The sequence below is a fragment of the Neisseria sp. P0022.S009 genome (assembly GCF_051956675.1).
Taxonomy (GTDB): Bacteria; Pseudomonadota; Gammaproteobacteria; order Burkholderiales; family Neisseriaceae; genus Neisseria.
Window position 1 is genome coordinate 398,606 of record NZ_JBQCXE010000001.1, and the last position, 57,161, is coordinate 455,766.

52 protein-coding genes and 2 tRNA genes (2 of these 54 running past the window's edge) are annotated in these 57,161 nt (G+C 49.5%); 28 read left to right on the forward strand and 26 right to left on the reverse strand.

The features are described 5' to 3' along the window. Positions 1-41, forward strand: partial view of a ribosome hibernation-promoting factor, HPF/YfiA family gene (hpf, locus tag ACTHUG_RS01930; protein WP_003748344.1) — the final stretch only. It extends 274 nt beyond the left edge of the window; 41 of the gene's 315 nt are visible here — the last part of the coding sequence; its start codon lies off the left edge, out of view; it ends in the stop codon at positions 39-41. A gap of 66 nt (positions 42-107) precedes the next feature. Here the strand turns inward: hpf and ACTHUG_RS01935 are convergent, their stop codons facing one another. After that, positions 108-1,364: an AmpG family muropeptide MFS transporter gene (locus tag ACTHUG_RS01935; RefSeq protein WP_440386154.1), complete on the reverse strand. Its 1,257-nt coding sequence runs from the start codon at positions 1,362-1,364 to the stop codon at positions 108-110. A 1,369-nt stretch (positions 1,365-2,733) separates the two neighbouring features. Between ACTHUG_RS01935 and ftnA (ACTHUG_RS01940) the strand changes: the two genes are divergently transcribed. Together ftnA (ACTHUG_RS01940) and ftnA (ACTHUG_RS01945) are read left to right on the forward strand one after the other, a co-directional pair. Then, a complete protein-coding gene (ftnA, locus tag ACTHUG_RS01940; RefSeq protein WP_003686837.1) occupies positions 2,734-3,219 on the forward strand; it encodes a non-heme ferritin in 486 nt (161 codons plus the stop codon). A 16-nt stretch (positions 3,220-3,235) separates the two neighbouring features. Beyond that, a complete protein-coding gene (gene ftnA / locus ACTHUG_RS01945; protein ID WP_003686798.1) occupies positions 3,236-3,733 on the forward strand; it encodes a non-heme ferritin in 498 nt (165 codons plus the stop codon). Between the two features lie 171 nt (positions 3,734-3,904). Here the strand turns inward: ftnA (ACTHUG_RS01945) and pgi are convergent, their stop codons facing one another. Beyond that, positions 3,905-5,545, reverse strand: coding sequence for a glucose-6-phosphate isomerase (gene pgi, locus ACTHUG_RS01950; RefSeq protein WP_440386043.1), 1,641 nt, complete (start codon positions 5,543-5,545; stop codon positions 3,905-3,907). Positions 5,546-5,802: 257 nt separating this feature from the next. Between pgi and ACTHUG_RS01955 the strand changes: the two genes are divergently transcribed. From ACTHUG_RS01955 to ACTHUG_RS01985, 7 genes are all read left to right on the forward strand, one after another. Then, complete coding sequence (locus ACTHUG_RS01955) at positions 5,803-6,846, forward strand: LacI family DNA-binding transcriptional regulator (protein ID WP_440386044.1); 1,044 nt, start codon at positions 5,803-5,805, stop codon at positions 6,844-6,846. 197 nt (positions 6,847-7,043) lie between these two features. After that, complete coding sequence (locus ACTHUG_RS01960; RefSeq protein ID WP_440376891.1) at positions 7,044-8,366, forward strand: MFS transporter; 1,323 nt, start codon at positions 7,044-7,046, stop codon at positions 8,364-8,366. Between the two features lie 208 nt (positions 8,367-8,574). After that, positions 8,575-10,878: a DNA topoisomerase IV subunit A gene (gene parC, locus ACTHUG_RS01965; RefSeq protein ID WP_440386045.1), complete on the forward strand. Its 2,304-nt coding sequence runs from the start codon at positions 8,575-8,577 to the stop codon at positions 10,876-10,878. 70 nt (positions 10,879-10,948) lie between these two features. Then, positions 10,949-12,535: a two-component system sensor histidine kinase NtrB gene (locus ACTHUG_RS01970; protein WP_440386046.1), complete on the forward strand. Its 1,587-nt coding sequence runs from the start codon at positions 10,949-10,951 to the stop codon at positions 12,533-12,535. Further along, a complete protein-coding gene (locus ACTHUG_RS01975) occupies positions 12,528-14,153 on the forward strand; it encodes a sigma-54-dependent transcriptional regulator (RefSeq protein WP_440386047.1) in 1,626 nt (541 codons plus the stop codon). Before ACTHUG_RS01970 ends, ACTHUG_RS01975 begins: the two co-directional genes overlap by 8 nt. Positions 14,154-14,201: 48 nt before the next feature. After that, positions 14,202-14,954 carry a class I SAM-dependent methyltransferase gene (locus ACTHUG_RS01980; RefSeq protein ID WP_440386048.1) on the forward strand — a complete coding sequence of 251 codons (753 nt, stop codon included), beginning with the start codon at positions 14,202-14,204 and terminating at the stop codon, positions 14,952-14,954. Positions 14,955-15,056: 102 nt separating this feature from the next. Beyond that, positions 15,057-15,740, forward strand: a complete 684-nt coding sequence (locus ACTHUG_RS01985) for a 2,3-diphosphoglycerate-dependent phosphoglycerate mutase (RefSeq protein WP_036493345.1) — start codon at positions 15,057-15,059, stop codon at positions 15,738-15,740. 134 nt (positions 15,741-15,874) lie between these two features. On the opposite strand, the gene ACTHUG_RS01990 is transcribed toward ACTHUG_RS01985, so the two are convergent. After that, positions 15,875-16,666, reverse strand: coding sequence for a DsbC family protein (locus tag ACTHUG_RS01990; RefSeq protein ID WP_003748365.1), 792 nt, complete (start codon positions 16,664-16,666; stop codon positions 15,875-15,877). Positions 16,667-16,801: 135 nt separating this feature from the next. On the opposite strand from ACTHUG_RS01990, the gene ACTHUG_RS01995 reads away from it, so the two are divergent. Beyond that, on the forward strand, positions 16,802-18,991 hold the full coding sequence (locus ACTHUG_RS01995; RefSeq protein WP_440386049.1) for a primosomal protein N': 2,190 nt from the start codon (positions 16,802-16,804) through the stop codon (positions 18,989-18,991). Positions 18,992-19,071: 80 nt separating this feature from the next. On the opposite strand, the gene ACTHUG_RS02000 is transcribed toward ACTHUG_RS01995, so the two are convergent. The 3 genes from ACTHUG_RS02000 to ACTHUG_RS02010 form a co-directional block, all read right to left on the reverse strand. Next, positions 19,072-19,746, reverse strand: a complete 675-nt coding sequence (locus tag ACTHUG_RS02000) for a hypothetical protein (RefSeq protein WP_003748368.1) — start codon at positions 19,744-19,746, stop codon at positions 19,072-19,074. A gap of 335 nt (positions 19,747-20,081) precedes the next feature. Then, complete coding sequence (erpA, locus tag ACTHUG_RS02005; RefSeq protein ID WP_003680162.1) at positions 20,082-20,420, reverse strand: iron-sulfur cluster insertion protein ErpA; 339 nt, start codon at positions 20,418-20,420, stop codon at positions 20,082-20,084. A gap of 131 nt (positions 20,421-20,551) precedes the next feature. Then, positions 20,552-21,238: a S24 family peptidase gene (locus tag ACTHUG_RS02010; RefSeq protein ID WP_004518834.1), complete on the reverse strand. Its 687-nt coding sequence runs from the start codon at positions 21,236-21,238 to the stop codon at positions 20,552-20,554. A gap of 261 nt (positions 21,239-21,499) precedes the next feature. On the opposite strand from ACTHUG_RS02010, the gene ACTHUG_RS02015 reads away from it, so the two are divergent. After that, complete coding sequence (locus ACTHUG_RS02015) at positions 21,500-21,775, forward strand: hypothetical protein (RefSeq protein ID WP_003748371.1); 276 nt, start codon at positions 21,500-21,502, stop codon at positions 21,773-21,775. Positions 21,776-21,850: 75 nt separating this feature from the next. Here ACTHUG_RS02015 and argC read toward each other — a convergent pair whose 3' ends face one another. From argC to ACTHUG_RS02035, 4 genes are all read right to left on the reverse strand, one after another. Next, positions 21,851-22,897 (reverse strand): N-acetyl-gamma-glutamyl-phosphate reductase, encoded by a 1,047-nt coding sequence (argC, locus tag ACTHUG_RS02020; protein ID WP_440386050.1) that lies wholly within the window; start codon positions 22,895-22,897, stop codon positions 21,851-21,853. Continuing rightward, the gene (locus ACTHUG_RS02025) at positions 22,894-23,118 is read right to left on the reverse strand and encodes a hypothetical protein (protein ID WP_440386051.1); all 225 of its coding nucleotides are present in this window, start codon (positions 23,116-23,118) and stop codon (positions 22,894-22,896) included. The genes argC and ACTHUG_RS02025 overlap by 4 nt, the downstream gene beginning before the upstream one ends. Before the next feature lie 150 nt (positions 23,119-23,268). Continuing rightward, entirely contained in the window at positions 23,269-24,972 is a 1,704-nt protein-coding gene (locus tag ACTHUG_RS02030; RefSeq protein WP_440386052.1) for an ABC transporter ATP-binding protein/permease, read from the reverse strand. Positions 24,973-25,101: 129 nt separating this feature from the next. Then, positions 25,102-27,297 carry a TonB-dependent siderophore receptor gene (locus tag ACTHUG_RS02035; protein WP_440386053.1) on the reverse strand — a complete coding sequence of 732 codons (2,196 nt, stop codon included), beginning with the start codon at positions 27,295-27,297 and terminating at the stop codon, positions 25,102-25,104. Between the two features lie 563 nt (positions 27,298-27,860). On the opposite strand from ACTHUG_RS02035, the gene serB reads away from it, so the two are divergent. Further along, positions 27,861-28,691, forward strand: coding sequence for a phosphoserine phosphatase SerB (serB, locus tag ACTHUG_RS02040; protein WP_440386054.1), 831 nt, complete (start codon positions 27,861-27,863; stop codon positions 28,689-28,691). Positions 28,692-28,751: 60 nt separating this feature from the next. On the opposite strand, the gene lpxH is transcribed toward serB, so the two are convergent. The 7 genes from lpxH to rpsT form a co-directional block, all read right to left on the reverse strand. Continuing rightward, positions 28,752-29,462 carry a UDP-2,3-diacylglucosamine diphosphatase gene (lpxH, locus tag ACTHUG_RS02045; protein WP_440386155.1) on the reverse strand — a complete coding sequence of 237 codons (711 nt, stop codon included), beginning with the start codon at positions 29,460-29,462 and terminating at the stop codon, positions 28,752-28,754. Between the two features lie 152 nt (positions 29,463-29,614). Then, a complete protein-coding gene (locus tag ACTHUG_RS02050; RefSeq protein ID WP_440386055.1) occupies positions 29,615-31,000 on the reverse strand; it encodes a PIG-L deacetylase family protein in 1,386 nt (461 codons plus the stop codon). Positions 31,001-31,239: 239 nt separating this feature from the next. Beyond that, positions 31,240-33,048 (reverse strand): aspartate--tRNA ligase, encoded by a 1,809-nt coding sequence (gene aspS, locus ACTHUG_RS02055; protein WP_440386056.1) that lies wholly within the window; start codon positions 33,046-33,048, stop codon positions 31,240-31,242. Positions 33,049-33,103: 55 nt separating this feature from the next. Then, the gene (locus ACTHUG_RS02060; RefSeq protein WP_296116536.1) at positions 33,104-33,496 is read right to left on the reverse strand and encodes a hypothetical protein; all 393 of its coding nucleotides are present in this window, start codon (positions 33,494-33,496) and stop codon (positions 33,104-33,106) included. Positions 33,497-33,903: 407 nt separating this feature from the next. Then, entirely contained in the window at positions 33,904-34,584 is a 681-nt protein-coding gene (locus ACTHUG_RS02065; RefSeq protein ID WP_440386057.1) for a DUF502 domain-containing protein, read from the reverse strand. Between the two features lie 152 nt (positions 34,585-34,736). Continuing rightward, positions 34,737-35,876, reverse strand: a complete 1,140-nt coding sequence (locus ACTHUG_RS02070; protein WP_440386058.1) for a phospholipase A — start codon at positions 35,874-35,876, stop codon at positions 34,737-34,739. A 169-nt stretch (positions 35,877-36,045) separates the two neighbouring features. Next, positions 36,046-36,309, reverse strand: coding sequence for a 30S ribosomal protein S20 (rpsT, locus tag ACTHUG_RS02075; RefSeq protein WP_002212556.1), 264 nt, complete (start codon positions 36,307-36,309; stop codon positions 36,046-36,048). 308 nt (positions 36,310-36,617) lie between these two features. On the opposite strand from rpsT, the gene ACTHUG_RS02080 reads away from it, so the two are divergent. After that, complete coding sequence (locus tag ACTHUG_RS02080) at positions 36,618-37,760, forward strand: extracellular solute-binding protein (RefSeq protein ID WP_070585088.1); 1,143 nt, start codon at positions 36,618-36,620, stop codon at positions 37,758-37,760. A gap of 71 nt (positions 37,761-37,831) precedes the next feature. Here ACTHUG_RS02080 and ACTHUG_RS02085 read toward each other — a convergent pair whose 3' ends face one another. After that, the gene (locus tag ACTHUG_RS02085; RefSeq protein WP_003680126.1) at positions 37,832-38,263 is read right to left on the reverse strand and encodes an EamA family transporter; all 432 of its coding nucleotides are present in this window, start codon (positions 38,261-38,263) and stop codon (positions 37,832-37,834) included. Positions 38,264-38,439: 176 nt separating this feature from the next. Between ACTHUG_RS02085 and ACTHUG_RS02090 the strand changes: the two genes are divergently transcribed. After that, the gene (locus ACTHUG_RS02090) at positions 38,440-40,116 is read left to right on the forward strand and encodes a formate--tetrahydrofolate ligase (RefSeq protein ID WP_440386059.1); all 1,677 of its coding nucleotides are present in this window, start codon (positions 38,440-38,442) and stop codon (positions 40,114-40,116) included. A gap of 65 nt (positions 40,117-40,181) precedes the next feature. Here the strand turns inward: ACTHUG_RS02090 and ACTHUG_RS02095 are convergent, their stop codons facing one another. Beyond that, positions 40,182-41,171 carry a glycosyltransferase family 2 protein gene (locus tag ACTHUG_RS02095; RefSeq protein ID WP_440386060.1) on the reverse strand — a complete coding sequence of 330 codons (990 nt, stop codon included), beginning with the start codon at positions 41,169-41,171 and terminating at the stop codon, positions 40,182-40,184. Positions 41,172-41,239: 68 nt separating this feature from the next. Further along, complete coding sequence (gene fba, locus ACTHUG_RS02100; RefSeq protein WP_003748401.1) at positions 41,240-42,304, reverse strand: class II fructose-bisphosphate aldolase; 1,065 nt, start codon at positions 42,302-42,304, stop codon at positions 41,240-41,242. 150 nt (positions 42,305-42,454) lie between these two features. On the opposite strand from fba, the gene ACTHUG_RS02105 reads away from it, so the two are divergent. The 8 genes from ACTHUG_RS02105 to ACTHUG_RS02140 all read left to right on the forward strand — a co-directional run bounded on the left by ACTHUG_RS02105 (position 42,455) and on the right by ACTHUG_RS02140 (position 49,162). Continuing rightward, positions 42,455-42,883, forward strand: a complete 429-nt coding sequence (locus tag ACTHUG_RS02105; RefSeq protein ID WP_440386061.1) for an acyl-CoA thioesterase — start codon at positions 42,455-42,457, stop codon at positions 42,881-42,883. A gap of 1 nt (position 42,884) precedes the next feature. Continuing rightward, positions 42,885-43,781: a tyrosine recombinase XerC gene (locus tag ACTHUG_RS02110; RefSeq protein WP_440386062.1), complete on the forward strand. Its 897-nt coding sequence runs from the start codon at positions 42,885-42,887 to the stop codon at positions 43,779-43,781. Positions 43,782-44,130: 349 nt separating this feature from the next. After that, positions 44,131-45,060 carry an energy transducer TonB gene (locus ACTHUG_RS02115; protein WP_440386063.1) on the forward strand — a complete coding sequence of 310 codons (930 nt, stop codon included), beginning with the start codon at positions 44,131-44,133 and terminating at the stop codon, positions 45,058-45,060. A gap of 102 nt (positions 45,061-45,162) precedes the next feature. After that, positions 45,163-45,822: a MotA/TolQ/ExbB proton channel family protein gene (locus ACTHUG_RS02120; RefSeq protein ID WP_003686817.1), complete on the forward strand. Its 660-nt coding sequence runs from the start codon at positions 45,163-45,165 to the stop codon at positions 45,820-45,822. A 3-nt stretch (positions 45,823-45,825) separates the two neighbouring features. Next, a complete protein-coding gene (locus ACTHUG_RS02125; protein ID WP_003686804.1) occupies positions 45,826-46,263 on the forward strand; it encodes an ExbD/TolR family protein in 438 nt (145 codons plus the stop codon). A gap of 132 nt (positions 46,264-46,395) precedes the next feature. Beyond that, positions 46,396-48,057 (forward strand): electron transfer flavoprotein-ubiquinone oxidoreductase, encoded by a 1,662-nt coding sequence (locus ACTHUG_RS02130; RefSeq protein WP_440386064.1) that lies wholly within the window; start codon positions 46,396-46,398, stop codon positions 48,055-48,057. 84 nt (positions 48,058-48,141) lie between these two features. Continuing rightward, entirely contained in the window at positions 48,142-48,993 is an 852-nt protein-coding gene (folP, locus tag ACTHUG_RS02135) for a dihydropteroate synthase (RefSeq protein ID WP_440386065.1), read from the forward strand. A 93-nt stretch (positions 48,994-49,086) separates the two neighbouring features. Further along, a tRNA-Ile gene (locus ACTHUG_RS02140) sits at positions 49,087-49,162 on the forward strand. Between the two features lie 599 nt (positions 49,163-49,761). Here the strand turns inward: ACTHUG_RS02140 and ACTHUG_RS02145 are convergent. Next, positions 49,762-50,220 carry an RrF2 family transcriptional regulator gene (locus tag ACTHUG_RS02145; RefSeq protein WP_440386066.1) on the reverse strand — a complete coding sequence of 153 codons (459 nt, stop codon included), beginning with the start codon at positions 50,218-50,220 and terminating at the stop codon, positions 49,762-49,764. A 146-nt stretch (positions 50,221-50,366) separates the two neighbouring features. Here ACTHUG_RS02145 and ACTHUG_RS02150 point away from each other — a divergent pair, with 146 nt between their 5' ends. Both ACTHUG_RS02150 and ACTHUG_RS02155 read left to right on the forward strand, forming a co-directional pair. Continuing rightward, the gene (locus ACTHUG_RS02150) at positions 50,367-50,747 is read left to right on the forward strand and encodes a hemerythrin domain-containing protein (protein ID WP_063076157.1); all 381 of its coding nucleotides are present in this window, start codon (positions 50,367-50,369) and stop codon (positions 50,745-50,747) included. A gap of 86 nt (positions 50,748-50,833) precedes the next feature. After that, complete coding sequence (locus ACTHUG_RS02155) at positions 50,834-51,991, forward strand: NnrS family protein (protein WP_049321983.1); 1,158 nt, start codon at positions 50,834-50,836, stop codon at positions 51,989-51,991. A gap of 101 nt (positions 51,992-52,092) precedes the next feature. Here the strand turns inward: ACTHUG_RS02155 and ACTHUG_RS02160 are convergent. The 3 genes from ACTHUG_RS02160 to ispB all read right to left on the reverse strand — a co-directional run bounded on the left by ACTHUG_RS02160 (position 52,093) and on the right by ispB (position 53,611). Further along, a tRNA-Arg gene (locus ACTHUG_RS02160) sits at positions 52,093-52,167 on the reverse strand. Between the two features lie 18 nt (positions 52,168-52,185). After that, positions 52,186-52,632, reverse strand: coding sequence for a DUF441 domain-containing protein (locus tag ACTHUG_RS02165; RefSeq protein WP_440386067.1), 447 nt, complete (start codon positions 52,630-52,632; stop codon positions 52,186-52,188). 4 nt (positions 52,633-52,636) lie between these two features. After that, positions 52,637-53,611 (reverse strand): octaprenyl diphosphate synthase, encoded by a 975-nt coding sequence (ispB, locus tag ACTHUG_RS02170; RefSeq protein ID WP_003748423.1) that lies wholly within the window; start codon positions 53,609-53,611, stop codon positions 52,637-52,639. Between the two features lie 263 nt (positions 53,612-53,874). Between ispB and rplU the strand changes: the two genes are divergently transcribed. The 3 genes from rplU (at position 53,875) to ubiM (ending at position 55,942) form a co-directional block, all read left to right on the forward strand. Next, positions 53,875-54,183, forward strand: coding sequence for a 50S ribosomal protein L21 (rplU, locus tag ACTHUG_RS02175; protein ID WP_002216394.1), 309 nt, complete (start codon positions 53,875-53,877; stop codon positions 54,181-54,183). A gap of 27 nt (positions 54,184-54,210) precedes the next feature. Next, complete coding sequence (rpmA, locus tag ACTHUG_RS02180; RefSeq protein ID WP_002212328.1) at positions 54,211-54,483, forward strand: 50S ribosomal protein L27; 273 nt, start codon at positions 54,211-54,213, stop codon at positions 54,481-54,483. Positions 54,484-54,757: 274 nt separating this feature from the next. After that, positions 54,758-55,942 (forward strand): 5-demethoxyubiquinol-8 5-hydroxylase UbiM, encoded by a 1,185-nt coding sequence (ubiM, locus tag ACTHUG_RS02185; RefSeq protein ID WP_440386068.1) that lies wholly within the window; start codon positions 54,758-54,760, stop codon positions 55,940-55,942. Between the two features lie 68 nt (positions 55,943-56,010). On the opposite strand, the gene ACTHUG_RS02190 is transcribed toward ubiM, so the two are convergent. After that, positions 56,011-56,688, reverse strand: coding sequence for a 7-cyano-7-deazaguanine/7-aminomethyl-7-deazaguanine transporter (locus tag ACTHUG_RS02190; RefSeq protein WP_070814256.1), 678 nt, complete (start codon positions 56,686-56,688; stop codon positions 56,011-56,013). Between the two features lie 100 nt (positions 56,689-56,788). Then, positions 56,789-57,161 carry the 3' portion of a preQ(1) synthase gene (queF, locus tag ACTHUG_RS02195; RefSeq protein WP_003748427.1) on the reverse strand. 101 nt of this gene lie beyond the right edge of the window, so the window shows 373 of its 474 coding nt (coding positions 102-474); its start codon lies off the right edge, out of view; its stop codon occupies positions 56,789-56,791.

Here is a 57,161-nt window from a genome sequence, read left to right on the forward strand (position 1 = left end):
GCGGCGATGTCCGCAGCACTGTCAAGCCTGAAGCAGAATAAAGTTTTTGTATGATAAAGGCCGTCTGAACATTCAGACGGCCTTTTGTTTGTTAAGGAGATTTAGCCTTACAAACGGGTATTCGCTTTGTTACCGTTCCATGGTGCCACTTTAAACAGCAGCAACATGCCGGGTATGCCCAAAGCAAAACACAGCCAGTAAAAATTAAAGTAACCCATCGCTTCAATCAGATAACCTGCCGAAGCATTGATAAATGTACGCGGTACAGCGGAAAGGCTGGTGAAGAGGGCTAATTGAGTGGCCGTAAATACTGGATTGGTTTCACGAGCCATATAGGCAACAAATGCTGCTGTACCTAAACCAACACCAGCTGCTTCTGCACCAATCACGGCCGCAAGCATCATTTGCTCTGTCAGTGTGATGGTTTCAAACTTGCCAAAATTTGCCAGCCAAGCAAAGCCTAGAATAGTAACCCATTGCGCCACGCCGAAAATCCACAAAGCTCTATTGATGCCGAGCTTTATCATCCAAATACCGCCTACAATACCGGCAATGACAGCAGGCCATAAACCGGCATTTTTGGCAATGAGGCCGATGTCGGTTTTGCTGAAGCCCATGTCCAGATAAAACGGCGTTGCCAGAGACGTTGCCATACTGTCGCCCAGTTTGTAGAGAAAGATAAACAGCAATACCAATATGGCCTGTTTGATTCCTTTGCGTGAGAAGAACTCACTGAAAGGGTCAGAGACTGTTTGGGCAAATGTACGAGGCACAGTTGGGGGAATATCAGGCTCTTTGGCTAAAAACAGGGTCATCAGCAGACCGGGCAGCATAAACAGTGCAGTAATGATGAATACGTTGTGCCAAGGCATTAAGTCGGCCAGAATCAAGCTGAGCGAGCCGGGTACCAAAGCGGCGATACGGTAGGCATTGACGTGGATAGAATTGCCCAAGCCTAATTCTTCATCTGACAAAATTTCGCGTCGAAATGCATCCAATACAATATCTTGGCTGGCAGAGAAAAAGGCGACCACCAACGATAAGCCCATAATTACATATAAATGCTGAGCAGGATTTAGGAAGGCGTAAATGAGCAAGGTCAGCAGCAAACCAATTTGCGTAACCAGCATCCAACCGCGTCGCCGTCCTAAAAAAGGTAATCTGACCAAATCAATGACGGGAGACCAGATAAATTTCCAAGTGAAAGGCAGCCCGATAAGTGCCATCAGGCCGATGGTTTTCAAATCGACATGTTCGCTGCGCAACCATGCCGGAATCAGGTTGATCAGAAAATAAAGCGGCAGCCCCGAAGTGAAGCCTGTAAAGATACAAATCAGCATACTGCGCGAGAAAATTCGCTGCATAGTGCTGGGTTGGGGTGCGGTTGTCATAGTGGAATCAATAAAAAAGAAAAGGGATATTGTAGCAAAGATGGGGAATATGGCGAATGAGCTTCTGCTATCTTTATTGAATAAAGGCCGTCTGAAACTTTGACAAATTAAGTTTCAGACGGCCTTTTGTTGGAACAACTGGTTTGGCGGGCAACGGAGACTTCAGGACGGAAGAAGGGTTGCTTGGGTGTATTTATAAAATTGAAGTTAAGAAAGTTTCAGACGACCCCTAGAGATCGTTTGAACGATGAGAAATATCAGTGGTAATTTGTGCCGTCAGTGTAGCCGTTTCCTGATTTGTCCACAGCAAAAGCAGAAATCGGACCGACCGTTACTGTCCCTTTAGGCTGAGTTTCTTGGTAATACTCATATGCTGCAACACCCATACCAGTTGCAGCACCAACAGCAGCACCAATTGTGCCACCGACCATAATAGCTGGTCCGGCAGGAATACTGCCAAAAGCTATACCGACACCCAGACCAATACCTGCACCAATTGATCCTCCTATTTATGCACCATTTGCTCCTCCTTGAAGGATTCTCTCTCCTAAGCCTTCTCCATAAATTAGTTCCAGATCCTCAATGGATAGTTCAATCATGTTATTTTTCCTTTTCAAAAAAATTAGATGTAGAATATTGAGTCAATACACCCAATATGGAAAAAATAATAAAAGCATGAATATAAATCATAAAATCAACATTATCTCCTTGGTAGCTTTCATAAATAAAAACGATTGGTATTGATATACAAATTAAAATGTACAGGTACTTTGAAATTACCAGTAACTTATACACAAATTTTGATTTCATAGCCTAGTCTTTCATTTGAATAAAATCTACCCTAATCAACTTTCCAACCAACTTCCTAACTTCTTCATGCTTTCCCTGATTGAAGTTAACCAGTAGATTTTTCAACAATATGTATATTATGTTAAATAATAAATGGTAATTGTCACATTCAAATATTAAGGATAACCTACTTTGAAACTATATCGCTTTGATGCGTAATTCTATAAAAAACATTGAATTTTCATGTTTTCTATTTATCCAGTATTTTGGAGTTGATAAGTGAGAGCAAAAAACTTTGGAAATCTACGATTCTCCTTCCAACACCTCATCATTTCTCTAGAGAATTTAGGCAAAGGCGATATTGATAACTCATTTCATTAAATGGAACCAAATGAGAATCATTTATTTATAAAATCCTTTTAAATTAATGGGTTACAATAAAAATTGATAAAATAAAATTGACTATTCTCAATAAAATGAGTAAAATTCATCCGCAAATACAAATTTTGTATTGTGATACATCTATTAACCGCATTAAGAAAAGGAGTTAGTTATGCTAAGTAAGTCAATTACAGCAAAATTAAACGAACAAATTAATCTCGAGTTGTATTCATCAAATGTCTATTTGCAAATGAGTGCATGGTGCCATAAACATGGTTATGAAGGCGCTGCAGCATTTTTACTTCGTCATGCCGATGAAGAATTGGAACATATGCAAAAGTTGTTTACTTATGTGAGCGAAACCAGTGGAATGCCTTTGTTAGGTAAAATTGACGCCCCTAAACACGATTACGCTTCATTAAAAGAAGTTTTTGAAACAACACTTGAACACGAAAAACTAGTGACATCTAAAATTAATGAGTTAGTTGAGAGTACTTTTGCAGAAAAGGATTACTCTACTTTTAACTTCTTACAATGGTATGTAGCTGAACAGCATGAAGAAGAAAAATTATTTAACAGTATTGTTGATAAATTCAAACTTCTTGGTGAAAGTGGTACAGCGCTCTACTACATTGATCGTGAATTAAAAACTTTATAAGAATAGGAGAAATAAAATGTTATCAAATAGCGTGATTAAACTATTAAATGATCAAATGAATTTAGAGTTTTATTCTTCTAACTTATATTTACAAATGAGCGCCTGGTGCGAACAACAAGGTTTCGAAGGAGCTGCAAAATTTTTATCAGAGCATGCGGCTGAGGAAATGCAGCATATGCGTAAACTCTTCACTTATTTAAATGAGACCGGCGCATTGGCTATCATCACACAAATTGATGAACCACCTCATCAATTTTCATCATTGAAACAAGTACTTGAATTAACTTATGAACATGAAAAGTTAATTACCTCTAAAATCAATGAATTAGTTGGTAGAACTTTTGAAGAGAAAGACTACTCTGCCTTTAACTTCTTACAATGGTATGTGGCTGAACAACATGAAGAAGAAAAATTATTCAGTGGAATTTTGGATAAATTAAATCTTCTTGGTGAAGATGGTAAAGGTTTGTTCTTAGTTGATAAAGATTTAGGCGCATTAACAACAAACAACTAATCAAGTCTGATGAAAAAGGCTAAGTCATTATCGATTTAGCCTTTTTTTATATCAAAATCTAGCTACTTTTGTCTAAAAGTGCGGTGCTTTAACGGTTCATTCTTACCGCCGATTAGGTTTTGAAATGCCCGTAAGACAGGCAGATATGCTTGTCTTACGGGCATTTTATTTTCAGACGGCCTTCGATCTTGCGTTGCAGTTGCGGTAGAAGGCGATCAGACCGTTGGTGGAGCTGTCGTGTGCAGGCGTGCCGCGTTCGAGTTCGGGTTCGATGGTTTTGGCCAGCTCTTTACCGTATTCCACGCCCCATTGGTCGAAGGGGTTGATACGCCAAATCACGCCTTGAACGAAAGTACGATGTTCGTAAGCAGCCATCAGCATGCCGAGGTTGAAAGGCGTCAGGCTGTCGATGAGCAGGCTGTTGCTCGGACGGTTGCCGGGGAATTCTTTTTGCGGTGCAAGGCGGTCGCGTTCGTCTTGGGGTAGGGCGGCCAATTCGATTTGCACTTCGTCTAAGGTTTTGCCTTTCATCAGCGCTTCGGCTTGGGCGAAGGCGTTGGCAACGGTAAAGCGGTGTTGGCGGTGGTTGCCGTAGATTGTGGTCATGGGGACGATGAAATCAACGGGAATCAGACGCGTACCTTGGTGCAGAAGCTGGAAGTAGGCATGTTGGCAGTTGACGCCTTCATCACCAAAGACAATGCCGCCGGTGGTGCAGGAAACGGGTTGGCCGTCTGAAGTACGCTGTTTGCCGAGGCTTTCCATATCGAGTTGGTTGAGCCATGGGGTAAAGAGGCGCATGTTGTGGCTGTATGGGACAACGGTTTGGCCGTCTGAATGTTGGAAGTTGTTGTACCAAACGTTGATGAGTGCCATCAGGACGGGAATATTGCGGCGGAATGGCGTTTCGAAGAAATGGGTATCCATCGCGTGTGCGCCAGCCAGCATTTTGCGGAACGCTTTTTCGCCGACGGCAACCATCAGTGGCAGGCCGATGGGCGACCAGACGGAATAGCGGCCGCCGACCCAGTCGGACATGGCGAAAACTTTGTCGGGGGAGATACCGAAGTTTTGGGCTGCGGCCACATCGGCGGAAATGGCGCAGAAGTGGCGGTAGATGCCGGAATCAGGCAAACCTGCATCACGGTACCAAGTACGCGCCGCATAGGCATTGAGCAGGGTTTCCGGTGTGCGGAATGATTTACTGGCAATGCTGAATACGGTGGTTTCGGGGTTGAGGCCGAGAAGGGTTTGGGTCAGGTCGGCATCATCGGAGTTGCTGACAAAGTGGACGCGGATGTTTTGCCAATAAGGCTGCAGCGCCTGTGTGGCCATGCGCGGGCCTAAATCGGAGCCGCCGATGCCGATGTGAACCAAATCGGTAATGGGTTTGCCGGTAATGCCTGCGTGGGTGCCGTCTAAAAGTTGGCGTGCGAATTCGAGGGTGCGGTTGAGTTCGTGATGAACTTTGGACACGATGTTTTCGCCGTCGACGTAAACAGGTTTGGCATTGGCAGGTAGGCGTAGGGCGGTGTGGAGGACGGCGCGGTGTTCGCTGGTGTTGATTTTTTCGCCGCTGCTCATGGCCTGCATATATTGTGGCAAATCGGCTGCTTCGGCCAGTTGGCACAATAAATCAAGGGTATTTTCATCCAGACGGTTTTTGCTGTAATCAAATAACAAGCCGTGCAGAATTTCGTGCATATTGTTGAAACGTTCGGCATCTGCGGCGAAGCGTTCGCGCAGGGTAACGTGTTGAGTAGCGGCATGATGGGCTTCCAAGGCCTGCCATGCGTCTGAGTATGCGGTCATCTCGTTTCCTTAGTATGTAACGGTAAAATAAGCAGGATAGATAGGTATTTCCTGCTTTTTTGTAGTGGCTTGTAGTTTAACAAATTTGAACAGGTTTTGGGAGATGGCGGGGGTGGTTTTGTTTAAGGAATGTATGCAAAATGCAATAGAAACGGTTGATTATCATCAAGTTTCTGTAAAAAAGGGGGTATGACACCGATGTCTGCTGTGTTATCCTATGTAACATTATTGAAATCTTGTCGGGACGGGTCCGTAAGATGGCTACAATTTATGATGTCGCTGCTTATGCCGGGGTATCTCCCAAGACGGTCAGCCGGGTGATTAACGGCGATGCGTCGGTCAGTGATAAAACCCGTTCCAAAGTAGAAACAGCGATTGCTGCTTTGGGCTATATCCCGTCTTCTGCGGCGCGGATTATGCGGTCACACCGTTCCGGATTGGTCGGTCTGATTACCGGCGCCATTTCGCGGACAGGCGAGAATACGGGCGGGCACGGTATACCGGATATGTTCTTGATTAAGGGCATTCAGCAGCAGATTCGTGCACAAGGCAAGATTTTGATGATTGCCGACATCGACAACAAGCCGGGTCAGCCCGGTCAGATGGAGCCGCTGATTCGTACCTTTATGGAGCATCGTGCCGAGGGGATTTTATATGTGGCAGGTTTCCATCAGGAAGTATTGCTGCCGGAAGTGCCCAACCGTTGTCCGATGGTGTTGGTCAACTGTTTTGATTTGGCAGGTACACCGTCGGTTTTGCCGGATGACGAAGCAGGGCAGTATGGCTTGGTGCACCGGGTTATCCAAAGCGGACACAAACGGATTGCTTATGTGACTTTGCAGCCGGGCGTGGAAGCGACGAGATTGAGATTGGCCGGATACCGCCGTGCTTTGGCGGATGCGGATATTGTCTTCGATCCTGATTTGGTGCAAACTGGTTATCCTGACTTCAGCAATGACAGCGGATCTTTGATTTCGGCTATTTTGAAACTGTTGTCTTTGCCGCTTCCGCCGACGGTAATTTGCTGCGGCAACGATGAAATGGCCGTGCGCGTGTACGGGATTTTGAGGACGCGCGGTGTGCGGGTTCCCGAGCAAGTTTCGGTTGCCGGCTATGATAACCACAGCGCGATTGCGGAGATGCTGTTTCCGCCGTTGACCAGTACCGAGCTGCCTTATCTGCGTATGGGCGCGATGGCGGCGGATTTGCTGTTTCAATACATTGAACACCCGACCGGCTCGGTTCAGCCAGTCAAGGTCGTTGGGGAAACCATCTGGCGTCAGTCTGTGATTAATAAATAGTTTCAGACGGCCTGAAAATAAGCTTTAAACAACACAAACACACATCAAAATAAGAATCATGTAAACGGTCAAAATAAAGGCCGTCTGAAAACGGAGTTGCCTCAGTAAAAAGGGCAGCCCAAATACAATAAAAGCGTCATACCGCTGAAATTGGAGTTTGTTGTTTCCATAGTTTATTACCCAGGAGTAGCCTTCCTATGAAAATCTCCCCACAAGTGGCGATGACACTTCGCCAGATTATGCTGATGAACTTCGGTTTCTTCGGTATTCAATATAGCTTCGGGTTGCAGCAAACTGCGATTAATCCGATTTTCAGCTTTCTTCATGCCGACCCGAGCCAGTTGCCAATTTTGAATATGGCAGGTCCGATTACCGGTTTGCTGGTGCAGCCGATGATTGGTGCGATGAGTGACCGCACTTGGGTGCCGGGATTAGGCCGCCGCCGTCCGTATTTCTTGATCGGCGCCATCGGTTGCAGCCTCTGCCTCTTTATTTATCCGCACGTTACCGCCTTGTGGGTGGCCGTATTGCTGCTGTGGCTCTTGGACATCAGCAACAACACGGCAATGGAACCTTTCCGTGCCTTTATTGCCGATACCGTTCCTGAACACCAGCAATCCACCGGTTTCTTGATGCAGTCTGTGTTTACCGGCTTGGGCATTACCCTGGCCAACGTTTCCCTCTATATCTTTCAACAAATCGGCTGGTTGCAACAAACTTCCGAAGCGGGCATTCCGTATTGGGTATTCGGTTCGTTTTATATTGGTGCGGTCTGCTCCATCGGTTCGGTTTTGGTTACCGTTTTATCAACGGCCGAACGCGAGCCCAGCCCTGAAGAAATGGCGGCCATTAAAGCCCAGCCGAGCGGTCCGGCCCATGCTGTTAAAGATATTGTCGTTGCCGTGCGCGAAATGCCGACTGCCCTGTGGCAGCTGGCCTTGGTGTATCTCTTCCAATGGTACGCGCTCTTCATCTACTGGCAATATATTTCCCACAGTATCGTCCAATCCGTCTGGGACTCGACCGTTGAAAATACCGAAGCGTATAGCCAAGCGGTTGCATGGACCGGCCTGGTAAACGGTTTCTACAACGTGGTAACCTTTATCTCCGCCTTCGGCCTGATGTGGATGGCGCGCAAATACGCCGCCAAATATGTTCACGCCTTTGCCGTAACCCTTGCCGCGCTGGCCTTGCTCACCATTCCGCACATCGGCAACAAATACCTGATGTTTGCGCCGATGATTGGTTTCGGTGTCGGTTGGGCAAGTATGATGGGCGTGCCGTTTATGATTGTGGTCGGCTCTATCCCTAAAGAACGTTACGGCGTGTACATGGGTATTGTGAACATGATGATTGTGATTCCTATGCTGATTGAAACCGTATCTTTCGGCTGGGTGTACAAAACCTTCTTGGGTTCAAACCCTGCCAACGCGATGACTTTTGCAGGTGTTTCCCTGGCTATTGCCGCTGCATTGACCTTAACCATTAAAACTGCGGCCAAACCGGCTACTGCAGAATAACGAAGTTTTGATTTAAAACCAAAATAAAAAGGCCGTCTGAAACATGAAAGGGTTTCAGACGGCCTTTTTGGTCGAAACAAATCATATTTGCCAACTTGATTCGGTAAGCCTTATTGTTGCTGCACTACCGTTCATCACTCAAATTGGCTATGACTGCCGATTTTGCTTTACAATATCCTTCTTTAATTGATTTCGTTTTACCATCCTGATGACAGAACACATTTCCGCTCCAAGTCCATCTCCTATCGGCGAAGACTACCTGCTGTTAGGTCAGTACGCCGAACGCGCCTATCTCGAATACGCCATGAGCGTGGTCAAAGGCCGCGCGCTGCCTGAAGTTTCAGACGGCCAGAAACCTGTACAACGGCGTATTTTGTTTGCCATGCGCGATATGGGTTTGACGGCGGGCGCGAAGCCGGTGAAGTCGGCGCGCGTGGTCGGCGAAATTTTGGGTAAATACCATCCGCACGGCGACAGTTCCGCCTATGAAGCGATGGTGCGTATGGCGCAGGATTTTACCTTGCGCTACCCCTTAATCGACGGCATCGGCAACTTCGGTTCGCGCGACGGCGACGGGGCGGCGGCGATGCGTTACACCGAAGCGCGGCTGACGCCGATTGCGGAATTGCTGTTGTCCGAAATCAATCAGGGGACGGTGGATTTCGTGCCGAACTACGACGGTGCGTTTGACGAACCGCTGCACCTGCCAGCACGTCTGCCTATGGTCTTGCTCAACGGCGCGTCAGGCATTGCAGTGGGCATGGCGACCGAAATTCCGTCACACAATTTGAACGAAGTCACGCAGGCGGCGATTGCGCTGTTGAAAAAGCCGACGCTGGAAACCGCCGACCTGATGCAGTACATTCCCGCGCCCGATTTTGCCGGCGGCGGTCAAATCATCACGCCGGCGGACGAATTGCGCCGGATTTACGAAACCGGCAAAGGCAGCGTGCGCGTGCGTGCGCGTTACGAAATCGAGAAGCTGGCGCGCGGACAATGGCGCGTGATTGTGACCGAGCTGCCGCCTAACACCAATTCCGCCAAAATCCTTGCCGAAATCGAAGAGCAAACCAACCCGAAACCGAAAGCGGGTAAAAAGCAGCTCAACCAAGACCAGCTCAATACTAAAAAGCTGATGCTGGATTTAATCGACCGTGTGCGCGATGAGTCCGACGGCGAACATCCCGTGCGTTTGGTGTTCGAGCCGAAATCCAGCCGCATCGATACGGATACCTTCATCAACACGCTGATGGCGCAGACTTCGCTGGAAGGCAATGTGTCCATGAACTTGGTGATGATGGGGCTGGACAACCGTCCCGCGCAGAAAAACCTGAAAACGATTTTGCAGGAATGGCTGGATTTCCGCGTCGTGACCGTAACACGCCGTCTGAAATTCCGTTTGAACCAAGTGGAAAAACGGCTGCACATCCTTGAAGGCCGTCTGAAAGTCTTTCTGCACATCGACGAAGTGATTAAAGTCATCCGCGAATCAGACGACCCGAAAGCCGATTTGATGGCGGCGTTCGGGCTGACCGAAATCCAAGCCGAAGACATTTTGGAAATCCGCCTGCGTCAGTTGGCGCGTTTGGAAGGTTTCAAACTCGAAAAAGAATTGAACGAATTGCGTGAGGAACAAGGCCGTCTGAATATCCTTTTGGGCGACGAAAACGAAAAACGCAAGCTGATTATCAAAGAGATGCAGGCGGACATGAAGCAGTTTGGCGATGCGCGCCGCACGCTGGTGGAAGAAGCCGGACGCGCCGTGTTGACGCAAACCACCGCCGACGAACCCATCACGCTGATTCTGTCGGAAAAAGGCTGGATACGCAGCCGTGCCGGACACAACCTCGATTTGAGCCAAACTGCATTCAAAGAAGGCGACCGCCTCAAACAAACCCTCGAAGGCCGAACCGTTTTGCCCGTCGTCATTCTCGATTCATTGGGTAGAACCTACACGCTCGATGCCGCCGAAATCCCCGGCGGACGCGGCGACGGCGTGCCGGTTTCATCGTTAATCGAGCTGCAAAACGGCGCAAAACCCGTCGCTATGCTTACCGGTCAGCCCGAACAGCACTACCTGCTCTCAGGCAGCGGCGGCTACGGCTTCATCGCCAAGTTGGCCGATATGGTCGGACGCGTGAAAGCGGGCAAAGTAGTGATGACCGTGGATAGCAGTGAAACCGTCCTGCCTCCGGTTGCCGTCTATGCTTCTTCGCTCATCAATCCCGACTGCAAAATCGTACTGGCCAGCAGCGACCACCGCCTCTTGGCGTTTTCCATCGGCGAACTCAAAGTCATGCCCAAAGGGCGCGGTTTGCAGTTGATGTCGCTGACCGACGGCGCGTCTTTGGAACACGTTATGGTAACGACTGCTCCTGAGTTTACCGTTGTATCGGTCGGCCGGCGCGGCGCCGAGCATCAGGAAAAACTGCGGATTGCCGATATTGACGGCAAGCGCGGTAAAAAAGGCAAAGTATTGGAAATATCAGGCCGTCTGAAAAGTTTGTCTTAAGGCAAAAACCAATATATTCAAATAAATTAAATTTACTACGACATTGCATGAAAATAAAAAAGGTTCACTTATGAACAGAGCCAATCTTCAAGAGCTGGGTAATCTGAGGGAGCGGATTCCCGGCGTCATCAACATCGCCCGAATAGCCATCGTCTTGCCGCTTTTGGTTTTGCACGCTTTCGGCAGCTACACGGGCGGCAATCTGATTGGCGTTTCGTTGCCGGCGGTTGAGTTTTATATCTGGATAACGCTGTATTTCTTCCTGATTATGCTCTCCGTGCTCCGCCCGGGCTGGCAGTGGCAATCCTTGGATTTGCCCAACGCCAGCGCCGTGGTCGACATTACCATGATCATGGTTTTAGTGTATATCTCCGGCGGTACAGCTTCAGGTTTCGGGATTTTGGTTTTGCCGTTTGTCGCCACGTCGTGTCTGCTCAGTTATGGCCATTACCCCATGCTGTACGCAGGCTATACGGCAATGCTGTTTATTTTGAACCTGTTTTTAGACGGCAGTATGCGTTTCGATTCGTTTAATTGGGACGCAAAATCAGTGGCGAATTCTTTAATGCTGATCGGCGCCAGCTATCTGGTGGCGATGCTGACCTCGTTTGCCGCCCGTTATCTCGAACAGGCCACAGAGTCTGCCAGCCGCCATCAATTGGCCTACCGCCGTATCAGCGGCCTGAACCATTTGGTTTTAAACCGCGTACAGGAAGCGGTGGTGGTGATTGATGCGACCCAGCGCGTGTGGCTGTTTAACAAACAGGCAAAAATCTATTTTCCCAGCCTGATTATCGATCAGCAGGAAATCGTGTTTGGCGAACTGGTGGCCCGATGGCAGCGCCAACCCGACAAACCTTTTGAAACCGATATCCATATTTTCCAACACGCCATGCACGTCCGAGCCGTACCGCTGATTCAGGAGCAAACCGAGCTGCTGATGTTGTATGTCCGCTCATTGCGTGAAGTGGCTGCGGAAGCCATGTCCACCAAGCTGACTTCGCTCGGTCAATTGACTGCCAACCTTGCCCACGAAATCCGCAACCCGATGTCCGCCATCCGCCATGCCAGCGATTTGTTGCAGGAAGGCGACGAGGCAGACCCGCTCAAGGCCAAGCTCTACAACATTATCGACAGCAATATCCAACGCATCGACAAGATGTTGGAAGACGTATCCCTGCTTAACAAACGAGACAACATCAGCCGCCAGCCGATTAATCTGATGAAATTCTGGTTGGAGTTCAAGCAGGAATTTACCTTGAACAATCCCGATGCCATCGGCTGTCTGCGTATGAATATGGACGGCAACAACCTGACCGTATTGGTCGATCCCATGCACTTGCAGCAAGTGATGTGGAACTTGTGCAACAACGCTTGGCGACACAGCCGTCAGGACGAAAACGCCATTACCGTCCTGATCCGCCCCAGCGGCAGGATGCATATTTCCATCGTAGTGGCGGACAACGGCAAAGGCGTGCCGCCGGATGTACGAAATCATCTGTTCGAGCCGTTTTACACCACCGAAAAACAAGGCACCGGTTTGGGGCTTTACGTCGCACGCGAGTTGGCACACGCCAATATGGGACAGCTGCATTATCACCCTGAAATGAACGGGTTCGAACTGATTTTACCGAAGGAGCAAGCGCAGGATGAATAAATTGCAAGAGCCGGTTTTGATTGTCGATGACGAGGCAGACATCCGCGACCTGATGGAAATGACCCTGATGAAAATGGGTCTGCGCGTCGATACTGCGGCGGGTGTTGAAGAAGCCAAAGACAAGCTGGACAACAACGATTATTCGCTGGTGTTGACCGATATGCGTATGCCCGATGGTTCAGGTCTCGAGGTTGTCCAATACATCGATGAGTTGATGCTCGATACGCCCGTTGCTGTGATTACGGCTTTCGGCAATGCCGACCAAGCCGTTGAAGCCTTGAAAGCAGGCGCGTTTGACTATCTGCAAAAACCGATTACGCTGTCGCAACTGCGTTCATTGGTTAAATCGGCCGTATCGGTTTCAGACAATACCAACGAACCCACGCCGTCTGAAAAAGTCAAATCTCAGCCTGCGCCTGTTTCTGCCGCCCTGTATAAACCCGAACCCCAGCCGGTCAAGCCTGTTGTTACGCCGCCCAAGAGCGTACAGAGTGAATTTAACCGGCCTTTGACCGTTCCGGAAGGGCTCAATTCCTTAAAAGAGCGGTTTTCAACCGGCAACATTAATCCTGCTTTGCAAGAAGAGCCTATCCTGAAAGGCGACGACGATATGCCGCGCCTGTTGGGTACTTCGCCGCAAATGGTCGAAGTACGCCACCTGATTCGCAGATTGGCACGCAGCCTGGTTCCCGTTTATATCTCCGGCGAATCCGGTACCGGTAAAGAGCAGGCGGCGCGCACGATTCACGAGCTGTCCGACCGCGCCGACAAACCGTTTATTGCCGTCAACTGTGGTGCGATTCCTGAAAACCTGATGGAAAGCGAATTCTTCGGCTACAAAAAAGGCAGCTTTACCGGCGCGGATCAAGACCGTCTCGGCTTTTTCCAACACGCCGACGGCGGCACATTGTTTCTCGACGAAGTTGCCGATTTGCCGCTTGCCATGCAGGTCAAACTTCTGCGCGCCATCCAAGAAAAAGCCGTGCGCCGTATCGGCGATGCGCGGGAAACCTTTGTGGACGTACGCATTATTTGTGCAACCCATAAAAACCTCGAAGCCTTGGTTGAAAGCGGCGCATTCCGCCAGGACTTGTATTACCGCCTCAACGTTGTCTCCCTGCATATGCCGCCTTTACGCGAAATGCGCGAAGACTTGGGCGCGCTGATTCTGTATTTGCTGTACAAACACCGCCACGGCAATCAAACCTACAAACTCAGCCCCAAAGCCCAAGAAGCCCTGCTGCATTACAGCTATCCCGGCAACTTCCGCGAGCTGGAGAATATCCTCGAACGCGCCGTTGCACTGACGGTCGGCCAAGTGATACAGGTGGACGACTTGCAGATTCAAAACGCCCCGCAGGCCAAAGCCGATCGCAGCAGCCTTTCTTTTGACGACATCGCCGAACCTGACGCGCGCCAAACCACGCTCAATCACAGCCCCATTCCGCCGTTTGATCCGCGCACCATGCAGATACAGGATTACCTCGACCAGGTGGAACGCAGCATCATCGAACAGGCCTTGCAGCAAACCCGTTACAACCGTACCCAAGCCGCCAAACTTTTGGGCATCAGCTTCCGCTCTATGCGCTACCGCATGGAACGCTTGGACATCAATTAAAACGTTCAGACGGCCCAAGTTTTCCAGGCCGTCTGAAACATAAGCCTTATGTACAAGATTTATTTTGACGAAACCGCATCTGCCGAACTTCGCAGCCTTGTCGTGCCTTTTGGGTTGACCGTTATCGACCGGCAGCCTGAAGCAGGCAGTTTCCTTATTGCTGACGAAAGCGGCATCAGTTTATGCCGCGCCGGTGAAAAAGGCCGTGTCCGCGTTGATTTTGATGGCGGTGCCGCCCATTATCGGCGCACTAAAGGCGGCGGCGAGCTGATTGCCAAAGCCGTCAACCATACTGCGCAACCGACTGTCTGGGACGCTACCGGCGGACTGGGGCGCGACAGCTTCGTGCTTGCCTCGTTGGGTTTGAATGTACACACTTTTGAACAAAATCCTGCGGTTGCCTGTCTACTTTCAGACGGCCTCAACAGGGCGGGGCAAAGTGAAGAAACACGGGAGATTGCCCAGCGAATTACTTTGCACTTTGGCAATGCCGTTGATTTGATGCAGGAATTATCTGCGCAAAACGGCAGGCCCGATGTGGTGTACCTCGACCCGATGTACCCGGAACGCCGCAAAACCGCCGCCGTGAAAAAAGAAATGGCCTATTTCCACGACTTGGTCGGCGCGGCACAAGACGAAGCCGAGTTGTTGGATGCGGCATTGGATACCGCCAAAAAGCGCATTGTCGTCAAACGTCCGCGCTTGGGAGAGTTTCTCGACGGGCGCAAACCGGCATATCAATACACCGGCAAAAGCACGCGTTTTGACGTTTACCTTCCGACAAGGCCGTCTGAAGACTAGAAGCAAACTTGCAACATATCAAAAGAAGCCGCCGACGTTATCAGCGTGGTGGCAAAGTGTGCTATAAATACCTTTTCCCAAACTTCATTGGAGCAAACAATCATGGAATTAGTATTCATCCGTCACGGACAAAGCGAATGGAACGCGAAAAACCTTTTCACCGGCTGGCGCGACGTCAAGCTGAGCGAGCAAGGTTTGGCAGAAGCCGCCGCAGCAGGTAAAAAGCTGAAAGAAAAAGGCTATGAATTCGACATCGCCTTTACTTCGGTTCTGACCCGTGCCATCAAAACCTGTAACATCGTTTTGGAAGAATCCGACCAACTGTTTGTTCCGCAAATCAAATCATGGCGTTTGAACGAGCGCCACTACGGCCAGCTGCAAGGCTTGGATAAAAAACAAACCGCAGAAAAATACGGCGACGAGCAAGTCCACATCTGGCGCCGCAGCTACGACACCCTGCCTCCGCTGCTTGATCCTAAAGACCCGCATTCCGCCCACAACGACCGCCGCTATGCCAACCTGCCTAGCGATGTTATTCCCGATGGCGAAAACCTCAAAGTTACCCTCGAGCGCGTCCTGCCTTTCTGGGAAGACCAAATCGCTCCGGCCATTCTGAGCGGCAAACGTGTTTTGGTTGCGGCACACGGCAACTCCCTGCGCGCGTTGGCCAAACACATCGAAGGCATTTCAGACGAAGACATCATGGGCTTGGAAATCCCGACCGGCCAGCCGCTGGTGTACAAATTGGATGAAAACCTGAAAGTGGTTGAGAAATTCTACCTGTAAGGTAAAAGGAAAAAGGACGTGGCGGACACGTCCTTTTTTGTATTTGTCTGTTTGAGGCCGTCTGAAAGCAATTGATGGCGGACGAAATGGAAAAAGGACGCGTAAAGCGTCCTTGATGGAGATTAAACCCTGTATTACTGGTTTTTCTCGATAACTTCTTTGAGGTGGGGCATAGGGCTGTAACCGCTTTGGCTACGGCCGTTAGGGAAGACCAGGGTCGGCGTGCCGTTGAAGCCGAATTGTTCGCCCAATGAAGTGGTTTCCGCAACAGGGTTTTCGCAGTTTGCTTTGCCGCTTGGGAGTTTGCCTTTGCGCATCCAGTCGGTCCATGCCTGGGTCGGATTAGGTTGGCACCACAACAGCTCGGCTTTGCGCGCGGCATCAGGGTGCAGGCTTGGAATCGGCATCATGAAGGTGTAAATCGTGATGTCGGTCATTTTTTCAAATTCATGCTCCAAGCGTTTGCAGAACGGGCAGTCCGGATCGGAGAAAACGGCGACTTTCAGTTTGCCGTTGCCGCGCACTTCTTTGATGGCTTTGTCCAAAGGCAGGGAAGCGAAGTCGATTTTGTTCAAATCGGCGGCGCGTTCTTCAGTCAGGCTTTGGCGCGTGTTGACGTTGATGAGGTCGCCGACGAGCATATAGTCGCCTTTGGCATCGGTATAGATGATTTGTTTGCCGCTGACGACAACTTCGTAAATGCCTTTAATCGGTGTTTCACTGACGCTCAAAACTTTCAAATCTTGGGCGGCATAGACTTTTTCCAAACGCGCTTTCAAAGAAGCGGCAACGGATTTGTCGGCAGGCGCTTCCGCTTTGGCAGCCGGCGCAGGCGCGGCGTTGGCGTTGGATACGGCAGGTTGACCGCATGCCAACAAAGGAAGGACGGCAAACGGTGTTAAGATTTTGATTAACTTGGTTTTCATGCGAGAGACTTGCGTGTGTTAAAAGTAAGGCATTGTATCAAACCTCTGTCATGCCTGCATTGTATTGAGGCTCAATTTATCGTCTGAAAATAGCTTTCGGCTGTTAAAATACGAAAAAATGATTTGATTGTTTGTATGATTTACCACCGCATCGCTGTGAACGTGCCGCTTTCAGACGGCCTTTTGACTTATTCCCATTCCGAGCCGCTCCCTCCGGGAACGCGGGTGCTTGTGCCTTTCCGCAATAAAACCGTGGTCGGGATTGTGTGGGAAACGGATATTGCGCCCGATATGGATGCGGCGCGGATTTTGAGTGTTCAGACGGCCTTTGTGGAAGAAAAACCATTACCACAAAGCTGGCGTGATTTGCTCTCGTTTACGTCGCGTTATTACCACTATCCGACGGGGCAGGCGGTGTTTGCTGCGCTGCCGCAGGGTTTGAAGGAAACGCGCGCGGTGGAAATGCCGCAGCCGCCGTTGTTTTACGCGCTGAACGAAGCGGGCAGGGCGCAAACGCCGCCGCCGGCGCGGTTCAATAAAAAAGCGGCTTTGTGGGACGCGCTGCTGTCGGGCGGAATGACGATGGCGGCGTTGAAGCAGGTGAACGCGCAGGCGGCGAAATTGATTGAGGATTGGGCGGAACAAGGCTGGATTGAAACGACGGAAGCGGCAAAGCCTGTATTGAGGTCGTACCACGGGCAGGCTTCGCACTCTGAATTTGTGTTGAATGCCGACCAGCAGCAGGCTTCCGATGAAATTCAGACGGCCTTCGGCAGTTTTCAGCCGTTTCTACTGTACGGCATCACCGGCAGCGGCAAGACCGAAGTGTATTTCGATGCGATGGCGAAAGTGTTGGCGCAGGGGCGGCAGGTGTTGTTTCTGTTGCCCGAAATCAACCTCACGCCGCAGCTTTTAAAGCGGGTGGAAGACCGTTTTGCCGATGTACCGACCGCCGTGTTGCATAGTCAGATGGCGGCAGGCAAGCGCACGCAGGATTATCTGCGCGCCATGTTGGGGCAGGCGAAGCTGGTGATCGGCACGCGGCTGGCGGTGTTCACACCGATGGATGATGTCGGGCTGATTGTGGTCGATGAGGAACACGACGGCTCGTTCAAACAGGACAACGAATTGCGCTACCATGCCCGCGATTTGGCGGTGTGGCGGGCGAAGCAGAGCGGCTGCCCCGTCGTATTGGGTAGCGCCACGCCCAGCTTAGAGAGCTGGCACAAGGCTCAAAGCGGCGCGTACCGCCTGCTGCAACTGACCGAACGCGCCCATACCGCCGCGCAACTGCCGCAAGTAGAAATACTTAATGTAGGCCGTCTGAAACTCGACAACGGCTTCTCGCCGCAAGCCTTGCAGCTTTTGAAACAGAACTTCGAAGCGGGCGGTATGTCGCTGGTGTACCTCAACCGTCGCGGCTTCGCGCCCGCACTGTTTTGCAGCGACTGCGGCCATACCTTCGGCTGTCCGAACTGCTCCGCCAAAATGGTGCTGCACCAACGCGCCCGCCAACTGCGCTGCCACCATTGCGACCACCGCGAACCCATCCCGTTCAAATGCCCCGACTGCGGCAACCAAGACCTGACCGCCGTCGGCCACGGCACGCAGCGCGTCGAAGAAACCCTGCGCGCCTTTCTCCCTAAAGCAACCGTTGTTCGCGTCGACAGGGACAGCACCGCGCATAAAAACGACTGGGCGGATTTGTACCGCCGCATCGCCGACAACGAAATCGATATTCTGGTCGGCACGCAGATGCTCGCCAAAGGCCATGATTTCGCGCGGCTCAACCTCGTGATCGTGTTGAACGCCGACGGCAGCCTGTACAGCGCGGATTTCCGAGCGCAGGAAAGGCTGTTCGCCGAGCTAATGCAAGTGTCCGGCAGGGCGGGGCGTGCCGACAAACCCGGCAAGGTGCTGATACAGACCCAACTGCCCGAACATCCCGTCTTCGCCGCCGTCAAAGCGCAGGACTACGCCGTGTTTGCCGAAAACGAATTGAACGAGCGGCAAATGTTCGCCATGCCGCCCTTCGGTTTCCAGACCGCCGTCCGCGCCGACGCGCCGCGCGTTGCCGATGCGATGGAATTTCTCAACGCCGCCAAAGAAACCCTCGCCCCACTTTTGCCCGAAAGCGTCTCCCAGTTCGGCGCCGCCCCCATGCTGATGGTGCGACTTGCCGAACGTGAACGCGCGCAAATCTTCCTCGAATCAACATCCCGACAGGATTTGCACCGCGCCGTGAGTTTGTGGGTGCAGGTGTTGCAGCAAAACCGCAACGGCAAAATCAGATGGTCGGTGGACGTTGATGTGCAAGAGGCTTGATTGAAATGGTTCAATCCATAAGGAAATAAAAGGCCGTCTGAAAATCTGTTTTTCAGACGGCCTTAAGTTTTGAAATCAGTTTAGAAGAATTTTGCAGCGATATAGCCGAGAGCAAGCAGGCTCAAAACGGCGAATACGATGGCCATTGTAAGCAGAAACTGTGTTTTCTTCCTCGCTGCAAGTGCAGCCAGCTCAGGATTTTGGCCTAACTCTTCGCGTAATTGGGATTCTAATTCGGCGCGGATTTTTTTGCGCAGTTTCTTCTCTTCCTGCTCGCGTTCGTATTTGAGCTTGTGGGCAATTTCGGTTTGTTTTTTGTGCTCGAAAGAGATTTTTTCCTGCCATTCAATGCGCTTGCGCTGGATGGCCAGCTCATTTTTTTCTGTCAAATCAAAGTGGCAGGTCTTACATTCCTGTGCGTCGAGTTCGTCAATAATCGTCATACAGACGGGGCATTGGATAGGGTCGGGAGTGTTGACTGCCAACACGGGTTCTTCTTCAACCGCTTCCAACTCCATAGCCTGACGGACAATGACGTCCAAACCTAAATAGCTGAAGTAATGCTGCGCATTTTCGCGCTCGTCTTGCGTGCATTTTTCGGCCACAATGGCTTGCGGACGCTCCGCCAAGGCTTGAATCAGGCTCTCGGCTTCGTTTTCGGGCAGGTTGTCATACAGGCAGGCATGGATGCGCTCCTTATCCGTGTTCGGCGGATAAGAAACATATACGTCGAAAAATTTTTCTTGTTTGCTCATTGATATCCCATGAATATTTCGACTGCGTCAACCAAATGGGTTGGGCCTGAGGTTTTGTTATTGTGTTTGAGCTGTTTTGGCTTGCGATGCAGGCAAAAACAGAGGCCGCAGTCTGAGGCAGACCGGATAGGGGATGCCTTTGTGTCGTTAATCGGCTGGACAATGATTTTTTATTTATATGGCAATATGCATGTCCAATGTTATGTCTATTGTAGAGTAAATATTCACGCCCGATATTATTATTATAAGATAAATCCAATATTGTTTAAAATAAATTCACACAAAAGGCCGTCTGAAGATACAGACGGCCTGTTTTTCGTGAAGAAACGGATTGTTTATACGGAGAAGGACGAGCCGCAACCGCAAGTCGTTTCGGCATTCGGATTGCGGATGACGAATTGAGAACCTTGCAGGCTTTCGGTGTAGTCGATTTCCGCACCAACCAGATATTGGTAGCTCATTGGGTCAACCAAGAACGTCAGGCCGTTTTTTTGGATTTCGAAATCGTCGTCGTTTTTGATTTCGTCAAAGGTAAAACCGTATTGGAAGCCGGAACAGCCGCCACCGTTGACGAATACGCGCAATTTCAGGTCGGGATTGTTCTCTTCGGCAATCAGGTCGGCAACTTTGGTGCAGCAGCTGTCAGTAAAGATAATAGGGCTTTCGTCTGACATGATGTGATTCCTTTTATATGAATGTTTTTACTATTGTCGCGCAAACCGTTGGCCAAAGCAAGTTTGTGCAGACAGGTCTGCCAGCTTACATGGAGGGCATGGCAGAAATTTCAAGCGCCAGTATGTCAGATTTAGATGCTTCTGCCAAACCATTCGACTCGGCCGATGATGGCAACGTCGTCGGTCGGGTTTTTCAAGTCGATTTCAAAAGTAGGGTAGGCTTCGTTGGCGGAAATGACGTTGACGATGCCGCCGGGTATCAGTTGCAGGCGTTTGACCAGAAGGTTTTCGTTGAGGCGCAAAACATAGAGGCCGTCGCGCGGCGTGGTTTGGCCGTGGTTGATGAGGATGGTGTCGCCATCATTCAGCACGCCTTCCATCGAGTCGCCTTTGACTGAGATAACGGAAAGGTTTTTGATGTCGCGCGTCACATAATTTTCTATCCAATAGCGTCGGAACGCCATGGCGAATATGGGCTGCTCATCGCCGACGAGCTGGCCGTGTCCGGCCGCGGCCTGGATGTCGTAACGCGGTACGAAGACAAATTCGTCTATATCGACAGGGTTGCCCAGTGTGTCGGTGGCCGTGGCTTTTGGGGCTTCGGAATCGGGGAAGGGGGAGCCTTCGCCTGTCAACAGCCAGTCTATGCTGCAGCCTTTAAGTTGTTTGATTTTTTTTAGCGTTTCTGATTTCGGCAGGCCGCCTTCGTTCCAGATACGGCTGAATCCGGCGATGGTCATATCGATGTCGGCGGCGATTTTGGCTTGGCGGGCTTCATCTTTCCATAAGAAAGCCAGGCGGTCTTTAAAGGTATCCATGTTTATGCCTTTATGGAGGTATGTTTTTTATATGGTTTGGACGATTTGAGTGTATTTTACCTTAGTTTTTATAAAATTGTAAGAAAAAAATTACTCAACCTAAGAAAAAGTATTGCATGTTTTATTTTTTCTTAGTATTATTCGTTTTGTCTTAGATAAATCGATATTTCTAATTTTCTATTCGATTTTTCTTAGTTTGGTTTTATTTGGTTTAGTTTTTCTGACTTAAACCTGCTATGTGATTATGATGAGAGGTGTGAAATGACTCGTTCGCGTAAAAATATTTTTTGGGTGCTGCTGGCGTTGGTGCTGGGTTTTTTTGCCCTGCCTTTCGGATCTTCGGAAGCGCATGAAGCGGACGGTAATTTGACGGCTTCGGAATGCGAACGCTTGGGCAGTTTGAGTCTGGATCAGATGGACGGCAGGCTGCTTGCCTTCGCCAAAGAATGCGATATGGTGGAGGCTACCCACGATTGGGAGCAACAGTACGGCAACTTGAATGAAGAAGAAATGCTTGCCGGCGTGGTGTATGAGTGATGTTTGCGTATGAATTAATAAAGGCCGTCTGAAAACCATTATTTCAGACGGCCTTGTGTTTTTAATAAGGATGGCTTAAGGCATCAATGGTGCATTGGTCAGGCCGGTGGTTTCGGGTAGGCCGAACATGATGTTCATATTCTGTACGGCTTGACCGGCTGCGCCTTTAACCAAGTTGTCGATGACGGAAAGCACAATCCACACGTCGTCTTGATCAGGCGCTTTTTGAACGCTGATACGGCAAAGGTTGGCGCCGCGCACGCTGCGGGTTTCGGGTGTCGAACCTGAAGGCAGGATATCGACAAAGGGGCTGTTGCGGTAGTATTCGCGCAGCAAGGCTTCAGGATCGGTGTGTTTTTGCAGGTGCAGATACAGGGTGGCGTGCATACCGCGTATCATCGGAACTAGGTGTGGCACAAAAATCAGGCCGTCTGAAACCTGGTCTTGCAGTCCGGACAGGGTTTGTCGGATTTCAGGCAGATGGCGGTGGCCGCCGACGCCGTAGGCTTTGAAATTGTCGCCTGCTTCGCACAATAGGGCGTGGGTACTGGCTTTGCGGCCTGCGCCGGAAACACCGGATTTACAGTCGGCAATCAGCGGCGCATTGGCTTTCAGACGGCCAGCCTGAAGCAGCGGCAATAAGGGCAGGGAAACGCAGGTAGGGTAGCAGCCCGGATTGGCCACCAACATGGCTTTGGCGATGTCGTCTTTGTGAAGTTCGCACAAACCGTACACTGCTTGGGAAACGAGTTGCGGTGCGGCATGGGTCATTTTGTACCATTGTTCCCATGTGGGGATGTCGCGGATGCGGAAGTCGGCAGACAGGTCAATCACGCGTACGCCTTTTTCGACAAGGGCCGGTGTTTCTTTCATGGCCACGCCGTTGGGTGTGGCGAAGAATACGAGGTCGCAGCGGTCAAGCCCGGCCTCTTCGGGCGTTTGGAATGCAAGGTTGTAAATGCTGCGCAGGCTGGGGAAGTAGTCCGCTACTTCAATACCGGCTTCGCTTCGGCTGGTAACGGCGGTAACTTCTGCGTTGGGGTGGCTGCTGAGCAGGCGCAACAATTCAACGCCTGTGTATCCGGTTGCACCGACAATACCGATTTTAATTTTTGTGGTCATGGTGTGGCTCCTTTGTAGGGATAACGATGCGTTTGATTATATAGTAATTGATTGCCGTCGGTCAGCGGTGCTTGTGCCAAGCTTTGCAATAGAGGGTTAAACAGGCCGTCTGAAATATGGAATGAATAATATTCGAGAGTGTGTTTCAGACGGCCTGGGTGTTTGGAAAACGCAGTTTGCGGTTTGATTTGTGGTGGGTGTTTCGTCTTTATCCTATCCATACGAACACAAAATAAAAATGTAAAAAAATGCCCCCGGGTTGGAGGGCCGGAGGCAAGTATCCAAGGAGTAGCTCTCATCAATAAGAACTAGTTACTTGGTACTATATCCCTTGTTAGGATGGAAAGCAAGCGTTTTGCACATTTTAACGTTTAAATAATTTTTTCATTCAAATTCAGCGAACTATCAAACAGGGTTTGAATCTTGGGTTGGTGGCTGATGCCGATGACCAAAGTGTCGGGCAAATGTTGTTTGAGGGTCTGCATCAACATTAGGGCGGATTCGTCATCAAGCTGGTTGGTGGCTTCGTCGAGGAACAGGATTTGCGGTTTGTGCAGCAGTGCGCGTGCGAGGCTGAGGCGTTGCTGTTCGCCGCCGGAGAGGATGCCGTGCCATTCGTATGGGGTGTCCAAATCGTTGATCAACGTGTGCAGCCTACCCGTGGGGCTGTTTAGGCCGACTTGTTCCAAAACGGTTTGAATCAAATGGTCGTCTTGGCAGGCTGAATAAGGGTAGCTGACGGTTTGACGCAGGGTATCGGTAGGCAGGTAAGGGCGTTGCGGGAAAAACAGGCGGCTGCCTTCGAGTGAAAAACTGCCTTGATAATACGGCCATAAACCGGCAAGCACGCGAAGCAGCGTGGATTTGCCGATGCCGCTTTTGCCTTCGAGCAATAGCCATTCAGGGGTATGGGCTTCAAGGCTGATGCCGGAGAGCAGGGGGGTGCCGGTTTGGGTGTGGACGGTAAGGTTTTGCAGGACGGCTTTGCCGCGATGATGCGGCAAATCTGCTTGGTGTGGCTGAAGGACGGGGCTTTTGTGTTCTGCTTGTTCTAAGGCCGTCTGAAAACCGGAAAGCCGCTCGATGACTGCCGCCCATTCAATCAGGCGGCGGTAGGAGTCGGTAAACCAGCCGAAGCTGTCTTGGACGCGGGCAAACGATGTGCGCGTCTGCATCATGTCGCCGAAGGTCATGGTTTTGGCAAGGTACATGGGCAGGGTGGCGAGGATGGGGATGAAGATGCTGATGCGGACATAGGTCGCCCAAAAGGTTTCTTGGCGGAATTCGCAGTTGGTCAGTCGCCGCCAGTTGTCGCGGATGCGGAGGTAACGTTGTTTCAGACGGCCTGTTTCCGCTTCGCCGCCGTTGTAAAAGGCGATTTGTTCGGCATGGTCGCGCACGCGCAGAAGGGCGGCGCGGTAGTCGGCTTCGCGGTGCTGGCGGTCGATATTGAGGTTTTTCAGTTTGCGGCCGACAAGGTGGGCGATGACGGTGCTGATGACGGAATAAATCAGGGCAACCCAGACGAGGTAGCCGTGTATGGTGATGTTGTGTCCGCCGATGTTGAAGGTCTGCACGCCGGAGAGCGTCCACAGTACGGCGACGAACGCGCTGAATTTGGCAACGTTGTTGATGAAGGAGCGAAAGAGGCTGATGCTTTTGTCGGCGAGGAGGTAGATGTCTTCGGCGATACGCTGGTCGGGGTTGTCCGGTTCGCCTGTCAGGCGCAGGCGGTAGTGTTTGTGGCCTTCGAGCCAGTTTGTTTGGAATTGCTCGGTCAGGTGGGTGCGCCAGCGGAAGATGAGGCGTTTTTGCAACCAGTCGCCGCAAACGATGCAGCCGATGATCATCGCCATGTAGCCGAGGTATTCGACAATGAGCGAAGGCATGGATGCGCCGTCAAATGCGGCCAGTGCGTCGTAGAAACGTTTGTCCCACGCGGCGATCCAAACGCTGATGGTGATGGAGCAAAGGGTGAAGCCGATGAGGACGGCGAGCATCAGCCATTGGAGGCGGCCGTGCGCCCCCGACCAGAAAGGACGGGCGAGGTAAAAGAATTTTTTGAGTGTTTTCATAATGCTTGTAAATACGTGCGAATGGCCGTCTGAAAGTGAAATTGTACTTTCAGACGGCCTTTTTATCAGCAATAGTTGGTTTATGCTTTTAAAAAATGAGCGGTCAAACCGTGCTTGCTATGCTGCTATTTACATCTTCCACTTCAGGCTGAACACGGCATTGCGCGGTTCGCCGTAGAAGTTGCCGTAGTTTTTTGTACGGTTGCTGTTGTTTTCATAGTAGCGTTTGTCAGTCAGGTTGTTGACTGCCAGCCCAAGTTGCAAATTGTCGGTCGGACGGTATTGCAAACCGGCATTCCAAACGGTATAGCCGCCTTGGGGCAGCTTGCTGCCGGTTTTGCTTTGACTGGACAAGCCTATACCGATACTTAACTTACCGTTTGCAAACGGCGGCGTATAGCTGCTGTAAGCGCGGAGAATGTGTTTTGGGGTCCAGTTGGCAAAATCGCCCTCGGTATGGGGATGGTTTTCTGTTTTGCGGATATTGTAGGTATAGCCGGCAAACAGCTTCCAATTTGCGCCGATTGCTCCGGAAATTTCCGCATCTACACCGCGGCTGCGTTCTTTTGCGGGAACGTAGTAGAAAGTCTGCTTCTTGTTGCCGCTGGCCGGAACGTTGACGCGTACGCCGACGTTGGTGTTATCGGTTTGGAACAGGGAAACGGCCGTATTGAGTTTGCCCTGCATCCATTCACCTTTCCAACCCAATTCGTAGTTTTTACCGACTTCGGGTGCGAGATAGCTGTTGTCTGCATTTGTTTTCAGAGTCGGTTTGTAGATGGATGTATAGCTTGCATAGAGGCTTTGCCCCGGCATGAAATCGTAAGTGATGCCGATGTATGGAATGAATTTGTTGTTTTTGACCGAATAGGTTTTTGCATCATTGTCCGGAGCGCCTGCATAACGGGACCAGTTGTAATCGAAGTCGCGTTTCCAATGGGTATAGCGTCCGCCTGCCAACAGATGCAGTTTTTCCGTAGGATTGATGCGGGTACCTGCCGCAAGGGCGTGCGTATAGAAATGGTTGTTGCTGTCCATGATGCTGTATGGTTCGGCAGCCCAGTCAGGTTGGGGGATAGCGGCAGAAAATGGATCGTAGCTGCCGGTTGCCTGCATACGGGTATGGTGCAGGGTATTGCGTTCTTTCGAATAATTATGGGTCAGGAAGATGTCGTGGGTTTGACCCAAGGCTTCAAACTTGCCGCGCAGGTTGTTTTGAATATGCAGGTGTTTGCTGTCGTGCTGATAGCGGAAAGCCTGTTGGTCTTCAATACCGATGGATTGATTGGCTTTCAACCCGCTTTTGTCTGCCATTAAGAAAGCATACCTTTGGTCGGAGTGGCTGTTTCGCCAATCGATTTTGCTGTTCCATTTCCAGTTGTCGTTGAAGTAGTGGTCAAATTCTGCAAAAACACCGTTTTTGATGAACCGCCCATGATTCCAATCTGCACCGAAATAGCTGTTGCGCGGCAGACTGCTTCCGTCTTCCCATAAAGGTAAACCGTTGAGATTAGGGGTGTTTCGCTGGGCGATACGGTACGCGCCGACAGAAACCTTGCTGTTTTCCCCGATGTCTTTTTCCAAAATGCCGTAAAGAAGGCTGTTTTGCCCTTTCACTTTATCCTGAAAGGTTTTGTCATGATCAAAACTGCCGACAATACGCCCGCGGAGTTGGTTTTCTGAGCTTAAAGTGCCCGAGGCATCCAATTCGATATGCCGTTTGCCGAAACGGTCGGCTAAACCATTCATACTGATTTGTTTTTTCACTGTCGGTTTTTTGCGTACGGCATTAATCGTACCTCCGGGCGCGCTGTTGGATTGGGTCAGCCCAGCCGCACCGCGCACAACTTCAATGTGGTCATACATGGCAAGGTCGGTGATGTTGTGCCCGTCTCTGGCAGGGCTGCCAAATATGCCCGGCGCACCAATAGTGGTAGCCATGCCGTCTTCTTCCAATTTTTCAATATAGAATCCGCGGCTTTGGAAATGGGTGCGGTTCCCTTGGCGAACGACATTTACGCCAGTCGTTGTTTTCAACGCATCTGCAAGCGTAGTAATACCTTGATCATTAATTTGGTTTTTTGTAATAACGCTGACGGATTGCGGCGTCTCACGCGGAGTCAATGCCAGTCCTGTGGTAGAACTCATAGCCGAAGTCGTATAGTCATTTCGATTTTCGGTACGCAGGCTGCGGTTTTTGCCGACCACATTGACCTGATTTAATTCCACCTGTTGTACTTCTTCCGCAGCGTTAACGGCTTGGGGCAATGCGGCAAGGCAGAGGGCAAGTGTGCTCAGTTTGAATAGTTTTTTAGAATGATGCATTTGATGAGGTCCTTGATAAAGAAAGATCTGTTTGTTTTTAAATATTGGCGGCAATATCCGTTTAAATTGAGTCGTTGTTTTTTATAAGCCGTTTTGTTTTAAAAATAAATATAAGTCCCCGAATTATTTTATTTGATTCAATTTTGATATTGTCAAACTATCGGGCCAAAAAAAGGTTGCCACCGGAAAGGGAGCCGTTGGCAACGAATGGAGGTGGTAATGCAATGAAAGCTAGATATAAGGGATAGTGCCAAACTAGCCATAAATAACTATATCGAAACTGTAAGAAAAATCAACAGAAAGTTATCTGTTGCTTGCAAAGTTTTTCAAACAGCTTGTCCCAAATCAAATTTTTGAGTAATTGCTTGGTTTGTTGATGTAAATATTGGTATTGGCAGCTCGAGCTGAATTTGTTTCCAGGCCATCTGAAAATTGCCGGGGTTGTTCGGCTATAATGCTGTTTTGGTTTTTTTAAGGCCTTTGCAAAAATACGGTTTGTGTTGTTTTAAGCTGAATGTGTACCGGATTTGTTTGCAAAGGTTTTGGGGTATGAGGAGAAAGAGATGAAGAAGGTTTTGGTGTTGCAACATGGGGATTTGGGTGCGTGCGACTGGTCGGCGTTTGGCGATTTGGTGGCTGCGCCATCAGGGAAGTCGGTGTTGCGTGTGCCGGTTGATGATGATTTTGAACTGACGGACGGGATGCGTGCGGCGTTGATTGCGCAGCAGATAGATGGCGCGGTGTTGCCGGATGTGGCTTTTGCTGATTTGGGGCTGATTGTCAGCGATATGGATTCGACGCTGATTACGATTGAGTGCGTGGATGAGATTGCGGCCGGTGTCGGGCTGAAGGATGAGGTGGCCAAGATTACGGAGCAGTCGATGCGCGGCGAGTTGGACTTTGAGCAGTCTTTGCGCAAGCGTGTGGCTTTGCTGGCCGGCTTGGACGAGCGCGTGTTGGAAGAGGTGTACGAGAATGTGTTGCAGCTGTCGCCGGGCGCGGAATTTTTGTTGGAAGCGTGTAAACGGAATGATGTGAAGTTTATGCTGGTGTCGGGCGGATTTACGTTTTTTACGGAACGCCTGCAACGGCGTTTGGGCTTGGATTTCCATTTTGCGAATGTGTTGGAAGTGGAAAACGGCAAGCTGACAGGCCGTCTGAAAGGGCGGATTATCGATGCGCAGGCTAAGGCGGATTTGTTGCGCGAATACCGTGAGCGTCTGGGTTTGGCTCCGTGGCAGGTGGTGGCGATGGGCGATGGTGCGAACGATATTCCGATGATACGGGAGGCAGGATTCGGCATTGCTTATCGGGCGAAACCGAAAACTGAAGCGAATGCGGATGCGTGTGTGCGCTTTGGTGGTTTGGAGCGGATACGCGGTTGGTTTGCGTAAACTGTTTGAGGTCAGGCCGTCTGAACAATCGGGAAATCGGTTTTCAGACGGCCTGATGTTTTATAAGGCGATAAAACGGTAGCCTTCGGCATCGACTTCGAGAATGGAGGCGTAATTGTCGCGCCAGTCGCCGAGTACGATGCGGGTGTAATCGGCGTTGCGGTGGATGTTTTCGCGGTGGGTATGGCCGTGAATGAGTAGGGGCGTGTGGAAGCGTTGGATGGTTTCGTGGGTAAAGGTTGGATTAACGTCCATGATGTCGGCGGTTTTGTGTTGTTTGTCCTGTTTGCTCTGCCTGCGGATTTTGGCAGCGATGTTCAGCCGGAGTGTGAGCGGCAAAAGCAGGAACAGGCGTTGCAGCCATTTTTGATGGACGGTACGGCGGAATTTTTGATAAGAATGGTCGTCGGTGCAGAGGGTGTCGCCGTGACAGAGCAGGGTGGGCGTGCCGAATAGGTCGATCACGGCGTACTCGGGTAGTAAGGTTATGCCGGTATCGCGGGCGAAGGTTTTGCCGATGAGGAAGTCGCGGTTGCCATGGATAAAATAGCAGGCGATGCCGCGCTCGGTCAGGCTGCGGATGGTTTGTTTGATGGTTTGAACCAAAGAGCTGTTTTCGTCATCGCCAATCCAAAAATCGAAAAGGTCGCCGAGGATGTATACGGCTTGGGCGCGGACGGCTTTTTCTTGGATAAATTTTTGGAAGAGTGCGGTCAGTTGGGGATGGGATTCGCTCAGGTGCAAATCGGCGATGAAGTAAATCGGCATGATGATGTGGGGCGTATGGGAAGGTTTTATTATAACTTGGGTTGTCGCGTTTGGATTTGGGCTTGGTGTTTTTCGTTTGTAATGCGGTGATTTTGTTGTTTTGATTGGGTGTGATAAAGGCCGTCTGAAACATCTTTTCAGACGGCCTTTATGGTTTATTGGGCTTTGCCCTGATAGGTAATTTTTTTCAGCGTTTCTTCTTGGTACAGGTCGGTAATGGGGACACTATAGAAGAATTCGTTGCTGCGGACAAAGCGGTTGACCAAGTCTTTGTCGATATGGAGGACGTGGTGCCGCAGTTTGTTTAGGCCTTTGAATATCATGGTGCTCCAGCGCATATAGCCGTCTGAATTGGGGCGGATGTCGTTCATGGCGTCAAGGGCAAGGAGTTTGCGGTTTTGCTCCTCTTTGTCCAAAGGATGGGAATAGATGCTTTGGAAGTAAAACGGCTGTTCGGCAAGCGGCGGCAGGCTGAAGGAAGAGCCTACTTTGCCGATTGGAAAGTCGTCGCTCAGATAATGGATGGTGTGCAAAAACAGATTGCCGCGGCGGTAATCGATTTTACGCAGGGCTTCGATGGCGGCCAGCGTTGTGTGTTGGTGGTCGGGATGCGTGTCAATATTTGGGGAAGGCGACACGATAATGTCCGGCTGGAATGTTTCTATCAGGTAGCCGAGATTGTCTACCAAGCTGTTCCAGGTTGAGCCGGGCTTGAGTTGTTGCGCCAATGGGGAGGTATTGGCATGGCGGAAAATATCGACGTCGGCCGTATCGATTTTGGTCGATTTAATCTCTTTTTCCGGATTTTGGCGCATGGCGGTCAATGTGCTGTCGAAGTAGCCCAGTTGCAGGATGTTTTCAGACGGCACGCCGGCCAAAAGGGGGACGGTCAGGCTGTTCCAAACGCGCATCCGGCCTTTTTGCAGATATTGGGCCTGAGTGTCGCAGTCGCATTGACCGTAAAGATTGCCATAGTGGAAGCTGCCGCCTTCGCTGGCGGTTAAGGTGCAGATCATTGAATTGGCGGCGTGTTTTTCGTACAAACCGTATGCGCTGAGTTCGGCATCGTCGGCATGGGGCGCGAGGACAAGGATTTTTTTGCCGTCAAGGTTTTCACGCGGATAAACGGAAAGTTCGATTTCTTGATCGGCCAAAGTCAGGTATTTGCCTTCCAAACGGACAGTTTTGTCGCTGTCGGAGAAGGTGTCGCTCAGATTGATATAGCGCACGCCTTTTGCGCCGTATTCGAAATATTGCTTCCATTTGCCTTTGGATGAAATGGTTTCGACAAAAGGCAAGAACAATAGTCCCATCCAGTTGGACTTGATACGGATTTTGGCAATGACGGTATCCTGTCCGCTGACAGTGTCGGGCAAGGTCAGGCTGCCGCCTTTGAGGGTTGCATGTGCGGTAGAGGGAAGGGAGGGATAGTTATAGTCTTGGTGTGTGTTATAGGCAAACTGTTTTTTATGAATAATTGAAGTAATAATAAACAACAAAACAAAAAAAGTCAGTATCAGCCCCGTCAGTATTAGAAACATTGTTGGGTTCCTTTATTGTTGTAACAGTCATGATAGTGCTTGTGGAGCTTATTTGTTTGTTTTTCTTACAAACGGTTGTTTTTTATACTCTAACGTCATTGAAGTGAACGTTTAAAATAAAACAGTTTATAAGTTGATTATATATAAACGACTAAAATACAGAAAGGCCGTCTGAAAAATTTGAAAGAAATTTCAAATTTTTCAGACGGCCTTGATATTTTAAAGGTTAAGCCGGTAAATTATGCTTCTTTTGTTTCAACTGCTTTCTGACGCAGACGTAGGCTTAACTCGCGAAGTTGTTTGTCGTCGACCACATTAGGTGCATTGGTCAGCAGACATTGTGCACGTTGTGTTTTTGGGAAGGCAATCACGTCGCGGATAGATTCGGCACCGGTCATCAGGGTAACCAGACGGTCGAGGCCGAATGCAAGGCCGCCGTGAGGAGGCGCACCGAATTTCAGGTTGTCCAAGAGGAAACCGAATTTCTCTTGTTGCTCTTCAGGGCTGATTTTCAGTGCGGCAAACACTTTCTCTTGTACGTCTGCGCGGTGGATACGGATAGAGCCGCCGCCGATTTCCCAGCCGTTCAATACCATGTCGTAGGCACGGGCCAGGCAGTTTGCAGGGTCGGAAACCATCAGGTCTTCATGACCTTCTTTTGGCGCGGTAAACGGATGGTGTACGGCAACGTAGCGGTCGGCTTCTTCGTCGTATTCGAACATTGGGAAATCGACAACCCATAAAGGTTTCCATTCGTCTACGAAGTAGCCGTTGTCCTTGCCGTGTTCCAAGCCGACTTTAATACGCAATGCGCCGATGGCTTCGTTCACGACTTTGGCTTTGTCCGCGCCGAAGAAGATGATGTCGCCGTTTTGTGCGCCGGTACGCTCGATGATTTCTTTCAGGGCGTTTTCAGACAGGAATTTCACGATTGGAGATTGCAGGCCGCTTTCTTCGCCGTTGGAAAGGTTGCTGACATCGTTTACTTTGATGTATGCCAGACCTTTCGCGCCGTAGATGCCGACAAATTTAGTGTATTCATCGATTTCTTTGCGGCTGAATTTCGCGCCGTTCGGTACGCGCAGAGCGACCACGCGACCGCCTTTCATGTCGGCTGCGCCACGGAAAACTTTGAATTCTTCCGTTTTCATCAGGTCGGTCAACTCGGTAAATTTCAAGTTGATGCGCATGTCCGGTTTGTCAGAGCCGTAGTAGAACATGGCTTCAGAGTAAGGCATGCGTGGGAAATCGCCCAAATCCACGCCCAATGCGTCTTTGAAGACTTGTTTAGCCATGCCTTCGGTGATGTCCATGATTTCATCCTCGTTCAAGAACGAGGTTTCCAAGTCGATTTGAGTAAATTCAGGTTGACGGTCGGCACGCAAGTCTTCGTCACGGAAACATTTGGTAATTTGGTAGTAACGGTCGAAACCGGCCACCATCAGCAATTGTTTGAACAATTGCGGAGATTGCGGCAGCGCGAAGAATTCGCCCGGATGAACGCGGCTCGGTACGAGGTAGTCGCGCGCGCCTTCCGGAGTGGAGCGGGTCAGCATCGGGGTTTCGATGTCGATGAAGCCTTGCGCGTCCAGATAACGGCGAACGCCCATGGCCACTTGATAACGCAGGCGCAGGTTGCGTTGCATGGTAGGACGGCGCAAGTCGATAACGCGGTTGGTCAGACGCACGTTTTCGCTGATGTTTTCATCGTCAATTTGGAACGGAGGCGTAGCAGCGGCGTTCAACACTTCGATTTCTTTGGCAAGGATTTCGATTTTGCCGGAAATCATTTTGTCGTTGGTCGTACCTTCAGGACGGTTGCGTACGCGGCCGGTAATGCTCAAAACATATTCGTTGCGGGAAGAGTCGGCAGCGGCAAATGCTTCCGGAGTGTCAGGGTCAATCACGACTTGAACGATGCCTTCGCGGTCGCGCAGGTCGATAAAAATCACACCGCCGTGGTCGCGTCGGCGGTGTACCCAGCCTTTGACGGTAACGGTTTGGTCTAAGTATTGCTCGCTGATAAGGCCGCAATAGTTGGTACGCATATTATTTCCTTGTTTATATATTGAAGTGTTTAATTTATAAATAAGAAATTGGTAATTATGGTGTCCAACCAATTTCTGTAATTTGAATCACATTTTTAATTTTTTTAAAGCCTACTTCCATTCCTGAGTTTTCGGCTTCGGGATAAGTCTGTGCTACAAACACATGATTCTTATTTTTCCAATTAATATTAATTTCTACTTCATTTCTAGAAGTTTTATATCGACGATTTTTATTTGGAAGAATGTTTGGGGCCTCGCCTAGATTTTGAGTTAGATTGCGATATTCTTGATAAGCTTCATTTATAGATGAGCCATGATAAGTACAATTCCTTTTCCAACCCTCTGTTACATTAATGGGTATGATTTTTTTGCATGAAAGCTCCCCTGATGAAAATGCTAGTGAGCTATATGTAGCTAGAAAAATAATAGATAGTATTTCCCGTTTCATGATTATTCCTGTGAGTAAAATGTGAGGAGATTTATTTACGGATTAGTGCTGTGGTAATGATATTGGCATGGCTGTGTGAGTCATTCTCTTTGCCTTGTGTAACCATGCTTAAAGTATTTCCTAAATATCTTTGAAATTAAATATGCAGGGAGCTATTCCAGTTACCGCGCAGTTCTCCGCTTTATAATAACTACGTTTCCAAAAAATCGCAAAATTACTATTACATTCAATCATATTTAGATACTTCTAGTAAGTTCGCAGTCTGTGTAGGTTGCCAGTCATTATGAATTAGTAAGTGCGAGCTTTGTGGTAATTCCTTAGTGGTTATATTTTTTGGGATAGGCTAAATATTATGATTAATAGATATTTATGCATTATTCTGTTGTTAAGAATTTGATTAATAAGTGCTATAAACTATCAGTTTTTTTATCTTGGATGGTTTTAATTTGTATTTCATCCGGCATCACCATGCCCAGTGAAATTACATATTTCAATGCCTGATCCACGCTCATGTCCAGCTCGCGCACGTCGCTTTTTTTCACCATGATGTAATAGCCGCCGGTCGGGTTGGGCGTGGTTGGGACGTAAACAGAAATATAGTCGTCATCTTGCGGCAGGCTGCCTTTGAGTTTGGCGGGAATATGGCCGGAAACAAAGGCTATCGTCCAAATGCCCGGTTGCGGAAAGGGAACCAGTACGGGGGTTTTGAACGAGCGGCTGCTGTCGGAGAGCAGGGATTCGGAAACTTTTTTAACGCTGGAGTAGATGGATTTGACGACGGGAATGCGTCCTAAAAGGCTGTCCCATGCGCCGAGAATCCGTTTGCCCAATACGTTGGCGGCAAATACGCCGGTAACGAACAAGACGACTGTGGCGGCGACGATGCCCAAGCCGGGAATGTTAAACCCCCAGAAATGCTGGGGCTGCCAGCTTTCCGGTAATAGGTTGATCAGTCTGTCGGCGGCGGAGATGATGTAGCTCATCGCCCAGATGGTTACGGCAATCGGCAACCAAACCAGCACGCCTGTAATCAAGTATTTCTTTAAAGCCTTGGCGATTTTTCCGCTTTCGGCTGCGGCTTCTGTCATCTTTGTTTCATTCCGGCAAGTTTTGCCCAAACTTTGCATTATACGCGTTTGGACGCTAGGAAACGAGTATTTTAAACGAATGGCTTGTTTTGTCTTATTGTTTCAGACGGCCGCCTTGGTTACAAAGGCCGTCTGAAACAATATGGAGTCATTTAGATGCCGTCCCAGTCGTTGAACATCAGGCCGAAGCCGATGCCGTTTTGTTTGTGGTTGTAGTCAATCAGGCTTTCTCCGTAGCCGTGGAAGCCGCGGACAACGCCTTTGAGTTTGCCTTTGATGGGGAAAGTATAGGCCGCTTCAACGGCGCCGCGTCCGCTTTTCGGATTGTAACGCAGGACGGAATAAACATTTTGTTTGTCATTGAAGCGGTATTGGACTTTCAAGTCGCCGTAACCCATGTATTTGTTGATGTCTGGATTGTCATCGTCCTCTCCTTTTTGGTCGAAGGCGCGCATCCAAACTCTAGGGATGACGGTCAGCTTGCCCCATTCCATGCCGGCCATGGCGTAAACCCGGTTCCATGAGCGCGATTCCGGGCGGCTTTGACCGTTGGACTGGTGAACAAAACCTGCGCCGACCATGCGCAGTTTGCCGCCGAAAGGCAGGTCTGCTTTAACGGGTTGGGTAATGAAGATTTCGGGTTCGTAGTCGGTATTGCGGAACGGAGCGGATTTACGGCCTTGGTTGAAGATTTGCCAGTCGGATTTTTGGGTGTAGCCAAACCATACGTCGGCACGGGTTTTGAATAAATCTTCGGCAATCTTGCTTTTGAAGGAAACCTGCATTTTGGTTTCGAGGCGTTTTTGCTCGCTGAATTTTTCCTGCGTGGTTACGCCGCGGCTAGGGGATTCAGGGTAATAGTTGGGGCTGCTGTTGTACCAAACGGGCATGAGGTACATAGGGTTGTGCTCGCGTACGCTCAATAGGCCGCGCGTATCGTTTTTATCCAAATCGTACATCAGGCTTAAAGGCGTGTAGCTGTCGGCAGTTTCGCTTAATACGTCGTCTGAAATATTCGGGTGGGTAGGATTGTCGAATACAATGGCCGCTTCTTTTTTCTCAATGCTCTTGCGCACGCTTTTTTCGAGGTCAACCGGTGTTTTGGCCGTTTCGGTTTGTACTTGCGGCAGTGGGGATTGAGGGGGGAGTTGCGCCGAGTAGATGTTGTCGTAACACGCCAAACGGGTGGCGTTGTCTTGAATGGTGGTGCAGTGTAGGGCGGTATCGGCGGCGGCCAGCGGGGCAGCGGCAATGAATCCGATACTTAGGGAATGTTTCAACATCTTGTTCATGAGAGTTTCCGTTGTTTTTCAGACGGCCTGATGAGGGGGTAAATAGGTTTATTTAGTCGGTTTGGGTTGTGAATACGGCAATGCCCCTGAAAGGCAGGACCTCAGGGGCATCGTATCAGCTCGATTCATCCTGTTTTGATTGTCAGGATTTTCGGCATCTGCGTCAGTATTAAGCCAAAGCTTTTACTTTAGCAGACAGACGGCTTTTGTGACGGGCTGCTTTGTTTTTGTGGAATACGCCTTTGTCAGCGATACGGTCGATGACTTTAACGGATTCTTGGTAAACTGCTTGAGCAGCAGCTTTGTCGCCGGCTTCAACTGCTTTCAACACTTTTTTCACAGCGGTACGGAATGCAGTACGCAGGCTGGCGTTGTGGGCGCGTTGTTTAACCGACTGGCGGGCACGTTTGCGGGCTTGTGCGCTGTTTGCCATATTGAATATCTCCTGAAAAATAAATTCTGTAAACGCGCAATTTTAAAGACAGATTTCCTTGTATGCAAGCTTTTTCTCTATAAACGCGCGCAAATCAGCCGTATTTTGCCCAAAAACGACAGCCGGTGCAACGCTTTTGGTAAAAAGATGGTGTTGCTTTGCCTTATTTCAATAAAAATCAGATGGATATTGCTTTGCGTTTGCTTACGTTTCCATTACAATAGCCTAACTCTGCGCCGGGGTGTTTATGGGGTGCAGGGTTTCTTATTTATTGACATTAACCACTCTTTCATCAGGAATCTGCCCGTATGAAAAAATCTGTGTTAGCCGTATTGGCCGCATTGTCTTTGGCCGCGTGCGGCGGTGGCGAGAAAAAAGCCGAGCAACCTCAAGCAGGCAGCGCGCCTGCTGCCAATGCCGAAGCAGCCGCCACCGATACTCTGAATATCTACAACTGGTCAAACTACGTTGACGAAAGTACAGTCGAAGACTTCAAAAAAGCCAACAATTTGAAGCTGACTTACGATTTGTATGAAAACAACGAAACGCTGGAAGCCAAAATGCTGACCGGCAAATCCGGCTACGACTTGGTTGTGCCAGGTATTGCCTTCCTGCCGCGCCAAATTGAGGCGGGCGCATACCAAAAAATCAATAAGGACCTGATTCCGAACTACAAAAACATCGACCCTGAATTGCTGAAGATGTTGGAAACCGCCGACCCGGGCAATCAATACGCCGTTCCATACTTCTCAGGTGTGAATACGATCGCGATTACGGCGAAGGGCAAGGAGCTTTTGGGCGGAAAATTGCCTGAAAACGGCTGGGATTTGCTGTTCAAACCTGAATACACCAACAAGCTGAAATCTTGCGGCATCGCTTTGTGGGATACCCCGAGTGAAATGTTCCCAATCTTGTTGAACTACTTGGGTAAAGATCCTAAAGGCTCGAATCCTGAAGATTTGAAAGCGGCGGCGGAAGTGTTGAAGTCTATCCGTCCTGATGTAAAACGTTTCAGCCCTTCCATCATTGACGAACTGGCGCGCGGCGATATCTGCTTGGCGGCAGGTAACGGCGGCGACTTGAACTTGGCCAAAGCGCGTTCTGAAGAAGTGAAAAACAATGTCGGCGTCGAAGTGTTGACTCCGAAAGGCATGGGCTTCTGGATTGAATCTTGGCTGATTCCGGCCGATGCGAAAAACATCGCCAATGCCCATAAATACATCAACTACACGCTTGATCCCGAAGTGGCTGCGAAAAACGGTATCGCCGTAACCTTCGCGCCGGCCAGCAAACCTGCACGCGAAAAAATGCCTGCCGAGCTGGTGAACACTCGCTCTATTTTCCCGAACGAGCAAGACATGAAAGACGGTTTCGTGATGCCTCAAATGAGCGCAGATGCGAAAAAACTGTCTGTCAACTTGTGGCAAAAAATTAAAGTCGGTTCAAATTAATTGTGAGCTGATTGTTTGAAGCAAAGCAAAGGCCGTCTGAAATTTTTCAGACGGCCTTTTTGTCCCAATCTTTATCGTTTCAAAGCCAAAGTCAATACGCCTGCGGTTACCAGGCCTAAACCTATCCATTCCTGTGTACTTGGGCGTTCATCTAAGAATACGACGGCCATCAGGGCGACCAAGACCAGGCTGAATTTGTCGACGGGGGCGACTTGCGAGGCGTTGCCCAATTGCAGGGCTTTGAAGTAGGCGAGCCAAGAAGCACCGGTGGCGAGGCCGGATAGGATGAGGAATGTCCAGTTGCGGCCGGTAAAGCCGTTCACACCCTGCCATTTGCCTGTGTAGGTTAAAAACAATACCAAAGCGGCGAGGATGACCAAGGTGCGGATAAAGGTGGCGAAATCTGAATCTATGCCTTGTAAACCCATTTTGGCGAAAATGGCGGTCAATGAGGCGAAGCCTGCCGATGCCAATGCCCAAAACAGCCATGCGTTGCTGCTCATGTTTTATTCCTTTGTTTCAAATTGTTGACAATATGAATCCGCTTGTTGATGAAATATCGAAATTTTCACTGCGGTTTATTCTTGGAAAACGTTATAATAGAACGAATATTCTTTTTCTTCCAGCCGTCTCTTGAGATTGTTTCAGACGGCCTTCCCTCACTCAATAAAGGAAAATCATGAGCTTCAAAACCGATGCTGAAATTGCCCAGTCTTCCACCATGCGCCCGATTGGTGAAATTGCCGCCAAGCTGGGTTTGAACGTTGACAACATCGAGCCCTACGGTCATTACAAAGCCAAAATCAATCCTGCCGAAGCATTCAAGCTGCCGCAAAAACAAGGCCGTCTGATTTTGGTTACCGCCATTAATCCGACTCCTGCGGGTGAGGGTAAAACCACCGTAACCATCGGTTTGGCGGATGCTTTGCGCCATATCGGCAAAGATTCTGTTATCGCCCTGCGCGAGCCTTCTTTGGGTCCGGTGTTTGGTGTTAAAGGCGGTGCAGCAGGCGGCGGCTATGCCCAAGTTTTGCCGATGGAAGACATCAACCTGCACTTTACCGGCGACTTCCACGCCATCGGCGCGGCGAATAACTTGCTCGCCGCCATGCTCGACAACCACATCTATCAAGGCAACGAGTTGAACATCGATCCGAAACGCGTGCTGTGGCGTCGTGTGGTCGATATGAACGACCGTCAGTTGCGCAACATCATCGACGGCATGGGCAAACCTGTTGACGGCGTGATGCGTCCCGACGGTTTCGATATTACCGTTGCGTCCGAAGTGATGGCGGTATTCTGTCTTGCTAAAGACATCAGCGATTTGAAAGAGCGTTTGGGCAACATCCTCGTCGCCTATGCCAAAGACGGCAGCCCTGTTTACGCCAAAGATTTGAAAGCGAATGGCGCGATGGCGGCATTGCTCAAAGATGCGATTAAGCCTAACTTGGTACAAACCATCGAAGGCACGCCTGCCTTTGTACACGGCGGCCCGTTTGCCAACATCGCCCACGGTTGCAACTCCGTTACCGCCACCCGTCTGGCGAAACACCTTGCCGATTATGCGGTAACCGAAGCAGGCTTCGGCGCGGATTTGGGTGCGGAAAAATTCTGTGACATCAAATGCCGTCTGGCGGATTTGAAACCTGATGCGGCTGTTGTCGTGGCTACTGTCCGCGCTTTGAAATACAACGGCGGCGTGGAACGTGTCAATCTCGGCGAAGAAAACCTCGACGCTTTGGCAAAAGGCCTGCCTAATCTGCTGAAACACATTTCCAACCTGAAAAACGTATTCGGCCTGCCTGTGGTGGTTGCTATCAACCGCTTCGTGTCCGACTCCGATGCCGAGTTGGCCATGATTGAAAAAGCCTGCGCGGAACACGGCGTTGAAGTTTCCCTAACTGAAGTATGGGGCAAAGGCGGCGCGGGTGGTGCAGACTTGGCGCACAAAGTCGTTAACGCCATCGAAAATCAACCGAATAACTTCAATTTTGCCTACGATGTTGAGTTGAGCATTAAAGACAAAATCCGTGCGATTGCCCAAAAAGTGTACGGCGCGGAAGACGTCGATTTCAGCGCGGAAGCGTCTGCCGAAATCGCTTCACTGGAAAAACTGGGCTTGGACAAAATGCCGATCTGCATGGCGAAAACCCAATACTCTTTGAGCGACAACGCCAAACTGTTGGGCTGCCCCGAAGGCTTCCGCATTACCGTGCGCGGTATTACTGTTTCCGCAGGCGCAGGCTTCATCGTTGCGTTGTGCGGCAATATGATGAAAATGCCGGGTCTGCCGAAAGTTCCGGCCGCCGAGAAAATCGATGTGGACGCAGACGGCGTGATTCACGGCTTGTTCTGATTTAGATTGATCTTGAAATAGACAAAGGCCGTCTGAAACTTGGGTTTCAGACGGCCTTTTATGATTTAAGTGAATTTTAACTGACTTTTTAAGAAATTGAAGAACTTGTCTATCATGTCGAACATGGTATTGCGGTCTTCGCCAAACAATGAAATGCTGCGGTCTTTGCTGATTCTGTCATAGGCGGCAAAAATGGTTTTCAGCTCTTCGGTGGTCAAGCGCAGTTGCTTTTCATACAAGATGCGGCTTAAGAGCGTTACTTCCGTCGCGTTCAAATCAGGGAAGAGATGACTGATCCACAACTCCATGGTGTATTGGACGGATCTGTTGATTTTATCTCTTTTTTTGCTTTCTTGAGTTTGGTGTATCCTGTAAAACAACAAAGGTTCGGGCAGGTTGGCAAAGGTTTTGCCATGTAGGGCGCATTGCACCCACATATGGAAATCGGGTGCGGTTTCCGTTGCGGTGTAGTTTATTCCGAGGTTTTTAATGCTGTCGTGCCGCCACATGGTGGTGGGGTTGAACATATTTTGAGCGGCCCTGGAGAAAAAGGCTTTAATATCTTTGTCGAGCAGGGGCAGATCGCTTAAAACGGGTTCTCTTCCGGTTTGGTCGTCGAAAAAGATGGTGGCTTGGCTGCCGACAATATCGATTTCGGGATGGCTGTCTAAAAACTGAATTTGTTTTTCAAAACGATCCAGGGTGCAAATATCGTCCGCGTCCATCCGCGCCACGTATTCAACCTCTACATCTTTGAGCATATCCATGGCAAATTGGCAGACAAACGGCTCGCCCCTGTTTTCCGGAAGGTGGAAAACCTGCAAACGTGAATCTCTGGCTGCGTAAGCCTCGAGGATTTCGCCGGTTTTGTCTTTTGAGGCATCGTTGACGGCGATGACGAAAAAGTCGCGGAATGTTTGATTCAATACCGAATCCAAGCATTCGGGCAAATAAGCTTCGGCACAATAGGCCGGCAAAATAACGGCGAGTTTCATGTTTGCTTTCGATGTGTTTTGATGGGTAGTCGGCGGGGGGATTTTACTATAAGTTTCCAAAAGCCAAGGCCGTCTGAAACCTTATTGCCAAGTTTTCAGACGGCCTTAGTATCAATCCGATGTACAGATTATTTGATGATTTGGTTCAATTCGCCTTTGGCGTATTTGGTTGCCATTTTTTCCAAAGAAATCGGTTTGATTTTGTCGGCTTGGCCTTCGCAACCGAATGCGAGGTAGCGGTCAAGACAGATTTGTTTCATGGCTTCGACGGTTTTGCTCAAGTATTTGCGCGGGTCGAATTCGGACGGATTTTCTGCCATGAAGCGACGGATGGCGCCGGTAGAGGCGAGGCGCAAGTCGGTGTCGATGTTGACTTTGCGCACGCCGTGTTTGATGCCTTCGACGATTTCTTCTACGGGTACGCCGTAGGTTTCACCGATTTTGCCGCCGTATTCGTTGATGACTTTCAGCCATTCTTGCGGAACGGAGCTGGAGCCGTGCATCACGATGTGGGTGTTGGGCAGGGCTTGGTGGATTTCTTTGATGCGGTCGATACGCAATACGTCGCCTGTGGGCGGACGAGTGAATTTGTATGCGCCGTGGCTGGTGCCGACGGCGATAGCCAATGCGTCAACGCCGGTATCTTTAACGAAACGTACGGCATCTTCAACGCTGGTCAGCATTTGGTCGTGGGAAAGTTTGCCCACTGCGCCTACGCCGTCTTCTTCGCCGGCTTCGCCGGTTTCGAGGTTGCCCAATACGCCGATTTCGCCTTCAACGGACACGCCGCAGGCGTGGGAGAAGTTAACCACGGTACGGGTGGCGTTGACGTTGTATTCGTAGGTGGACGGAGTTTTGCCGTCTTCGAGCAGCGAGCCGTCCATCATCACGGAGGAGAAACCCAGTTGGATAGAGCGTTGGCATACATCGGGCGATGCACCGTGGTCTTGGTGCATCACGACGGGGATGTGTGGGAATTCTTCGACTGCGGCCAAAATCAGATGGCGTAGGAATGGGGCACCTGCGTATTTGCGTGCGCCTGCGGATGCTTGAACGATAACGGGGGCGTTGACTTGGTCGGCCGCCTCCATAATGGCGCGCATTTGTTCGAGGTTGTTAACGTTGAATGCGGGCAGACCGTAGCTGTTTTCGGCGGCATGGTCCAACAGTTGGCGCATGGATACGAGTGCCATGAGAAGCTCCTGAAGTAGTGAAGGGTAAATTTATCCGATAAATTATAATGTTTTTTGCCATGAAAAACTACAAGCTGCTACATTGTTTTTATATATTAACGAACAGGGTCTCGGTTTATAATGGCAGAGTATTGAAAACGGGTGTGCAAAATGGATAGGATTTCGGTGACCGAGTGTGATAAGCCTTTGTTTCAGACGGCCTTGACGGTTCAGGTGGGCGATGTGAACTATGGCGGTCATCTGGCGAACGATGCAGTGTTGCGTTTGTGCCATGAAGTGCGGATGCGTTGGCTGGCGACGCTGGGTTGGAGTGAAATGGATGCCGGCGGGGCTGGCCTGATTATGGCGGATGCGGCGGTACAGTATTTGGCGCAAGGTCATCATGGCGATGAGCTATCGGTGGAAATGGGGGCGGCAGGCGTGGCCGGTGTGGGTTTTTCTTTGCTGTACCGTATCCGCAGGATTTCAGACGGCCTTGTGTTGGCGAAAGTGCAGACAGGCATGGTGTGTTTCGACTATGGCAAACAACGTGTCTGCCGTCTGCCTTCGGCCTTGAAAGCAGCATTGGAGGCCGTCTGAAATGGCGGAATCAAATCATTTTGCGCTTCATCTTGAACGCTATCTGAAAACCTTGTCGCAACAAGGCAAGTCGCAGCATACCGTTTCCGCTTATCGGCGCGATTTGAGTGAATTGATGCGTCTGTTGCCCGATAATCTGAAAAACGGCCTGCCGACGCGCCGTGATTTTGTGGCGGCATTGAAAAAACTGTCGCAAAAGGGTTTAAGCGAAAGCAGCTTGGCGCGGAAATTGTCGGCGTGGCGGCAGTATTGCAGTTGGCTGGTGCAGATAGAAGTCATGGAAAGCGATCCGACATTTAATATGAAAGCACCGCGCCTGCCTGAACGCCTGCCTAAAGCACTGCCGCAAGAACCTTTAAACCATATTCTTGACCATGCGCCTGTTGATGACGAATTGGACGTGCGCGATAAGGCCATATTTGAATTGATGTATGGCAGCGGTTTGCGCCTGAGCGAGATACAAGGGTTGAATCTGGACAGTATCGTCTTGGACGAAGGCTGGGTCAGCGTGAAGGGTAAAGGCGGCAAGCAGCGGCAAGTGCCTTTGGTGGGCAAAAGCATTGCGGCATTGCGCGATTATTTGGCAGTGCGTATTGCCAAAGAGGGTGAGCAGGCCTTGTTCACCAATAAGAACGGCGGTAGGCTGGGGCAACGTCAAATCCAAAAACGCCTGCAGGCGTGGGCGGTGCGCGTGGGCAGCGCCAGCCATATCTCGCCGCACATGATGCGCCACAGCTATGCAACCCATCTTTTGCAGGCATCGGGCGATATCCGCGCCGTACAGGAATTGTTGGGCCACAGCAACCTTTCCGCTACGCAAGTTTATACAAAGCTGGATTTCGACCATTTGGCGCGCGTTTATGATGAGGCGCACCCAAGGGCGAAACGGAAAAAATGATTTTGTTTGAATCAGGCCGTCTGAAGAGCGTTTTCAGACGGCCTGATGTTTTATGGATAAAAATACAGATGATTTGAAACCATTTGAATTTTTATCGGTCTGATGAGGTTCAATATCGGCCTGATGTGCGGATGGCATAAAGATTGTAAGAGACGATGGCTTTTTTAATACCGTTTATCTTTTCAGATGGCCGCTTGTTTGATAATATTAGTAATGAGAGCTAATATCATATTATGATATACAGCCTTTAAAACAGCAGGTCTATAAACTTTCTCTATAAGCATTAATGCTTATTTTGACTGTAAAACGACTTGCAAACGGGAATTGTTGCTATTAACATAACGGAATTATGGATAAAAAACGAATTTTAACTCCAGCCGTCGTGACTTCCGTTGCGTTGATTCACGTCGGTTTGGTTGCACTTTTATGGCACGCGCACAAACCGCCTCCTGTAGAAATGGCGAATATTGAATTTGTCGATTTGGGCGATTTCGGCGGTGGCGACGGCAGCCCTGAGGGCGAAGGCGCACCTGCCGCACCCGAGCCTACCCCAGAACAACCGAAACCCAAGCCGAAACCCAAGCCTAAGCCTGTCGAGCCGCCCAAACCTGTTATCAAACCTGTGGTAACGAAAAAAGAAAAAGCGGATATCGTACAGCAAAAGGAAAAACCGAAACCTATCGAGAAACCTAAGCCCGAGCCTAAGCCGGAACCCAAACCTGAGCCTAAGCCCGAGCCAAAACCTGAACCAAAACCAGAGCCGAAGGCAGAACCTAAACCATCTCCCAAAGCATCTGAATACTCAGGCAACAAAACCGGGCCGAATACTGCTGAAAACGGTAAAGGCAGCGGCGAAGGCAAAGCCTTGAACGGAGAAGGTAAAGGTAACGGCGGCGGTACGAAAGGTACAGGCAGCGGACGCGGCGAAGGCAGCGGCTCCGGCAGCGGCGGTGCGAAAGGCGAACATGGCTCCGGTACCGGTGGCGGAGGTGGTGGCAGCGGTACAGGTGCCGGCAGCAGTAAAGGCAATCCGGCAAAAGGAACCTGCCATATTCCAAGACCTCCGTATCCTTCACTATCCACTGAAAATGGTGAAGAGGGCTTGGTTGTTTTGAAAGTCTTGGTTGGTCCCGGCGGTAAAGTGGATTCAATCAGTGTGAATAAATCAAGTGGTTATAGTCGTCTGGATAATGCAGCGCGTAAAGCTGTTAAAGATGGTAGCTGTAATGCAAGCGTTTGGACTGAATTTAAAGTACCTGTCAAATTCACGCTCGAATAAGTATCTAGGCCTAAGCTGATTGATTAGAAAATATATGCTGTTGGGAAATAATTTTAAATGACCCGATAGAAATTTTAATTTTATTTTTAACTTGGAAAAATTATGGATTTAAGTTTAGTTTTCAAATCAGGTGATGTGGTACTGATTGGTGTATTTGTCCTGATGTTGTTGATGAGTGTGGTGACTTGGAGCGTCATTGTGATTCGCTGCATCAAATACCGCAAAGCGAAAAAAGGCAATGCACAGGTAAAAGAGTTGATGCTGAATGCGTTTACGCTGGCTGATGCTGTACAAAAAGCCAAAGCGGTAGAAGCACCGATGAGCCGTGTTGCAGATGAATCTCTGCGCGCGTACCAAAATTACCGTCAAACGACGAGCAAATCGCTGATTGACGAATTGCCTTTGAACGAATACTTGGTCGTTCACATCCGTAACAGTTTGACCCAAACCATGCGCCAGTTCGACTACGGTATGACCGCTTTGGCCTCTATCGGTGCAACCGCTCCGTTTATCGGCCTGTTGGGTACGGTTTGGGGTATTTACCATGCCCTGATCGGCATCAGCGAAAGCGGCCAAATGAGCATTGCTGCGGTAGCCGGTCCGATTGGCGAAGCTTTGGTATCGACTGCTGTCGGCCTGTTTGTGGCGATTCCGGCCGTATTGGCGTACAACTTCCTCAATCGCGGTACAAAAACCATCGCGCAAGATATGGATGCATTTGCACATGACCTGCATGTCCGCCTTCTGAACCAAAAGGATTAAATCATGGCTTTCGGATCAATGAATTCCGGCGATGATGCGCCGATGTCGGATATCAACGTTACGCCTTTGGTGGACGTGATGCTGGTGTTGCTGATTGTATTTATGATTACTATGCCGGTGCTGACCCACTCGATTCCTTTGGAGTTGCCGACTGCTTCGGAAAAAGCGGCAAAAGAGGATAAGCAGCAGCCTAAAGATCCTTTGCGTTTGAGTATTGATGCCAGTGGTGCTTATGTCGTTGGCGGTGATTCGGATACCAAAGTAGATTTGGCAACGGTAACCGCCAAGCTGAAAGAAGCCAAAGCGAAAAACGAAGATGTGATTGTGGCGATTGCGGCGGATAAAGCGGTTGAATACGATTATGTCAACCAAGCCCTGCAAGCGGCGCGCGAAGCCGGTATCAGCAAAATCGGTTTTGTAACGGAAACCAAAGCGCAATAATCTTTTGAATACAGTAAAGGCCGTCTGAAATTTGAGTAAAGTTTCAGACGGCCTTTTGTTGTATTTGGTAACTATATGTCCAGGCTGTATAATTAGCGGATTAAATTGAATAATGACAATACAGGAACCACTATGACAGAAACCATTGAGCGCGACAGTATGCAATACGATGTCGTGATTGTCGGCGCAGGCCCGTCGGGCTTGTCCGCCGCCATCAAACTCAAGCAGCTTGCCGAAAAGAATGGACGTGAAATCAGCGTTTGCGTGGTGGAGAAGGGTTCGGAGGCCGGTGCGCACTCGCTTGCCGGTGCCATTATCGATCCGATTTCTTTGAATGAGCTGATTCCTGATTGGAAAGAAAAAGGCGCGCCGCTGACGCGTACAGTGACGAAGGACAGGGTTGTGTTCCTGACCGAGAAAAAAGCCTTCAACTTGCCGGTTACCCCGAATTTCGACAACCATGCGAACTATATTGCCAGCTTGGGCGAAGTCGTGCGCTGGCTGGCGGAACAGGCGGAAAATTTGGGTGTGGAAATTTATCCGGGTTTTGCCGCCGCCGAAGTGCTGTATCACGAAGACGGTTCGGTCAAAGGCATTGCGACCGGTAATATGGGTGTGGGCAAAGACGGCGAACCGACCGATGCATTCCAGCCAGGCATGGAGCTTTGGGCGCAGCAAACCATATTTGCCGAAGGCTGTCGCGGCTCGCTTTCCAAGCAAGTCATTGAACAATTTAAGCTCGACCAAAACAGCGAACCGCAAACTTACGGCTTGGGCATTAAAGAAATTTGGGAAGTGCCGTCTGAAAAACATCAGCCCGGTTTGGTTATGCACAGCGCAGGCTGGCCGTTGGACAGCAAAACCTACGGTGGCTCGTTTATTTATCACTTTGACGAAAACAAAGTCGCTGTCGGCTTTGTGGTCGGCTTGGATTATCAAAACCCTTATCTGTCGCCGTTTGAAGAGTTCCAACGTTTCAAAACCCATCCTGAAATCCGCAAAACCTTCGAAGGCGGCCGCCGTATCGCTTATGGTGCGCGTTCGCTGATTGAAGGCGGTTTGCAAAGCCTGCCGAAACTCTCGTTTAAAGGCGGCGTTTTGGTCGGCGATGCGGCCGGTTTCCTGAATATGCCGCGCATCAAAGGCATTCATACGGCCATGAAATCCGCCATGCTTGCCGCAGAAGCCGTGTTCCCCTTGTTGGAAAATCTCGAAGAAGTGGAAAGCTTTGACAGTGGCAAAGAGGCTGCCGATTATCAGCAACGCTTTGAACAAAGCTGGCTGTATCAAGAGCTTTACGCTGCGCGCAATGTCCGTCCGTCATTCAAATGGGGCGTTTACCTCGGCTCAATCTATACAGGTATCGACCAAATGATTTTCAGAGGCAAAGCCCCTTGGACTTTGAAACATCACGGCAAAGACAACGAGCAGCTCAAAAAAGCAGCCGAATGCAAGCCGATTGATTATCCGAAGCCCGACGGCGTTTTGACCTTCGACCGTTTGAGCAGCGTTTTCCTTGCCAACCTTGCGCACGAAGAAAACCAGCCCGACCATTTGGTGCTGAAAAATCCTCAGGTCATGATAGACGTAAACTACAAAGAATATGCCTCGCCCGAAACCCGCTATTGTCCGGCCGGCGTATATGAAATCGTCGAAGAAAACGGCAGCCCGCGTCTGCAAATCAATGCCGCCAACTGCGTACACTGCAAAACGTGCGACATCAAAGACCCGACGCAAAACATCACTTGGATTTGTCCCGAAGGCGCAAGCGGGCCGAATTACGGCGGAATGTAATTTACTGTTTTGAAGTCAAAACCTAAAGGCCGTCTGAAAAATTTCAGACTGCCTCTATCCTATTATTTCATCAATGGACGCATTATGAACACACGCATTTGGCAGGCAGGCCGATTTGAAATCGCCTTGGACAAACCGAAAATCATGGGCATCGTCAATCTGACCCCCGATTCACTTTCCGATGGCGGCACCTATTCGCAAAATGTCTCAATAGCATTGGCACATGCCGAGCAGCTGCTGAAAGACGGCGCGGATATTCTCGATATCGGCGGCGAATCTACCCGCCCGGGTGCGGATGATGTTTCTCTCGAAGAAGAATGGGCCAGAGTGCAGCCGGTTTTGGCGGAAGTGGCCAAGTGGAATGTTCCCGTCAGCTTGGACACGCGCCACACGGCAACCATGGAAAAAGCCTTGGCGCAAGGCGGCGTCGATATTATCAACGATGTTGCCGCATTGAGTGATGAAGGCGCAGTCGCATTATTGGCTCAACAGCCGACGACAGGCGTGTGTCTCATGCACATGCAGGGTTTGCCCAAAACCATGCAGCTTAATCCGCAATATCAAGATGTCGTCGAAGAAATCACGCGTTATTTAAAAGCACGCGCGGCAGAATGCGTTCAAGCAGGCATTGACCCTGAACGCATCACGCTCGACCCCGGCTTCGGTTTCGGCAAAAACCTGCAACACAACATTACCCTGATACAACATTTGCCTGAGTTGATGGAAGCAACCGGATTCCCCCTTCTGATCGGCATATCGCGCAAAAGCATGATTGGCGAGCTGACAGGCGAACAAGATGCCGCCAAACGCGTACACGGCAGCGTCGCAGCCGCTTTGGCCACAGTGGCTAGAGGTGCGCAAATCATCCGTGTTCACGATGTCAAAGCAACGGCTGACGCTTTGAAAGTTTGGGAAGAATTGGGCGTATCGGCATAATGCCCGAATAGAAAACCAACAGGCCGTCTGAAACATTTGCCCGGCATCTTGAACAAGCAACAAGTTATGCTATAATCCGCTTCTACTCTTGACGGGTCTGTAGCTCAGGGGTTAGAGCAGGGGACTCATAATCCCTTGGTCGTGGGTTCGAAACCCACCGGACCCACCAAATATTAAAAATGCCCGAAGCTTTTGGCTTCGGGTATTTTTGTATTTATTGGTTTGCGAAAGATTGGAATATAATGTCGGCAATAACAATTTGGTTATGTCGTCCAATATGTTTTTTAGGGAAAATCCTTTTTAAAAAAGAAGGAGTAGTTTGGTGGAGTTATTTCCTTATTTTCAGTTTTTTTTAGCATTTTTGTATTTTATTGCAGTTATCATTAATCTAGTAATGCTATATAAAATATTAAAATCAGAAGGGATGGATATAGGGTTTTTTGAATATCTATTTACTCATAGAAGTATGCAATTAAAATTTTTCAAGATACTGTTTGGAATACAAAAAATCTCCAATAAATTTTATTTGAAAATATTAAGAATAAGTTTTACGGTTGCTATGATTATTCTTATTTTAGGTTTTTCTGTTGTCTTATATTCGATATATTTAGCATAAAAATTAACCTATCGAATGAAAGTCAGCTATTTAAGCTGTAGAGTGTTTTGTAAACCAATGCCGTCTGAAAATCTTCATTTCAGACGGCATTTTTTATTATTTAAGTAATACCATTTCAGTATGGCTGGATTGTTTTCAGACGGCCTGAGGATTTAGTCGGCCGTTCCGCGTATTTCGTTGATCGGGATGCGCGGTGTATAAAGTATGTCGTAAGTCGGCTTGTCCAAAAGATCTTGCAGTGAGTATTGATCTAAATGATTAAAGAAGGCTTTGATGGCGCCGGTGATGATACCGGTCAGTCGGCAGGAAGGGGTGATGAGGCATTCGTTGTTGTCGCCCATGCATTCGACGACCTGCGTCGGCTCAAGATGACGTACCACCGCACCGATATTGATGTTTTCAGGATTGTCTGCCAAGCGCAAACCGCCGCCTTTGCCGCGCACGCTGACCAGAAATCCGCCTTTGACTAATGAGGTAACCACTTTCATCAAATGGCTTTTGGAAATATTGTAAGTCTCGGCAATGGTGCCGATATTGACGAGGGTGTCATCGTTGATGGCGGTATAAACCAATACGCGCAATCCGTAATCGGTATGTTGGGTCAGATACATGGCTGGCTCTTTAGATATTTTTATTATATGTCAAAAGCGTAGTGCTTGGAGAGGGGCTGTTTGACTTTATGTGGGATTGGGTTTCATAATATCTGAAACATTTGAATTAATCCAGTTTGACAAACTGTTACCATTATAACGAACTTATGAAGCCCTTGAAACGCCATCCTGCCTTAATAGAACTTTCCCGCGAACATCATGGCTCGCTGTCGTTGTGCGTCCGTCTCCTGCGTACGCCCGATCAAAGCCATCAGGCGGAGCTGGAGCCTCATTTTGTTGAGCTTGAGCCACATTTTTTGGAAGAGGAAACCATGTTTGCGCCGTATTGGGATAAAATTGACCCTGCGTTGCGGCAGCGTTTTGAAGGCGATCATGCCAAATTGCGCGCGATGATGGCGCATCCTGAATATATGAATGAATCATGGAATAAGGAGTTTGCTGTTACTTTGCGCGATCATGCGCGCTTTGAGGAGCGCGAGCTTTTCCCTGCGATTGAACCTTTTTTGCCTTTGCCTGAGAATGTGTAACAGGGAAAGGAATCGATGGCCGTCTGAAAAGTTTCAGACGGCCTCTGTTGCTGTTTTATGATGATATAAAAATTGAAGGAACCACCATGACCGATTTGTTCAAACACCCTGTTTGGGCAATGGCCTTCCGCCCGTTTTATTCGTTGGCGGCTTTGTATGGCGCATTGTCTATACTGCTTTGGGGCTTCGGCTTTCAGGGTACGCCTGAGTTGCCAGGTTTTTATTGGCATGCCCATGAAATGATTTGGGGCTATGCCGGATTGGTTGTCATTGCATTTTTATTGACGGCCGTGGCGACTTGGACAGGCCAGCCGCCGACACGCGGTAAGGCGTTGGCCGGTTTGACCGCATTTTGGCTGTTGGCCCGCATTTGTATGTTTATTCCTGGTTGGGGGGTAACGGCAAGCGGCATATTCGGTACGATCTTTTTCTGGTATGGCGCGGTATGCATGGCTTTGCCGGTAATCCGTTCTCAAAACAAGCGCAACTATGTTGCCGTGTTCGCTATTTTTGTTTTGGGCGGCACCCATTTCGCCTTCCATCTGAAAGTGCAGCCGTTTGATGCCATTGCGCTGATGACCGGTTTGCAATCCGGTTTGATTATGGTAGCCGGCTTTATCGGTTTGATCGGTATGCGGATTATCTCGTTCTTTACGTCCAAGCGCCTGAACGTGCCGCAAATCCCCAGTCCTCAATGGGTGGCGCACGCTTCACTTTGGCTGCCTATGCTGACCGCCATGCTGATGGCGCATAACATTTTGCCGGGACTGGCCGCGTTGTTTGCTCTGGCTGCCGGTGTGATTTTTACCGTGCAGGTGTACCGCTGGTGGTATAAAGCCGTACTGAAAGAGCCTATGCTTTGGATTTTGTTTGCAGGCTATCTGTTTACCGGCTTGGGCTTGATTGCTGTCGGTATTTCTTATTGGGTTCCAAGTTTCCTGAATTTGGGCGTACACCTTATCGGCGTTGGCGGTATCGGCGTGCTGACTTTGGGCATGATGGCGCGAACCGCGCTTGGCCATACCGGCAACTCCATTTATCCGCCGCCTAAAGTAGTTCCTGTCGCCTTTTGGTTGATGATAGCCGCAACGGTTGTCCGTGTTTTGGCAACTTTTGTGAACGGTACGGCATATACGCACAGTATTCGTTGCTCCGCCGCTTTGTTTGCCGCCTCTTTGCTGTTGTACGCATGGAAATATATTCCTTGGCTGATCCGTCCGCGTTCGGATGGTCGTCCGGGTTAACGGTTTGGCGAAATGAAAAGGCCGTCTGAAAAGTTTCAGACGGCCTTTATTATTGATAATAAAAAAGCCTTTCAAAGTATGAAAGGCTTTTATTGAGACTGTGGCCTCGCCAACAGGAATCGAACCTGTATTTTACGCTTAGGAGGCATACGTTCTATCCGTTGAACTATGGCGAGGCGGTAAAGGAGGGGATTTTAAACCTTTCCGGCAAAAAAAGACAATAAGCCGGCAGCAATCAAAGGGCCGACCGGAATGCCGCCGACAAAGGCAACGCCGATGACTGTGCCGATTAATAATCCGGTTACCAAAACAGGCTGTTCGCTCATCAATGGAACGCCGCGTCCGGCAAGCCAGGCAACCAAAATGCCGATAAGGACGGCGGCAATCATTTTAAAATTGATAAACTCGGAAACCGGCGGAATCTGGATTTTACCGGAAACCAGCGGGCTCAATACGCCGATGGTCAGCAGGATGATGCCCAGATGCAAACCGTGTTTTTCCACCAAGGGAAGATATTGCGATAAGGCCGTCTGCTGCATGAGCAGCAATATCGCCGCCGAAATCGTAATCGAGTTGTTGTTGCTGACGACGCCCAAAAAAATCAGCGTAACCAGAAACAAAGGGACAAAGCTGGAATTCATCGGATTAAGATACTCGGGCCAAAGATTCTTTTGCCAGTTGGATCATGGCTTCTTTGACTTCGCTGTCAGGCAATACGTCCAATGAAGCGATGGCTTTGTCGACGGCTTTTTTCGCTTCGGAAATCGAATACGGCAAAGCGTCGGAGTTGACGACATAGTCGTGGATTTTTTCAAAATAGCTGCGGTCGGCATTTTCCAAAGCATGGCGCACATCGTTGGCGGCCTGCTCAGAGCCGTTTCGCATCAGGTAAATCAATGGCAGGGTAGGTTTGCCTTCTGCCAGATCGTCGCCGACATTTTTGCCGATTTCTTCGGTTTCGCCAGAATAGTCCAATACATCGTCAATGATTTGGAAAGCCGTACCGACGTACATGCCGTAGTCTTTCAAGGCTTGCTCGTGTTCGGGGGAAGCCTTGCCCAAAATTGCGCCGACTTGAGCGGCCGCTTCAAACAATTTTGCTGTTTTGTATTGGATGACTTGGACGTATTGCTCTTCGGTAATATCCGTATTGCCGATGTTCATCAGCTGCATAACTTCGCCTTCGGCGATGATGTTGGTCGCATCGGCCATCACTTCCAAAATACGCATGCTGCCTGAGCCAACCATCAGTTGGAAGGCGCGTGTATAGAGGAAGTCGCCGACCAAAACGGCCGCCGCGTTGCCGAAGAGATTGTTTGCGGTTTTACGGCCGCGGCGCAATTCGCTTTCATCGACGACATCGTCGTGCAGGAGGGTGGAGGTGTGGATGAATTCCACCATCGCCGCCAGCGAATACAGTTTTTCATCGTCATGCCCGACTGCTTTGCCTGCCAAAATGGTAATAATCGGACGCAGTCGCTTACCGCCCGCGCTGATGATGTATGTGCCGATTTGCGAAATCAGCGCGACATCGGATTGAACAGCTTGGTTGATGACCGCGTTCACTTTGGCAAGGTCATCGGGCAGGTGGCGTTGGAAGTAAGGCAGGTTTTCGAGCATAAAACATTCTCTGTTGATAAAACGGAGCGGAGGCTCCAATGAATCTGTTTAAACCCGTACATTCGGTCGGGGTAATAACGTTGCATAAAAATATCAGCAATCCAGCGCGTGATTATATCAGTTAAAAAGCATGCAACATATCTTTCAGACGGCCTTTTCAGTTGTAAATAAAATAAATTTTGACAAAACAGACAAATAGAAATAGAATAGCTCGTTTCGCACATGGTGTGCGGAATGTTAACCTAATTCTCATGGAGTTGAGTATGTACGCGGTCGTAAAAACCGGCGGTAAACAATACAAAGTTTCCGTTGGCGAAAAATTGAAAGTAGAACAGATACCAGCCGAACTCGACAGCCAAATCGAACTGACTGAAGTTTTGATGATTGCTGACGGCGAATCTGTAAAAGTAGGCGCACCTTTTATCGAAGGCGCAAAAGTAACAGCCAAAGTCGTTGCTCATGGTCGTGGCGAGAAAGTACGCATTTTCAAAATGCGTCGTCGCAAACACTACCAAAAACGCCAAGGCCATCGCCAAAATTTCACCCAAATCGAAATCGTGGCAATCGCCTAATTTCAAGTAAGTTCAGGAGTATTACAAATGGCAAGTAAAAAAGCAGGCGGTAGCACCCGCAACGGTCGCGATTCAGAAGCCAAACGCTTGGGCGTTAAAGCCTACGGCAACGAGTTGATTCCGGCAGGCTCCATCATCGTTCGTCAACGCGGTACTAAATTCCACGCAGGTGACAACGTAGGCATGGGCAAAGACCACACTTTGTTTGCTAAAGTCGACGGTTACGTTGAATTCAAAACCAAAGGCGCGCTGAACCGTAAAACTGTCAGCATCCGTCCTTACACTGGTTCTGAAGAATAATCGTTTTACGATTGAAAACCGCATTCCCTTTTCGGAATGCGGTTTTTGTTTATTTGACTGTTTGTCCGTTTGATAAAATCCGTATGTTTTGAAGCTTGATTTATATTAAGGTCAAAGTAAAAACGCGCTTACAATTGATAACATTTGTTTTATTCTATCAATGCTTTCTATATAATCTATCAAATGCCTTTGATTTACCCTCATGTAGCTAAACACAGTAAACTTAAGGCCGTCTGAAAAAATCCGTATCAGTTGAATACAAGGAATTCCTCCCATGAGCTTACACAGTGATATTCTCGTCGTCGGCGCAGGTCCTGCCGGATTAAGTTTTGCCGCAGAGTTGGCCGGAAGCGGGTTGAACATAACCCTGATTGAAAGAAGTCCTTTAGAAGTGTTGCAAAATCCGCCGTATGACGGCCGTGAAATCGCACTGACGCACTTGTCGCGCGAAATCATGCAGCGATTGGGTATGTGGGATTTGATTCCAAAAGACGAAATTTATCCTTTGCGCGATGCCAAAGTGTTGAACGGTCATTCCGATTACCAGCTCCACTTCCCGCAACCGACTGAGGCGCGCGGTGAGCCTGCCGATTGCTTGGGCTATTTGATTTCCAATCACAACATCCGTAAAGCCGCTTATGAAGTCGTGTCCAAATTGGACAACGTGAAAATTCTGGCCGGCACCAATGTTAAAGAAGTTAAAACTTCCGACAATGAGGCACAAGTCATTTTGGAAAGCGGCGAAGTATTAACCGGCCGTCTGTTGTTGGCCGCCGATAGCCGCTTCTCGCAAACGCGCCGTCAATTGGGCATTTCTTCCGATATGCACGATTACAGCCGCACCATGTTTGTGTGCCGCATGAAGCATACTCTGTCCAACCTGCATACTGCATATGAATGCTTCCACTACGGCCGCACCATTGCGTTGCTGCCTTTGGAAGAGCATTTGACCAATACGGTGATTACGGTGGACAGCGATAAAGCCGAGACGATTAAAAACATGTCGCCGGAAGAATTGGCAGCCAGCGTGAAAGAGCAACTCAAAGGCCGTCTGGGCGATATGGAATTGGTCAGCACCATTCACAATTATCCTTTGGTCGGCATGATTGCCCAACGTTTCTACGGCAAACGCAGCGCGTTGATCGGCGATGCCGCGGTCGGTATGCATCCGGTTACTGCGCACGGTTTCAACTTGGGTCTGGCAAGTGCCGATCTTTTGGCCAAATTGGTTCTTGAAGCCGAGCAACGTGGTCAGGATATTGGTGCGAAGAGCCTGCTGGAAAAATACAGCACCAAGCATATGCTCCACGCCCATCCGATTTACCACGGCACCAATATGCTGCTGAAACTCTTTACCAATGAAACTGCTCCGGCGAAACTGCTGCGCGGTTTGGTATTGCGTGCAAGCAATAACTTCCCGCCGCTGAAAAAACTGATTACCAAGCAATTGACCGGTTAATCATTTGAAAACATAAAAGGCCGTCTGAACGATTAAAGTTTCAGACGGCCTTGTTTTTTATCTATTGCTTATTCGGCTAAAACCGATTCGGGCATTTCTTGACGGACGTTTAAGGAAGTCAGTTTTTTGGTCAAGATGCTCAATACGATGCCGTAGGCAGGCAGGAAGAAGAGGGTGCAGATGGCGAGTTTGAACAGATAATCGACAAATGCGATGCCCTGCCAATTTGCCGCCATAAATTCATCGTTGCTCGCGTAAAAGGCAACGGCAAAAAACACCAGCGTGTCCAAAGCATTGCCGACAACGGTGGAAGCAGTAGGGGCAGCCCACCATGATTTCAGACGGCGTAATCTGTTGAACACGAAAATATCGAGGATTTGCCCAAGCGCATAGGCGGAAAAGCTGGCCAATGCGATGCGGCCGACGAAGGTGTTAAATTCGGCCAAAGATGCCCAGCCTGTCCAGTTGCCGTCATGAAAGAGGACGGAGAAGACGTAAGAGAGCAGCAGGGCGGGGAACATCACCCAAAAAATAATCCGTCTCGCCAACGGCGCGCCGAAAATGCGCACGGTCAGGTCGGTAGCGAGGAAGATAAAGGGGAAGGAAAATGCGCCCCAAGTGGTAAAGATACCGAAAATCTGAAAGGGGAACTGCACCAGATAGTTGCTGGCGGCAATAATAAAAATATGGAAAAGCACCAGCCAGAAGAGCGCTTTCTTCTGCTGTGCGGCGGTAAATTCGTACATGGAAATCTTTCGGAAGTATTTCAGACGGCATGAAGCCTTGCGAGACTGTGCAATAGAGAAAGTCTTGCAATGAAAAAGGCGTTAGGCCGTCTGAACGGAATTATTGTGCGTCGTGCTCAAACAGGCGTTTGCGTGCCAAAGCTTCAAACTCTGTGCCTGCTTTGCCGTAGTTGGCAAACGGATGAATGGCGATGCCGCCGCGCGGTGTGAATTCGCCGAATACTTCGATGTATTTTGGATCCATCAGGGCGATGAGGTCTTTCATGATGATGTTGACGCAGTCTTCATGGAAGTCGCCGTGGTTGCGGAAGCTGAAAAGATAGAGTTTCAGTGATTTGCTTTCCACCATTTTGATATGGGGGATGTAGCGGATGTAGATGGTGGCAAAGTCGGGCTGGCCGGTCATCGGGCAGAGGCTGGTGAACTCGGGGCAGACGAATTTGACGAAATAGTCGTTGTCGGGGTGTTTGTTG

Bases quoted from the DNA above. Each gene is read 5' to 3' on its own strand.
- folP (WP_440386065.1), top strand. From the start codon at position 48,142: ATGAACACACGCATTTGGCAGGCAGGCCGATTTGAAATCGCCTTGGAC.
- ACTHUG_RS02090 (WP_440386059.1), top strand. From the start codon at position 38,440: ATGAGCTTCAAAACCGATGCTGAAATTGCCCAGTCTTCCACCATGCGC.
- ACTHUG_RS01985 (WP_036493345.1), top strand. From the start codon at position 15,057: ATGGAATTAGTATTCATCCGTCACGGACAAAGCGAATGGAACGCGAAA.
- ACTHUG_RS02035 (WP_440386053.1), bottom strand. From the start codon at position 27,297: ATGCATCATTCTAAAAAACTATTCAAACTGAGCACACTTGCCCTCTGC.
- ACTHUG_RS02025 (WP_440386051.1), bottom strand. From the start codon at position 23,118: ATGGATAGGATAAAGACGAAACACCCACCACAAATCAAACCGCAAACT.
- rpsT (WP_002212556.1), bottom strand. From the start codon at position 36,309: ATGGCAAACAGCGCACAAGCCCGCAAACGTGCCCGCCAGTCGGTTAAA.
- ACTHUG_RS02115 (WP_440386063.1), top strand. From the start codon at position 44,131: ATGGATAAAAAACGAATTTTAACTCCAGCCGTCGTGACTTCCGTTGCG.
- ACTHUG_RS02070 (WP_440386058.1), bottom strand. From the start codon at position 35,876: ATGAACAAGATGTTGAAACATTCCCTAAGTATCGGATTCATTGCCGCT.
- ACTHUG_RS02065 (WP_440386057.1), bottom strand. From the start codon at position 34,584: ATGACAGAAGCCGCAGCCGAAAGCGGAAAAATCGCCAAGGCTTTAAAG.
- ubiM (WP_440386068.1), top strand. From the start codon at position 54,758: ATGAGCTTACACAGTGATATTCTCGTCGTCGGCGCAGGTCCTGCCGGA.
- rpmA (WP_002212328.1), top strand. From the start codon at position 54,211: ATGGCAAGTAAAAAAGCAGGCGGTAGCACCCGCAACGGTCGCGATTCA.
- serB (WP_440386054.1), top strand. From the start codon at position 27,861: ATGAAGAAGGTTTTGGTGTTGCAACATGGGGATTTGGGTGCGTGCGAC.
- ACTHUG_RS01995 (WP_440386049.1), top strand. From the start codon at position 16,802: ATGATTTACCACCGCATCGCTGTGAACGTGCCGCTTTCAGACGGCCTT.
- ACTHUG_RS02155 (WP_049321983.1), top strand. From the start codon at position 50,834: ATGACCGATTTGTTCAAACACCCTGTTTGGGCAATGGCCTTCCGCCCG.
- ACTHUG_RS02145 (WP_440386066.1), bottom strand. From the start codon at position 50,220: ATGTATCTGACCCAACATACCGATTACGGATTGCGCGTATTGGTTTAT.
- ACTHUG_RS02010 (WP_004518834.1), bottom strand. From the start codon at position 21,238: ATGGATACCTTTAAAGACCGCCTGGCTTTCTTATGGAAAGATGAAGCC.
- ACTHUG_RS02080 (WP_070585088.1), top strand. From the start codon at position 36,618: ATGAAAAAATCTGTGTTAGCCGTATTGGCCGCATTGTCTTTGGCCGCG.
- argC (WP_440386050.1), bottom strand. From the start codon at position 22,897: ATGACCACAAAAATTAAAATCGGTATTGTCGGTGCAACCGGATACACA.
- ACTHUG_RS01955 (WP_440386044.1), top strand. From the start codon at position 5,803: ATGGCTACAATTTATGATGTCGCTGCTTATGCCGGGGTATCTCCCAAG.
- ACTHUG_RS02000 (WP_003748368.1), bottom strand. From the start codon at position 19,746: ATGAGCAAACAAGAAAAATTTTTCGACGTATATGTTTCTTATCCGCCG.
- ACTHUG_RS02105 (WP_440386061.1), top strand. From the start codon at position 42,455: ATGGATAGGATTTCGGTGACCGAGTGTGATAAGCCTTTGTTTCAGACG.
- ACTHUG_RS02150 (WP_063076157.1), top strand. From the start codon at position 50,367: ATGAAGCCCTTGAAACGCCATCCTGCCTTAATAGAACTTTCCCGCGAA.
- ACTHUG_RS01975 (WP_440386047.1), top strand. From the start codon at position 12,528: ATGAATAAATTGCAAGAGCCGGTTTTGATTGTCGATGACGAGGCAGAC.
- ftnA (WP_003686837.1), top strand. From the start codon at position 2,734: ATGCTAAGTAAGTCAATTACAGCAAAATTAAACGAACAAATTAATCTC.
- ACTHUG_RS02085 (WP_003680126.1), bottom strand. From the start codon at position 38,263: ATGAGCAGCAACGCATGGCTGTTTTGGGCATTGGCATCGGCAGGCTTC.
- ACTHUG_RS02130 (WP_440386064.1), top strand. From the start codon at position 46,396: ATGACAGAAACCATTGAGCGCGACAGTATGCAATACGATGTCGTGATT.
- aspS (WP_440386056.1), bottom strand. From the start codon at position 33,048: ATGCGTACCAACTATTGCGGCCTTATCAGCGAGCAATACTTAGACCAA.
- fba (WP_003748401.1), bottom strand. From the start codon at position 42,304: ATGGCACTCGTATCCATGCGCCAACTGTTGGACCATGCCGCCGAAAAC.
- ACTHUG_RS01970 (WP_440386046.1), top strand. From the start codon at position 10,949: ATGAACAGAGCCAATCTTCAAGAGCTGGGTAATCTGAGGGAGCGGATT.
- ftnA (WP_003686798.1), top strand. From the start codon at position 3,236: ATGTTATCAAATAGCGTGATTAAACTATTAAATGATCAAATGAATTTA.
- ACTHUG_RS02165 (WP_440386067.1), bottom strand. From the start codon at position 52,632: ATGAATTCCAGCTTTGTCCCTTTGTTTCTGGTTACGCTGATTTTTTTG.
- ACTHUG_RS02060 (WP_296116536.1), bottom strand. From the start codon at position 33,496: ATGAAACGGGAAATACTATCTATTATTTTTCTAGCTACATATAGCTCA.
- pgi (WP_440386043.1), bottom strand. From the start codon at position 5,545: ATGACCGCATACTCAGACGCATGGCAGGCCTTGGAAGCCCATCATGCC.
- ACTHUG_RS02050 (WP_440386055.1), bottom strand. From the start codon at position 31,000: ATGTTTCTAATACTGACGGGGCTGATACTGACTTTTTTTGTTTTGTTG.
- ACTHUG_RS02110 (WP_440386062.1), top strand. From the start codon at position 42,885: ATGGCGGAATCAAATCATTTTGCGCTTCATCTTGAACGCTATCTGAAA.
- ACTHUG_RS02125 (WP_003686804.1), top strand. From the start codon at position 45,826: ATGGCTTTCGGATCAATGAATTCCGGCGATGATGCGCCGATGTCGGAT.
- ACTHUG_RS02015 (WP_003748371.1), top strand. From the start codon at position 21,500: ATGACTCGTTCGCGTAAAAATATTTTTTGGGTGCTGCTGGCGTTGGTG.
- rplU (WP_002216394.1), top strand. From the start codon at position 53,875: ATGTACGCGGTCGTAAAAACCGGCGGTAAACAATACAAAGTTTCCGTT.
- ispB (WP_003748423.1), bottom strand. From the start codon at position 53,611: ATGCTCGAAAACCTGCCTTACTTCCAACGCCACCTGCCCGATGACCTT.
- ACTHUG_RS01935 (WP_440386154.1), bottom strand. From the start codon at position 1,364: ATGCAGCGAATTTTCTCGCGCAGTATGCTGATTTGTATCTTTACAGGC.
- ACTHUG_RS02120 (WP_003686817.1), top strand. From the start codon at position 45,163: ATGGATTTAAGTTTAGTTTTCAAATCAGGTGATGTGGTACTGATTGGT.
- erpA (WP_003680162.1), bottom strand. From the start codon at position 20,420: ATGTCAGACGAAAGCCCTATTATCTTTACTGACAGCTGCTGCACCAAA.
- ACTHUG_RS01960 (WP_440376891.1), top strand. From the start codon at position 7,044: ATGAAAATCTCCCCACAAGTGGCGATGACACTTCGCCAGATTATGCTG.
- ACTHUG_RS01990 (WP_003748365.1), bottom strand. From the start codon at position 16,666: ATGAAAACCAAGTTAATCAAAATCTTAACACCGTTTGCCGTCCTTCCT.
- ACTHUG_RS02190 (WP_070814256.1), bottom strand. From the start codon at position 56,688: ATGTACGAATTTACCGCCGCACAGCAGAAGAAAGCGCTCTTCTGGCTG.
- parC (WP_440386045.1), top strand. From the start codon at position 8,575: ATGACAGAACACATTTCCGCTCCAAGTCCATCTCCTATCGGCGAAGAC.
- ACTHUG_RS02030 (WP_440386052.1), bottom strand. From the start codon at position 24,972: ATGAAAACACTCAAAAAATTCTTTTACCTCGCCCGTCCTTTCTGGTCG.
- ACTHUG_RS01980 (WP_440386048.1), top strand. From the start codon at position 14,202: ATGTACAAGATTTATTTTGACGAAACCGCATCTGCCGAACTTCGCAGC.